Origin of the sequence: Arsukibacterium sp. MJ3 (assembly GCF_000987765.1) — a bacterium.
Classification (GTDB): domain Bacteria; phylum Pseudomonadota; class Gammaproteobacteria; order Enterobacterales; family Alteromonadaceae; genus Alishewanella.
The window spans coordinates 1-57,671 of record NZ_LAHP01000007.1; the positions used below are offsets into that span (position 1 = coordinate 1).

Here is a 57,671-nt window from a genome sequence, read left to right on the forward strand (position 1 = left end):
CTGCAACGACTTAATGTCAGCCAGCAAGATTGGCTAACACGCGCCACCCAATTCGAGACGCGCTACACCACTCTCTTTAGCCGACGCGCCCACCGCGACGCCGCCTGACCAACTCCCCCAAGCCCTGCTAATATAGTTACCGGCTATCCACCTGAAGTCCGGCAACCGTCATGTCTGAAATACCGTGAAAAATATATCAGGCGCAATTTATTACCTCTTTAACGCCCCTAGCCGCCATTATTTGCCGCATTAGCCCCTGCATAAACACATCAACATGTGTAATGGATAGCATTTCTGCTGTGCCTGTCCTATTTTCTCTATTTTCTTCTAAATTAGAGCAACAGGTCCATAATAAACGCAAAACTAACCCTTGGTACTTTATAATGCTGGGTAATGAGGCGACTAAAGCGGATAATCAGCGCGAAGCGATAGCCCTTTTTCGGCAGGCGTTGGCGTTAGATAGCAATATCCACGAAGCGTGGTTTGGGTTAGCGAAAAGCCATTTTGCTCTGAACAACAACATTAAAGCAGCGCAATACCTTGAACGCGCAAGGCGCACAGCATCGCTGTTGCCTGATAAAGAGCGCTACCAGCATAAGCTCTCGGCACTTAATCAACTCACCAGAGTGTGTCGGCACTGTTGAGCATTGCTATAGCATATTTCAGCACTTAAGTAACAATAGGGTGAATATCACCCCAATACTTTCTTTTATATAACACTAGGTTGCGTAAAGTATGGTTAGCCATTATCTATTTTGCAAAGCAGACTGCAATGCACCGACAAATATCTAAGCTGGGTGCCCTGATCCGGTTTTTCGTTTTACCGCAGTTTTCACATCTGTTTCACGGCACTGCTATTACGCTTCGATGGATAAACCATTGAAGAGGTGACACCATGCCGCGATCTGCTTTAAGTACCATTGCGCTGACTAATGTCAGCCACACATTCAACCACCATACGCATCAGGTACAGTTGTTCCAACAGCTGAGCCTGTGCATCGAGCAAGGGCAGTCTTATGCCATTACCGGCCCGTCGGGCTCGGGTAAATCCAGTTTGCTAATGCTAATGGCCGGCCTGGAGCAGCCAACCACCGGCCAGGTCGCTTACCTGCAGCACTGGCGCAGCGTGCCTTTGGCGCAACTACGCCAGGACATTGGTTTTGTGTTTCAGCAGTTTCATTTATTGCCGGAGCTGACAGCGCTGCACAATGTAGCCTTGCCACTTAAACTGCGCGGCGAGAAAAATGCTGAAGCCACGGCCAGCGCCTGGCTGGAAAAAGTCGGCCTGGGCCATAGGTTTCATCACAAACCGCAGCAACTGAGTGGCGGCGAGCAGCAACGGGCTGCCATCGCCAGAGCCTTAGTGTTTGAACCGAAGTTTATTTTTGCCGATGAACCCACCGGTAATCTGGATAGTAAAAGTGCCGCTGACGTTGCGGACATCCTGTTTGCCTGCTGTCAGCAAAACGGCGCCGCGTTAGTGATGGTTACTCATAACCCGCAACTGGCTGCACGGGCACAGCAGGTGTTTACCTTTAACAATGGTAACTTTGCACTGCTTGAAAAGGCGCAGATGGAGGTGCAAGGTGCTTCGTATTGATCCGCTACAAAATGGTCCAATTCGACATAGCTTGCAACTGGCCTGGTATTTTTATCAGCAGCACAAACACCATAGCAGCCAACGCGTGCTGCGCTGGGTACAGGGCATCTTGCTGGTATTTATTGTTACGCTAAGCCAGACCAGCGCCAGCATTCAGGCCTATCTTAGCAATAACTTGGCTAATCTGCTGGGGGCCGATTTGGTGCTCGCCCAACCACGCGCCCTTACTGCCAGCCAACACGCTGAACTAACCGCGATGGCAGAGCAAATTGTGCTAAGCCAAAGCTTAACCACTACCCTAACCCACAATAACCAGTGGCAGCGGGCGATACTTAAAGCCGTGGCAGAAGATTACCCGTTACAAGGTGAATTACGCAGCGCCGCATCAGCCGGCGGGCCTGACAGCGCAAGCAGCCAAGGCCCGGCAATCGGTGAAATTTGGCCCGACTCGCGCTTGCTGGCTAGCCTGGGGCTGCGCATTGGCGGGCAACTTAGTATTGGCGGCCACCGCCTTACCGTGTCGCGAGTCTTACTGCATGAGCCAGACCGGCTGATGGAAGGCCACAGCGTGGAGATGCGCGCCCTGTTGCATCGGCAGGACCTGCAGCGCTTCGCTGCACCCGACGATATTATTCAGCACCGTTATCTGGTTGCCGCTAATGCGCAGCAAATCGCCAACATTTTGCAGTGGCAAAAAACCCATTTACCAGCCGCGCAGCTGCACCATAAGCGCGGTGCTCACCCGTTGGCGTTGTTTTGGCAGCGCACGGAGAACTTTATTGGTTTAGCTTCCATCCTGCTATTTTTTATGGCTGCCATCGCTATGCAGCAGCTTAGCCGAGCGCAACTGCACCACCAACAATTTTTCAGCGCAGTGTGCTTAAGCCTGGGCGCGTCAAAACAGACTGCGCTGCAAATCTCGGTGCTGAAGTGGCTATTGGGCTTGCTGATGTTAATGCCGCAGGTGTTGGCGGTATCTGCGCTGTGTCACTTTGCAATGTTGAAATGGTTAACCAGCACTTTCATCTATCTGCAGTGGCAGCCAGACCTGGCGCTGGCGTTAAAAACTGTTCTCGCCACAGCAACGATTTTCTTCATCTTTAACTTACCGCTATGGCTGGGGCTGTGGCAATGCTCTGTTAGGCAGTTAATGTGTCCTCAGCCGCGCAACATCAGCAACGGTGTATTGCTGGGCTGCGCCTTGCTGGTGCTGGGGGGTGTGGCGGCACATTACTCGGATAATGGCCTGCTCACCGCCATGCTGCTCGGTTCCATGCTGGCAAGCATTGCGCTGCTGTTAGTGCTTAGTTATCTGGCGCTGACACTGGGCGAAAAGCTTAGCCAGCCGTTTTCTGGTTTGTTGCCGTTTGCCTTTTATATGATGAAGCAACGCCTGCTAAGCAAAACTACCCAGATTTTGGGCATAGGCTTAGCGGCCTTTTTATTGCTGTTTACTTTAATGCTGCTAAAAGATTTGGGCGACACGATGGCGGCTCATCAGCGAGAGCATGATGGCAACTTGTTGGTGACGCAGGCAAGCAACGCGCAAATGGCCGATATTCAGTTATGGGCAGCACAGCACGATATTGCCATTCGCCAGCATAAACCCTTTATGTACGTCCAATTTACTCACATCAACGGCGGCCTGCTGGCTGATGTAATGCAAAAACCCAGCGACAGTCTGGCAACGCTTATGCGCCCGGTGCGTTTACATTGGAGTGATGCCATACCCGGCAATAACCGGCTGGTTAGCGGTCAATGGTGGCAGAGTTCAACCGACAACTGGCAGCAGCTGTCGGTAGAGCAGGAAGTGATGACGGACCTTAGCCTGCAGTTGGGTGATAAGTTAGGCCTGGTGATTGCCGGGCAGTATATCGAGTTCAGCATTAGCGCCACGCACTCCTACCAGAGCGGCGCCGGCGCTATTACCTTCTGGCTGCAAATGCCGCCCGCCGCGCTTATGCATTTCAGCACACCACATTACAGTATGGCCAGCCTGGAGCTACAGCCACAGCAGTTTTCGTTAATGGGCCAGCTGTGGCAACAACACCCGTCGCTACGCATGGTATCGCTTCAGGAAATCACCCAACGCTTTGACAGCAGCCTGGCCATGGTAACGCAGGTGATCAGTGGCTTCTCGGGGTTAATTATGCTGCTTTCCGGCGTAGTTATTGTGTCTTCAGTGCATGCCGTTGAAGCCAAAGAGCAGAAAAAGAACAGCATTATTCTCAGTTTTGGCCTGGCAAAACGCACCTGTCTGCAACTAAATAGCATCGAGTGGCTGGTAACCGGTGCTATTGCCGCCGCTGGCGCCATTGTGGCCACCTGGCTGGCCGGCTGGCTGATTTATCAGTCGCAGTTCTCCCTAAACTACCAGCCCGACATTGGCTGGTTACTGGGCACTCTGGCCGTCATTGTAGCGCTGGTCACGGCGCTGGGTATGGTGCTGAGTAAAAAGAGTTTGTCCGGCTCTGTGCGCCAACTGATGGCGGAGTAAAGCCAGTGCTCAAAAAACACAGCAGCCATTTTTCACATGTTTTTTCACATTCGTTTCACACGGGCTTTGCCATGCTGGCAGCGCAACCCCATTGTTAAGGAATATTGAAATGAAACAACTGACCCTGTATATCCTGCTTGTTCTTACCCTGCTTAGCACGCTAACTAATCGCGCAGCCTTTGCTGTCGCGTCCGACAGCAAGCGTATTGTTATGGTGCTAAGTGGTTATGGCCAGCCAGAGCAACAAGCGCCGGGCTATGAGTTTGATGAATTTGCCAAGGCCTATTTGGTATTTCAGGCGCATGGTATTGCGGTGGATATTGCCAGCCCGCAAGGCGGCAACGTAGAAGCCGATAAATACGATCCGGCCAAACCTTATAATCAACAAGTGCTAAACGACGCGGCGATTATGGCGAAGTTAAACAATACCCTTAGCACAGCGCAGCTAAGGGCAGCTGACTATAGCGGCATTTTTATAGTTGGCGGTAAAGGTGCCATGTTCGACTTACCCAAAGATCCTGCTCTGCAGCAACTGATCGCCGGTATTTATCAGCAGCAAGGTTCAGTAGCTGCGGTATGCCATGGCCCTGCGGCACTGATCAACGTCAAATTAGCCGACGGCAGCTATCTGCTGGCGAATAAAGCGGTGAATGGCTTTACCAACGAAGAAGAGCGCTTGTTTGGTAAAAAATGGTTAGCACAGTTTGACTTTATGCTGCAGGACAAACTGATCGAACGCGGCGGCCGTTTTGAACACAGCCCGATGATGCTAAGCCATGTGGCGGTGGATAACCGGCTGATCACCGGACAAAACCCGGCCTCGACGGTGGCAACAGCCAGGGCGTTGCTGCAATCGCTGGACATTACCCTGCAACCGATGATGCCACACAAAGATGATGCCACCCTGGCGCTGGTGGCAGAGCTGTTGAAGGGCAACATTACTGCAGAGCTGGTGTTAGCTGCTAATGCCGCGCAGTATCAGCTTGAATTGCTGGGCATGTACGGGTATTACTATCTCAATAGCGCCGGTACTGCACAGGCACAACAGCATGCGCTAACGCTGATGCAAGCAGGCCAACGCGCCATAAACAACCCGTCGCTGGATATGGCTATTGCGCAAGCCCAGCTTAAACTGGGCGACAAGGCCGCAGCCCGGGCAACCCTGCAGCAAATTTTGGCCGCTAAGCCCGATTTCGCCGCAGCAACAGCATTACTAGCTGATTTGTAGCCTTAAACTGTATTGGAATGGATTGAGTGATGAACGAGCCCACCGCCCTGCAGGTACTGCTGATTGAAGATGAGCTGAACATTGCCAAAAACATAGCCGGCTATATGGAGCAAAAAGGTCATATCTTTGATTTTGCCAGCAATGGCAAACAAGGGCTGGCATTGGCGCTACAACAGCATTACGACCTGATCATTTTGGATTTGAATCTGCCGGGCATGGACGGCCTGCAAGTTTGCCGGCAAATCCGGCAACAGGCAGAGCGGCACATTCCGCTGTTAATGCTGACCGCCCGCGACAGCATCGATGATAAGCTGTCTGGCTTTCATGTTGGCACCGACGATTACCTGACAAAACCGTTTTCGTTACAGGAGCTGGAAGTACGCTGCCTGGCGTTGTCGCGCCGCCATCTGTTGCAGCGCCAACACACTATAACGTTGGGGCCGCTGCTGCTGGATAAAAAGCGCCGACTCGCCACACGCGATGGCCAGCCGCTGGCGCTAAGCACCATGGGCTATAAAATTCTGCTGCTGTTAGCTGAGGCCTACCCGCAAGTGGTCAGCCGCAGTGAACTGAGCCGGCAGCTGTGGCACGATGAACCAACAGAGTCTGACGCGCTGCGCTCGCATATTTATCAGTTACGCACGGTGCTGGATAAGCCTTTTGCTTATCCGCTGCTAAAAACCGTATTTGGCGTCGGTTTTACGCTGGAGATCGAAGCACAATGAGCGCCAAAACCCCGAGCAACACCGCGAAATTTCACAGTTTAAGCCGGCGTATCGTATTGCAGTTCTGTGTTTTCACTCTGGTGATTTCTGCGGTGTACGGCCTTATTTCTTTTACCCTGATGTACACGCTGGAAGACAGCTTTATTGAACAGCAGATGCAGCAGGAAGCAGACTACCTCAGCGCGCAGCAGCAGGCCAGCGGTCAGTGGCCACAGCCAATGCGCAGTAATATGCAACTGCACTTTAGCCGCAACACCTTACCAGATGAGATACGCCACAAAGCGTTAGCAGAGCCACGGCGCAAGGAGTTTTTTGGGGAGCAAGGCCGGCATTATCACATATATACGATTGCGACACAGCCAGAGGTGTTACTGCTGGCCGAGGTTAGCCAACAGTTACTGGTGCGGCCTATTCGTGGCGGTGTGCTGCAATTTTTGCTTATCAGCGCGCTGCTCGTCAGCAGCATTGCTTGCCTTATCGCCTGGTTTGTCAGCCGCAGAACCACCCGGCCGCTAAAACAACTGGCGGCACTGGTCGATAGTGCCCTGCCACAGCAGCTGCCGCAAGAGTTTGCCAGCCAGTTTCCCCACAACGAAGTGGGCATTCTAGCCCGCACTCTGGAGCAGAGCCTAGGCGGTATTGCCCGCGCACTGCAACGCGAAAAAAGCTTTACCGCTGATGTCAGCCACGAGCTGCGTACCCCGCTGGCAGTCATTAAAAACACGGTGGAGCTATGGCAAAGCCAACAAACTGGCAGCCAACAGACTGCTCACCCACAGACAGAACCTGGCTGCGATCAGCTGCTAATGGCGCAAATATATGATGCTGCTGAGCAAATGGAAAAAACCGTGCAAACCCTGCTTATTCTGGCCAGAGAGGAGCATGCCACCGATAAACACAGCAGCACTAACCTGATGCCGCTGGTGGAGCGGGCCATTTTAGATAACAGCCTACTACTGCAAGGTAAGCCAGTTACGGTGCAGCTGTGTGACAGTTGCCGGGTTACTATCAGCGCCAATGCCAACATGCTAAAAGTGCTGCTGGATAACTTGCTGAGTAACGCCTTTAAATACACCGAGTCAGGCGAGGTAAGTATTGCCTTTAGCGATAACAGTCTGCTGATCCGCGACACCGGCCCTGGCATAGCAGCCGATATTTACCCCCATATCACCGACTCTGGTGTAAAAGGAGCGCACAGTACCGGCTTAGGTTTTGGCTTAGCCATTGTAAAACGGCTTTGTGAACATCAGGGTTGGCAGATGACCGTCACCAACGGCCACGGCACCACAATCAGTATCTGCTTAAGTGACTGAGCCTGTTATAGTCCAAGGCCATATTTGATTTTGAAAGAACAGTTTAGTTATCACCCACCGCCACTCAAGCACCCTGCGGCTTGTTAAAGCAGCTTTTACGCATTAAACTGACCAGCATTAAGACCATTTAAAGGACCTGTTAAATGACCTCACGAATTTTAGCCGATGTCGCAGCAAGCATTACCGAGTTTAAAGCTAACCCAATGAAGGTAGCAAATAGCGGATACGGTGCCCCTGTTGCTGTGCTTAACCGCAACGAACCGGCGTTTTACTGCGTACCCGCCGAAGCTTATGAAATGATGATGGATAAATTGGAAGACTTAGAATTGCTGGCTATCGCTAAACATCGTATGGGCGAAGAGAGTATTCCGGTTAGTATCGATGCTCTATAAGCTCGGATTTAAAAAGAGTGCGTTGAAAGAATGGCAAAAGCTGGCTGTGCCATTGCAGCAGCAATTTAAAAAGAAACTGGTGCAACGTCTCGAAAACCCACATGTACCATCGGCAAAACTGTCTAGTGCAGAAAACTTATACAAAATTAAACTACGACAATCTGGCTATCGCTTGGTCTACCTGGTTGAAGACGATATTATCGTGGTTACCGTATTAGCTGTAGGTAAACGCGAGCGCAATGAAGTGTATACCAAGGCGTTACAACGATTACTGCCGTAACCCTTACTGCTCTTCTCATCAAGCCGGCTGCCGATCTGACTAGCCACTACTGCGTGCTCTTACTCGCCAATATCTTCAAACCACAGCTGCGGTTTTGCGGCAATAAAGTTCTGCATTAGGGTTTTACATTCGGCATTGTACTGGTTTTTCAAGGTTACCCCACGGCTCTGCAGATAGGCTTCTGGCCCCTGAAAAGTATGGTTTTCGCCAATAACTACCTTAGGAATGCCATATAGCAACACTGTGCCACTGCACATATCGCAGGGTGATAAGGTGGAATATAAGGTAGCGCGTTGATAATCCGCTGCCGTTAAGCGGCCGGCATTCTCCAAGCAGTCCATTTCTGCATGTAAGACACAACTGCCCTTTTGCACCCGTTGATTATGCCCGGCGCCAACAATTTTGCCATCGATAACCAGCACCGAGCCAATAGGAATACCGCCCTCAGCTAAGCTTTTTCTGGCCTGAGCGATAGCCGCCTGCATATAGATATCCGTCATATTTGAACCTCTGGTAACCATAATCATAATCATGGCCTAAAGGATACTGAACTCACTTTGCGGCCACTTTTTAGCTTAACATTAACAATTCATGCTACCAGCGCAAGCAATTTAGTATTAGCAGTATATTAGCTCTGCTGTTAACTGATTAACGCTTCCAGTTGGCTTTTGGTCAATGAACCACTTTTCCTGCTCACTTCGCTACCATTTTTAAAGACGATATCGGTCGGTAAACCTCTTACTGCGTAAAGCTTACTGAGCGTTGAGTTCAACGATACATCAACTTTAACCACCGTTACTTTACCGGCATATTACTTTTGTAGTCCAAGCAGAAATGAACGTTTGCGCTCAGCGAAAAGCAGACTTTCTGCCTGTTTAAAAGAAATGCTTATTAGATAGGTTTATAAACATCCGATCTATGCCCGACTTTTATAACGTGCACGACTACCTTGCTATCTTTGATTTCATAGATAATTCTGTATAGTCCTTGCCTTATACGGTAGAGATCTTGACCACTTAGCTTGATAGCGCCTTCTGTTCTTGGATTTTCAGCAAGCGAATCAATTTTGGATAATATTTTTTTTATATCGACTTTTGGCAGTGCACTTAAATCTTTGGCTACAGATTTCTTAAACGTTATTTTATATTTTTCCATCAGCTTGCAAACTGTTTAGTAATTCTTCATAAGATATTTCTGGTTCGTTGGCTCTTTGTCTTACCGCAGCAAGATCTTCTTGATCCTCACGCATAAGCAATCTTACCGCTTCATCGATAAGTTCGGATACAGAAGTATCTGACGAAGCCGCTCTAAGCTTTAACGCTTGATGAATAGATGGTTCAAAGTAAACGGTTGATCGTTTGGATAAAGTGCTCATAAATCACCTCAAATAGAATGACACTACAACACTATAGCATCATAACGTTTTAGTGGCGAGTGCTAGCACTGTCTCTTCAATCCAGCAGCCGCAAATGTGCATAAAGGGCCGCGCACCATTACCCCTCCTGGATGAGCCTACAGCAATAATCCTGTCACCAGGCAGCCAACAGCAGTAATCGAAAAGTTACCATTTATAAAATCCTTTACCACGTAGTTATTAACATCAAGTATGATTAGCTGTTGAACCCTTGGCAATGCGACAGCATTCAGCTTTCGATTAACCGCCACCCGTTTGCGGTGCTTTAATTTTCAAAGCCAGTTAGTTTCTATGTCATATGAGAACGTATAATTAATTTATTTTAACTGCTGTTTTAGTAAGTCGACCACCGGCTGAAATTCTGCTTTGTTTTTATCGTTTAAAGCAATAAGGGCTTGATGTGCCCGCAGGATCATCCCGCCTGTTTCTTGCTCATTGTATAGCGCTGCGTCAATAGTAGTCATATCAAAAGTGTGATGGGTAGGCTGCTGAATAATAGTAAATGCCTGGTCCAGACATAAGCCAAACAGCAGCTCATTAATGTCGGGGTCGGTGGAAAAAAGCGTCGGTTTTGGCAGCTGTTGTTGCTGACAATAGCGCGCCAGACTGGCCAGCAAGCCAACATGCGTGCTGTCGATAAAACTGGCTTCGTTTAAATCGATCGCGACACGGGCGCAAACAACATTTTCTCTAAAAAGCCGCTCAATTACATCATCCAACGCGGTAGCATTGGTATAACGCAACTCGCCACATAACTTGAAATAACAACCGTGTTCAACACAGGCAAACAGAATTTGTGGCTCCATCGGTGGTACTCCGATTCTCGGCTAACACGAAGCGACTCAGCTTGGTTTTTGGCTTGGTGTTTGGCTTCGTGTTACTTTTAGTATCGTTAAGTCGTCTGGTAAGGGCTGTTCAACATCGATGGCCAGACGCTGTAATAATTCCGGTAATTCAGTATTAACAACATCCTGTTGCTGTAAAAATTGCAACTTCAGCTTGGTTGTAGCCTGTGGCAATAAATCTAATAAGCCGTCAGAGCATAATAATAAGCTACTCCCGGCAGCAAGGCTAAGCGTTTGATTATGATAACGGGCAAAGTCAAACATGCCTACCGGCGTGCTTTTCAATTGGAGGTAGCGGCTGGTTGCCCGCTGTTGTAATGGCTTTTTTTGCAATAGCGGCCAGGGAAACGCACCCGCATTAGCGTAGGTTAGCTGATGCGTGCGGGTATCTAAAACCGCATAAAAAAGCGCAATGTATTTTTTAATATTTTCCCGCAGTAACTCGCTGTTTAGTGCATGTAACAGTGCGGCAGGATCGAGCAAAGTAGCGTCACTGCGTTGCTGATAACGTTCAACATAAGTACTGATAAAGCGTTTCAGGTAAACGGTAACAAAAGCAGAAGCCACCCCATGGCCAGAGACATCGGCGATATAAAACACCACCTGATGCTCATCAGCATTAAAATAATCGACAAAATCGCCACTCAAATAATCGGATGGGTATAACACATGGCTAAAATGATAGTCACCGCAGCTAAACCGGGCTGGTGGTAACAGGTTAAACTGCAGCTGCTTACCCGCCCGCTCACCGGCTTGCAGTTCAGCTAATGTCTGCTGCAACTGTTGATTACTGGCAGCCAGTTGTGAGGTTCGTGCTTGCACCTTTGCTTCAAGCGTTGCATTTAATTGCGCCAATTGTTGAATAGCAGTAAAAGCCCGCAGTGCAGAAAGTACCGTTGTAGTAAGACGCTGCACGGTAAGTTCAGTTTTTGAGCGATAGTCATTGATATCATAATCTTGCACTACCTGCTGCTCGGGCGCCTGTCCCGGCTGGCCGGTGCGTAACACTATGCGTACCAGATGATTTTGCAACGTGTCGCGGATATAGCGAACTAACGTTAGGCCCGCATCATCGGTTTCCATCACCACATCTAACAAAATTAAGGCGATATCGTTATGCGCAGCCAAAATGGGTTTAGCTGCAGCAGCACTATACGCATGAATAAATTTAAGCTTGTGGTTTTTAAAACAAAAGTCGCGTAATGCCAGCAGTGTTACCTGATGTATTTCCGGATCATCGTCAACAATAAGCACTGTCCAATACTGATACTCAGCCATTGGTGCGCCATTGTCTTCTGCAAACATCATCAGCTCATGATGGGAAGCCGACGCTTCCCGAGCTTTAGTGTTGTCCTTGGGAGCAACATTGTGTGCCATCCAGCGATTCCTCACATTAATGAATGTGCTTACTGACGGTAGCATAGTTAAGCAGGAGCGAAAACACCCAACTCTCAGATACTGGTAACACAATTTTCTCCTAGTAAAAATTACCGGCTAGTTAGCTAAAGTATGCAATTAATACGCTAATAAGCAACCACTAATAGTCGGCAACTCCATGAGCAATAACAGGTCTTTAATAAAACGCTGGAAGAGCTTAAAGCAGCGCTGAAAGAAAATCAGCCGCCGCAATTCGAAACCGCTTTACGTCAGTCGTTAACGACTATGCAGGAATGCCATGATGAAATGCGGGCACTGAAAAAAGCAACCAGTCATTAAATAATGGCGGGGTAAGCTAATAAAAAAACGGCCTTTTTGGCCGTTTTTTTACGGCAGCCATTTATTGCAGGCTAAGTGCATAGAATAAGCGCATTGAACCGGCCGGTTACTGACCCCAGGCGTTACTGAATATTATGCTGCTGTAGCCAAAGCTCCAGTAAGGTTACCTGCCATAGTTTAGACCCAAATTTACCGGTGTAGTGCTCTGGCGCGGCTAGCATGGCATCAATGTACTTTAAGTTGAACAGTTTACGCTGGCGGGCTACCGGCTGACTGAATGCCTCTTTAGCCATCTCAAGATACTCTCCCTGCATTTGTCGTAGAGCCGGCACCGGAAAATAGCCTTTGGGCCGGTCAATCACTGCCGCTGGAATAATCTCCCGGGCGACTTGCTTTAACAAGTACTTTCCGCCGTCCCGCAGTTTTAACTGGTGTGGCATCTGAAAAGCCAGTTCAACCAGTTCGTGATCAAGAAAAGGTACCCGCGCTTCTAACCCGAACGCCATGGTCATGTTGTCAACCCGCTTAACCGGATCGTCCACCAGCATCACCGCGGTATCAAGGTGCAGAGCTTTATCTACCGGCAACTGCGAGCTACACGAGGCAAAATAGTGCTGCACCAATTTTAGTGACTCATTGCTAACGCAATACTCTGGTGCCAGCACCTGAGCCAGCCCTGCCTCATCCCAGGAAAAATAAGATTTGGCGTAGCATTCTGCCGCTTCATCATTACTGGTATCAGTCATGGGTGGATACCAGTGATACCCGGCAAATACTTCATCAGCACCTTGGCCGCTTTGTACCACTTTCACATGCTCACTGACGGCTTTGGACAGCAAATAAAAACCAATGACATCGTGGCTGACCATCGGCTCTGACATAGCCTCAATACAAGGACGTAAATGGGTTAACAGCGTCTCGTGTTGGGCAAATATTTTATTGTGCTCGGTATCATAATGGCTGGCGATAATGTCAGAGTATTTAAATTCATTGCCTTCTTCGTCTGCCACATTGTCAAAACCAATGGAAAAAGTATGTAAGTGCTTTACACCAAGCTCACTTAACATGCCCACCAATAATGAAGAATCTACGCCTCCGGATAACAATACCCCTACTGGCACATCAGCTTCCAATCGCCGTTTCGTACTGGTAAATAACGCTGTTTTTAACGCCTGCTGCCAATCCTGCTCACTACGGCTATTTTCATCGTCAACCACGGTGTTCAGTTGCCAGTAACGGCCTTGTTCAACCTCGCCCTGCGCACTGACGCGCAGCCAATGCCCGGGAAGAAGCTTTTTCACACCACTAAACAGCGTATCTGAGCCGACAATAGCCCTGAAAGACATATATTGATGTACCCCAAGCGGGCTGAGTTCACTGGGCACTTCAGCGCATTTTAATAAAGAAGGTAACGTTGAAGAGAACCAGAAACCCTGTTGGTTGTGATAATAATACAAGGGTTTAATACCCAGCCGATCCCTGGCAAAAAATGTGCTGTTAGAGTCTCGATGCCAGATGGCAAACGAAAACATACCATTGAAACGGTTCATACATTGCTCTTGCCACTGGGCGTAGGCTTTTAAAATAACTTCGGTGTCACTGGTTGAAAAAAACTGATGCCCGAGCTGCTCCAGCTCCCGGCGCAGCGCTTTGTAATTGTAAATACAACCGTTAAAAACAATGGTTAAACCAAGCTTGGCATCATGCATGGGCTGCGCACCAGCTGATGTCAAATCAATAACTTTAAGTCGCTGATGACCAAAACAAATATTACCCTGAGCTGCCACACCCCAACCGTCTGGGCCACGTGGCGCCAAGTTATTTAACATTGCATCTACATGATAAGTTGATGCATTCCCTTGAAAACTAATTTCTCCTGCTATTCCGCACATATTTACCCTCATACTAATTTTCTGACAGTCGCAGAGGTTACCAAGCCTGTAACTGGCTAAAATTAAACGTTCTAACTCCAGAATTTTGGTTATCTCAATGTATGCAAAAGTTAGTTTAGCTGTAAATCTCAATATTTGGTGGCGCAACTGTATTTATTTGCTGTGCTACACTTTAACTTTTACATAACAAATATAGGGATTTATCAAGATGCATATCTGTATTTTATCCACGGATCAGGAAAAAGATGATCATAGCTTACTAGAGGCAGCAAAGGCTAAAGGCCATCATGTGGAGCTGTGTAATATCAGAGATATCAGTATGGTACTGAACAATGACGAGTCAGTTATCTATTGTCGCGAACAGAATATAACCAAAACCTTTGATGCAATAGTGCCGCGGTTAAATGTCAGCTTTACAGATTACGGCACCAATGTATTGCAGCAATTTATTTGCAGCCAAACTTATGTCAGCGAGTCACCTTCAGCACTGCGTCTGGGACGCGACAAGTTAAAAAGCCTGCAGTACTTGCTGGCCAGAGGTTTACCCTTTCCGGCTACCGCCATTGCTTATTCGCCACAGGGTTTCCGGCAACTGGCAACAACCATTGGCACACCAATGATTGTTAAACTGATTGAAAGCACCGAGGGCAACGGTATTTTTTTGGCTCACAACTTAAAAGAAATGGACAATTTAGTGAACACACTTGGCCAACTGGGTGCCTCTTATGTTATTCAATCTTTCGTGGAAGAAGCCGCAGGCACAGATGTCAGAGCCTTTGTGATTGGTGGTAAAGTGGTAGCGGCCATGTGTCGGCGCTCTAAGGATGGTGATTTCAGATCCAACGTTGCACTGGGCGCTCACTCGGAAGCCTATGAGTTAACGGCCGAAGAGGAAGAAATAGTATTGTCGGCTACGGCTGCTATTGGTATTAATATTGCCGGAGTCGACTTTGTTCACTCTGACAAAGGTCCACTGTTGCTGGAAATTAATATCTCCCCCGATTTTACTGGCGAGCAGGGCATTGAATGTATTACCGGGGTAAATATAGCCGATGCTATTATCGACCATGTCGTGGCACAAGTGGGCAACTTTTATGAGCATCGCTATACTAGTGCAAAAGTACTTGAATCACCGAGGGAGATTTTATGTGCCGATGGATAGCCTACACCGGCAGACCTATTTATCTGGACTCGCTAGTAACCAAACCTGATCATTCATTGGTGGTGCAAAGCCAGCATAGCCAGATGAATTATACAACTAGTGGTGAGCTACTGAGTATTAACGGTGACGGCTTTGGTATTGGCTGGTACGATAAACGTGAAACACCGGGCCTGTTTAAAGATGATTTACCAGCTTGGCACAATACCAATCTTGACAGCCTCTGTCACCAAGTAAAGTCTCACATGTTTTTGGCACATATCAGAGCTACAACAACCGGCGATATTCAACGTTCAAATTGCCACCCGTTTCGTTATAAAAATTGGTTATTTCAGCATAATGGCCATATCACCAATTTCAGCAAACTACGCCGCCAACTGCAATTAAAAATAGCACCCGAGCTTTTTCCGCTATTACAAGGTACCACAGACAGCGAAACTTTTTTTTTCATGGCAATTACCTATGGCCTGCTGGACAACCCAAAATCAGCAATGCAAAAAATGGTTAGAGAAGTACTACAAATATTAAGCAGCGAAGACCAAAACAGTGTGCTTAACTTGTCGTGCGCCATTGCCGATGGTGAAAAATTATATACTTTACGCTATTCCTACAACGAAGCGCCGATGACCCAATTTGTTTCAAACGATAGCAATTGTCTACAAGAGTTTTCCGTCGATAAACCGCGGATCCCTGCGGGTAGCACCATAATCGTATCTGAGCCGTTGGACAATATCAGCGACAAATGGACTAAAATTCCAAATAATTCGTTTACTACTGTTTATCTTAATCAAGTGACTACAGAACGGTTTCTTGACGACTAACCTGTCCCCTCTGTTGTTACACCAGCGGTGCGGTTTGCTCGCCGTCTTTCTCTGCCGGTGGTAGCATATCTTCCCGCTGGATCCCCAGCGTTTGTGCAATGGCACTGGCAACATAAACCGACAGCCGCCTGATTGTTTACAATGAATGTAATAGTGAAGAAGGTACTGGCGGCGCCCGCGGCTGAAGCACACGTAAACACACTGTGGCAAACTTGCCAGCAATACTAGTTAGTTTTTCTGGGGCAATATGGCGGCAATTATTGTTGTTATCGGTAATTAAAACGGCTGGCGGTGGGTCGTCATTGTCATTGGCAGTTACTAAGGTGTAGTGATGCAGCGCCGGGGTTAGCGCTTGCAGTTGCGAGTCGCCCAGTGGTGCAATACGGCTGTCTTGCACTGCCAATGCTTGCAGCGAGCACAATAAGCTAAAATACACCAGTATGGCGAAACGACTTAGCCAACGCATAACACCTCATGATAACAGTATGCACACTGCTTATCTCAGGTACATATTGTTATGATGAGGCTTGTACCGGTGCAGCAAAAGCCATAGCAATACAAATATTTAGTGGTATTACACCTCTTTACCGGATTTTGAAAATATCAGCTGGCAAAGGCCCCTTATTTTTTAGGCTTAGGTGGATTAACCAACGATAACTGATACACATCATGCCGCCGATCTTTCATAGTGTGCACACTTCCATGTGTGTGCAGCTCTTTTAGTAAATCGAGATTAACATCAACAATCAGCAACATTTCAGAATTTGGCGTGGCTTCGGCTTTGATGCCGGTAGTTGGAAAGGAAAAATCGGATGGGGTAAACAAGGCCGACTGCGCATACTGAATATCCATATTATTTACCCGGGCCAGGTTACCCACTGCGCCGGCAATGGCCACATAACATTCATTTTCAATAGCCCTGGCCATGGCGCAGTGCCGTACCCGGGTATAGCCGTTCTGGGTGTCTGTTAAAAAAGGCACAAACAAGATGTTCATACCCTGATCAGATAATAAGCGGGCGTATTCCGGAAATTCGACATCGTAACAAATCATAATGCCAATTTTGCCGCAGTCAGTATCAAATACCTCTACCTTACTACCGCCAGTCATGGCCCAATTACGTTTCTCCGATGGGGTAACATGTACTTTGTCATATTGCTCCCAGCTACCATCACGCCGACATAAAAAGCCACTGTTGTATAACTTACCATTTATCAGATACGGCATACTGCCGGTGATAATATTGATGTTATAAGCAATAGCAAAATCGACAAATTTATCCCGAATAGTTTCAGTGTATTTTGCCAGTTCCCGAATGCTTTGCGTCACACTTAAATGGTTATAATGTGCCATTAGTGGCGCGGCAAACAGCTCTGGAAATAAAATAAAGTCGCTTTTATAGTCTGATACCGCATCAACAAAAAACTCCATTTGCTCAAACAGTTTGTCAATGTTTTCCATGCTGCGCATCTGCCATTGCACCAAGCCTAATCGCACTTCTGCTTTTGGGGCATTAATCAGCTTTACCGACTTAGTGTAATAAATGTTCAGCCACTCTAGCAAAGTAGCATATTCCAACGATTCAACATCGCCCGGAATATACCCTTTTAACAATTTTCGAACGTGAAAACCATTGGCCAGCTGAAAGCTCAGTACCGGATCGTATAGCTCTTTACGTTTAACTTTTTCAATATATTGCTTGGCACTTAAGGTGTCGGCATGTTGCTCATAATTTGGCATTCTGCCGCCGGCCATAATAGCCCGTAAATTTAAGTTTTCACATAATTCTTTACGCACATCATATAAGCGACGGGCCAAACGTAAGCCACGGTAATCCGGATGAATAAACACTTCAATGCCATATAACACATCGCCGTTCGGGTCATGATTATCAAAAGAACAACCCGAGATTATTTGCTCATAGGTGTGGTCATCACTAAATTTGCTGTAATCAATAATTAACGAAAAGGCACAGCCAACTACTTTACCATCGACACAAACACATATCTGGCCATCGGGAAACTTGGTCAGTAAGGTATCAACCACATCTGCCGTCCAAGTTAGAAGCGGGCCAGTTTGATAAACCTGTTCGGACGCCTCGCGCAGCTCTGCCATATCCTGATTGGTAAGATGGCGAATTTCGACATGATTGGCTTCCATAACATCTCCTAAATACTTACTGTTTATAACGGCTAATTACCGCGGAATTTTTACCGTAAAACAGCTGCCGGCGCCCGGCGTACTGCTCACTTCAATGACACCATGGTGTTTCTCGACAATGCTGCGGGATAGCGACAACCCAAGGCCCGTGCCCTCGCCTTTAGGTTTAGAGGTATAAAACGGTTCAAAAATACGGGCTAGCTCGGCATCGTCCATTCCTTTACCATTGTCAGACACTTCAAACCACACCCAGGAATTATCAAAACCAGTGGTTATCCGGATAATACCATCCTGCTCTATTGCCTGCGCTGCATTTACCAACAAATTCAATAATACCTGATTCAGCTGCGATGGAATACACCGTAGTTTTGGCAGCTCGGTAAAGTCTTTAATAACTTCTGCTTTATACTTAAGCTCATTACCAACCAGATTAAGGGTAGACAATATCCCCAGCTGCAAGTCCGCTTCAACAAATTCAGCTTCGTCAATATGCGAAAAATCTTTTAAATCGCGGATAATTTCCACAACTCGGCTGAGCCCCTGCTCTGATTCCTTTACTAGCTTCGGTAAATCGGCACAAACATAGTCAAAATCAAACTGGGCCCACAAAGCGCTGCGAGACACTTCGTTAACTTGTTGACTCAGTAGTTTTACCAAATTAATTAAACTATTGGAGTACTCGGCCAGCACTGTCATATTAGAAGCAACATAGCCAATAGGATTATTAATTTCGTGCGCCACACCAGCCGCCAACTGACCCAGCGAAGCCAGCTTTTCAGACTGTAACAACCGCTCTTTCATCACCGCAAGTTCAGCGTACAACTGCGCCAGTTGCTCTGGGCTTACCGTTTCAGGCTGCTTCATTGCTGCCCTAGTTTGCTTGTCAGTTGTTTCTGGTACTCACTAAACGCCATCTTAATTTCCTGACGTAATTCATTGTCTTGCCATGGTTTAGTCATAAATTTATAAATAGCCCCTTTGTTAATAGCGTCCGTAACCGAGCGTAAATCAGTGTAACCCGATAACACAATACGGATAGTATCAGGATACATATCTTTAACCTGACTTAGAAACTCAGTGCCACTCATGCCCGGCATCCGTTGATCTGAAACAATGACCTGCACTTGATTTATCGCCAGAATTTCAAATGCTTGCATGGCACTGGTACAGCTTAAGATCTGATAGCCTTCACGCCGCATTACCCGCACTAATGCACTTAAAATATTCTCTTCATCATCCACCAACAGCAAGGTTTTACCACCCTTCACTAACTCTGGTCGAATCACACGATTCTGCTGATAATTGGTTAAGTAAAGCTCCAACCTGTCTGCTGGCATCGGCTTACCAAAATAATAGCCTTGGTATTCATCACATAAGCTTTTTCTCAGTAAAGCAGCCTGCGCTTCGTTCTCTACCCCTTCAGCAATAACTTTAATATCCAAATGGTGCGCCAATCCAATAATAGCTTTACTGATTGCAGCATCCCGTTTATCTGAAACAATATCCTGAATAAAAGAACGATCTATTTTCAACTTATCTATTGGCAAGCGTTTTAAATAGCTCAGACTGGAGTAGCCTGTACCAAAATCATCTATTGAAATTTTTACACCATGTTGTCGTAACTGTTGCAGTTTTAAAATCACTTGCTCGGTATTTTCAAACAATAACGATTCGGTGAGTTCAATTTCAAACCAGCGTGGGTCTAAGCCATTTTGCGCTATCGTCTGTTGTAAGTTCTCAACAAAATCAGCACGACCAAACTGAATAGACGACACATTTACTGCCATTACCACACAGCTAATACCGCGCTCTATTAGTGATTTATTGTATTGACTGGCAGTATTAATTACCCAGTTACCTAAGGGTATTATCTCACCGGAATTCTCGGCTAGTGGAATAAACTCATCCGGGCTGATAAAGCCCAGCTCCGGGTGTGGCCAGCGCAGCAGTGCTTCCAGCCCGACCACATCACCACTTAACGCATCGATTTGCGGCTGGTAATACAACTCAAATTCTTCGTTAACAATGGCTTTTTTCAATTGTGCCCGTAAATTTAGTTTTTTGCCTGATGCAATATCAAGTTCGCTGCTATACCACTGAAAATTATTGCGACCCAATTGTTTAGCCCGATACATCGCCAAATCGGCCTGTTGTACTAAGTGCATCGGCTCAGTTAATTGTTCATCCGATACGCTAATACCAATACTGGCCGAAATATGCAACGTCTCACTGTTAATCTGCAACGGGCTGGCAACAACCTGTAAGATCCGCTCTGCCACTACCACAATTTCAGCCTTATCATTAAGATCTGTTAGCAACAACGCAAACTCATCGCCGCCAATTCTAGCCAGCGTATCGCCCGGCCTGATACAAGATATTATTCGCAGCCCGGTTTGTTTCAATACTTCATCACCGGTTAAATGGCCAAGGCTGTCATTAATTATTTTAAAACTATCTAGATTGATAAATAATATTGCTACTTTTTGTTGGCGGCGCAATCCGGTCAACCAGCTTTGGCTAAGCCTGTCTTCAAGTAACGCCCTGTTAGGCAAACTGGTTAATATGTCATGCGAAGCGTGGTAAGCCAGTTCTTGTTCATAACGTTTTTGCGCGGTAATGTCAGTTTGCACGCCAATGTAGTGGGTAATAGCGCCACTGTCGTTCGGTACCGGGGCTAAAAAAAGCTGATTCCAGAACAAGCTGTTATCTTTACGATAGTTTTTAATGATCACATTGCATTCTTGCTTAGTGGCTATCGCGCGCCGAATTTGGTTTATCGCCAGAACATCAGGTTCTGCGCCTTGCAGTATACGGCAGTTTTGACCAATCATTTCTTCTGCACTATAACCAGTTAATCGCTCAAACGCTGAATTGATATAGCTTACCGGCTGGTCAGGTTTGGTCAGATCAGAAATTACCACACCATTGGAGGTTGCATCAACGGCCCGTTTAAACAGCTGTAATTGCTGCTCAGCTTTTAATCGCTGAGTAATGTCTTTAGATATACCGATGACCCCGGTCACCTTGTCATCTTCTCTGGTGGTAACTATCGAAATGTATAACTCCAGCTGCTTTCCCGTTCTGGAAACAATGGACGCTTCAAATCGTTCAGGATTACCAGCCAGTACACTGGCAAAATGCTGATGCACCCTGGCCAGATGTTCAGGCAAAATAACCTGCTCATAATGCATGGTTTTAATTTTAGCTAAGCTGTGCTCTAGGAGTTGGCATCCCGCTTGGTTCATGTCAATGAAGTAACCTTTTGGGTTAATAACATAAACCGGTTCCGGATTAAAATGAAATAATGAGCGGTAGCGCTGTTCACTTTGCTGCAGCTGATGTTTGTGCCTGGCCCGTTCTATCGCTACTGCGGCAAAACGGCTACAGGTAATCATCAATTCTAACTCATCTTTGGTAGCGTTGCGGCTTTGGGTGCAATACAACGCAAAGGTACCCAGCACATTATCCTGCAAAGACACCATTGGCATCGACCAGCACGCTAGTAATTCATTCGCCACTAGCACAGGTGCAGCCGCCCGCCATTTTTCGTCGTTCGCAATAGACGCCACTAACACCAGACTTTTATGATAAGCGGCAGTACCACAACAACCTTGATTATCAGCAACCGTAAAACGGTGTAGTGCGGTTTTACACGCCGGGCTAAGTGAAGGCGCCGCAGCAAGTTCAAGCTGTTGGCTATTTTCTAACATTACAGCAGCGCGAACTGTACTATTTTGCCGCTCGGCCATTTGGCAAATGCTATTAAATATCACCGTTAATGGCTGCTCAGTAGACATCATTCTCAGCACTGTTTGCTGATCATTCTGGTATTGTTCAGCTTTAATATTGTCAGTAGCATTTCTGGCGGTTGCGTACAGTAAACCGAGGCTGGCAACATAATTGGCCTCCCACGTTAAATACACTTCACTGCCATCTTTACGTAAATAACGGTTTCTAAAACCAGAGATTAACTTGCTTGTCTCAAGTATTTTTTGATAGACATTATCTGTAATAATTTTATCGTCCGGATGAACAAAATCAATAAATGCCCGGCCTAACAATTCATCCTCCCGGTATCCAAGGATGTGCTGACACGACGCACTTATCTGAACCAAGTTGCCTTGACGGCTAATAACGCAAATCATATCTGCAGAATTGGTCATGATCTGTTGATGTTGCCGCTCTAACCGCTGTAGTTCAGCGATGTTCTGTCGCAACGTATTGTTGCTGACTAACAGCCGGGCACGATGACGTTGGCTTTGCTGATAGAGCTTTTGACTTAACATCACCAGCACGGTGGCTAACCAGCCAGCCAGCAGCATAACCTCGGCGGAAAGCAAAGAACTTGTCGCATCTGTTTTTAAATTAGTAAAAACCTGCAACTGCCAGCGCTGTCCAGGCACAACATCAATGTCAAACGAGTCAATATACGTGGTGTGCGGTATTGCTGTCTTAGAATCGTACAACCTGCTCTGCGATTGCCGCGTCAACAGTTGGATAAAGTAGCCCTTGGGCACTATGCCATGCAAAACATGATTTAACGCTTTGGAAAAGTCGACACTAGCCACCAATTGCTTCACGCCTGCTTGATTAACAGATGGCAGCGTAACCATTAAAAAGGCATGATCGATTGCACTGTCGTAGTAAATGCTAATTTCCTGCGCGTTTTGCCAGGCAGGCAGTTGTTGAAATAGCAGGTTTTGTTGCTGTAAATACTGATTAAACCATGGCAACTCATGCTGTTGCTGCGCTTTTGCATACAACAATTGCCCAGCAGCGCCCTGCACCGCTAAATAATCAATGTAAGGAAAATCACGTAAATAACTCTGAAACTCAACCTCAACATAAGACAGCGCCAGCGTAGTATCAGCCACATTAAGACGTTCAGCCAGGCGATTTAATAATCCACGCTGCTGTGCCACCAACTCATCAACATTATGTTGCAGCCGGTCGGCCAGGTCATTGGTTGTTTGCCTGACCTCAGTTTGCAATTGATAAGCAAAATTAAACCATAACGAGGTGGCTGCAAAGGTAATAAAGCCAACTAGAAGCCAGTTGCTGCCACGAGAATAGTCGCTGTAGGCTCGCCGTTTAACATAGGGCGCAGCCCAACTTGCCACGGCTAATATGATGAGTAGCAACGCCGAATATGCTGCTGCGGCAGTGTTAAAGTTAAACGCACCTAAACCTAAGTTGAGTTCGACAACAAGACGAGTGCGGGCCAGCAGTATAAATAAACAGAATGCTATCGCTACAAGATGACACAACAGCCTTAGCTTAAAAAGCCCAGACCAGGTTTTGTAATACCAATCAACAAACCAAGGTAAACACAACAACAATAACACGATACTTTGCCATAATGGCAGCCTGCTTTGGCTGCTTAACCAGCTTGGGGTTGCGGTATTCAAAACCGGCTGATACCAAAGCAGCCCCGCTATGGCAATAGTGGTAATGATCAGCAGCCCGGCAAAACAGAGATAGCGTTTATTACTAACTGCAGCAAACAGAAATAGCACTGTCGCCAATAACGCCAACGCAGTATCGGGTAACTGCATCAACCAATGATCAGTGTTATCTTTAAACAGTAAGGTTTTTAGCAACACCAGTGAAACCGCAAATAACACAATCATCAAGCTGCTGAAGAACACACTACTCCAGATTAAACTGCTGAGCCGAAGCCGATTATTTATCATGTTTTTATTGGCTGTCTCCATTAAGCTCCTTGATACAGTTCATTAAAATAAGTTTGCTACAGGGCTTGGTCAAAATAGCATCTAACAGCAATTCCGGATGTTTTTGACGTAGCGCTAAATTTACATTAGCGCTTATTAACACCCGCTTAATTAGCGGGTAGCGTTGTTGTAATTGCCATAACAGATCAGTGCCATTTATTCCTGGCATTTGCTGATCTACAAATATCATATGCATGTTTGCCAATTCAGGCTCTGACCAAACCTGTTCTGGCCATTGCAAAAAATGACAGTGGTGAGCTTCGCGGTGCAACATACGCTGGTAAGCGCTCAGCACAAAAGCATCATCGTCAATAAATAACAGGTTAAGCATGGCCCAGTTGCCGTAGGTTACTCTTAAGCTCAGCCAGTAACACCCGCCAGGCAGGTTCGAACGTTGGTAAGTAATCTGTTAAGCGTTGCTGATTCCACTGTCTGGCAGCGTCTTCAATTTTCTGACACAACAACATAAACTGACAGGCACCAACTAAACCGCACATTCCTTTTAAGCTATGGCTTAGCCTAGCGATTTCTGCGACATCTTGTTGTTGTGCTGCCTGTTGCAATTGCTCAGTATAGTCAGTTGCTTCGTCCCGAAAGCCAACCAACGCCGGAATAATAGTGTCGGCATGGCTATCACCATACATCTCGATAAGTATTGATATGTCTAATATTGGCGGGTCGGCTGAATTAATCATAACCGGTATCTTGCTTATTTTCATTAAGCTCGATTATTGGCCGGCTGCAGCTTTGTGTCCACCAGTATGCTAGCCGTTTAAGTAACAGCAGTACCTGACTATGATGCTTAATGTTGACATTGCTTAGTTCCAGCGCTAAAGGTTTTAACTTTTCCAGTCGCTGCTGGTATAACAGCCAAAAATCTAGGCGTTGATCTTTATTTTTAATATTTTTTGCAATATGAAACAAATAATCTGATGCTTCGCAGGCTCTTTTTCGCTCACTTTCAATGGCGATTGGTTTGCAGTTACCCACAAACACATTGTGAAAACAGCTAAGAAGAAAAGCAAAATTACGCATGCGTCGGTCAAGCTGAAAATAGCCGGTAGTAGCATTTTCCGGCCATATTAAAAAATCTTTTTGAGCGCTTTTAGTGTCCTCAACCTCGATCTGCTCAGCACTCTTGGCTTTGGTTTCTGGCAACTCACGCACAATGGCAACCCGCAGTCTGCGATCGGGCTCTGGTTCGGTGTCGGGAGCAATAGCCAAATTGGCCATAAGGTCCATATAATGCGCAGCCGGCGCGATCACTTTGTCATGCTGCAAATGGTATTGAATTTTTTTGGTTAACTGTGCTGACGTAATCGGCTTGACTAAAAAATCATTTACATCAAAAGCAATACTTTGTTCAATAAACTCGCGGTAGGCATTGCCTGAAAAGATAATGATCGGGATATCGTGCGAGGTACTGCCAAACATGCCGGCACGCAATCGCTGCACCAACTCTAAGCCAGAAGGTGCTTTCATTTCAATATCAGTAATTAATAAATCAATTGCTTCATTTTGCAAAAAATCTGACGCTGTTTTGCCATCAGGTGCTTTTAACGCCTGGCAACCGATAATCTTATTGGTAACACCATACAAAAAATCGCACATCAGGTTGACGTCATCAACTACCAAAACTTTAATATTTCGAATTAACATAGTAATTTACGTTACCTCAATCCTTACCAAAATACAGCTATTCTTTATAGCATTACATTCGTTTTAGTATAGATCCGCTGATAATGTTGTCATTAGCAAATTGCAAAACTTATCCAGAAAACCACACCGTTATCGAAAAAGCGTTAAATAAGCGATTAAAATGCTGCAGTGGTGTTGAGACTAATCACCTCACCGGTAAACGGATGACTAAAGCGAATAGAGCACGCGTGCAATAACAACCGCTCTGCGCTTTGGCTGGTATCAATGTTGCCATATAACGTATCGCCCAAAATAGCATGGCCAATGGCCTGTAAGTGCAACCGCAACTGATGCGAGCGGCCCGTAATGGGCGTTAGCAATAATCGGCTTTGCAAGGCGCGACTATCGCGGCTAAGAACCTGAAACTGGGTTAATGACGGCTTACCGGTCATTGCACAAATTTTATATAATGGCCGGTTAGCCTCATCGGCTACAATGGCTAAGTTTATTTCGCCTTTTGCCGGCCCGACCAAGCCCGTTACCACCGCCTGATACTGCTTAATAATAGTACGCGCCTGAAATTGCTTACTAAGCTCTGATAAGGCGCGTTTAGTCAGCGGCAGCAACACAATGCCCGAGGTGTCGTAATCCAGCCGGTGCACTACCGAGGCACTTGGCCACTCGCATTGTACTCTATTGATTAAACAATCTTGATTAGCCGGATGGCGGCCGGGCACCGTCAGTAGTTTGGCGGGTTTATTCACCACCACTAGCTGCTCATCCTGATACAACACAGTAAACGGCTCGTTGGTAGCCCTAAGCACAGCCAGTTCAGATAAATCAGTCATTATTAGGTCACACTCATTAATTTAATCCGTTATACCACGACAGGACAGCTGGTCATTATGCCTGATAAGCAGTTTTTCTGCAGCGCAAAATCGGCTATGCTGCACGGCGAACTTATACCAGATAACAGGTTATGGCTGAACCCTTTTACTACCACCCCCCTACTACTCCCTGGCTTGATATTTTATATCAGGACAAAGACCTTATTGTACTGAACAAACCCAGCGGCCTGCTCACTAACCCGGGACGCGGTCCGGCATTAGCCGACAGTTTGTTCAGCCGGGTAAAGGCAAGTTTTGACTTGGCGCAGCTGGTTCACCGGCTTGATTTAAGTACCTCTGGGGTAGTCGTAATTGCGCTTCGGCGTAAAGCAGAACGTGAGCTAAAACGCCAGTTCGCTGAGCGACTGGTTAAAAAACGCTATTTGGCGGTGGTCGCCGGGGCATTGGAATTACCCAGCGGTAGCATTGATTTTCCGCTGGCGGTCGATGCTGAACATGCACCACGCCAAAAAGTCTGTTACCAAACAGGCAAAGCGGCATTAACGCATTATCGGGTAATACAGCAATTTTCTGACTCAGCGCTGGTCGAGTTAAAGCCCGTAACCGGTCGCTCTCATCAGCTACGGGTGCATATGCTGGCACTGGGCCACCCTATTCTGGGCGATGCGTTTTACGCGCCGCCAGAAATATTAGCGGCCGCACCACGCTTACTATTGCATGCCGCCAGTTTAATATTGCAACACCCTTACTCTGGCAAAGAGCTTGAATTTACTGCAGATACTGACTTTGTTAATGCCAAGGGCCAGCTACACTGGCCTGGCAGTTAAGGCACAACGTCTCCTGTAAAGGAGACGTTGTTAACATCAGTTATTGTGGTTTAAAGATGCTGTTCAAACAGCTTGTAAATGCGCCGATATTCATCTAACCAACTGCTTGGCTGGCGAAAACCATGCGGTTCAACCGGGTAAATAGCCGTTTCAAAATCCTGTTTTTCCTGCTCAATCAAGCGCTGAACCAGCCGCACCACATCCTGAAAAAACACATTGTCATCTACCATTGGTGCATTAATTAGCAGCGGTTTATTCAAGCCCTGGCTAAAATAAATCGGCGAGCTACGCTCATAAGCAATAGGATCAATATCAGGCGTGTTTAAAATATTAGACGTATAAGGATGGTTATAATACGCCCAGTCACTAACAGGCCTTAATGCCGCACCGGCCTGAAATAACTCCGGCTGTTTAAACAGCGCCATAAACGTCATAAAGCCACCATATGAACCGCCATAAGTACCTATGCGCTTACGGTCAACATTAGCATTGGTGACCAGCCAATTTACACCATCAGCCAAGTCTTCAATTTCCGGGGTACCCATCTGGCGATAAATCGCGGTGCGCCAATCACGGCCATAACCTTTTGATGCCCGGTAATCCATATCCATTACGACATAACCTTGCTGTGCCAACAGGTTATGAAATAAAAACTCGCGAAAATAACCAGACCAGCCCAGATCACTGTTTTGCAAATAACCCGCACCATGGTTAAAAATAACCGCCCGGCGTGGCTCACCCTGCTGATAATCTTTTGGGTAATACACTTTACTGAATATCGGCTGCTTGCTATGACTAGATGGCACAGCAACAACTTTTGGTGCAAACAGCGGCAACTGTTTAAATTCAGCAGAAACGGTATCGGTTAGTTTAACCACTTCGGCTTGGCTCTGCGCCGCCATGACATATAACTCTTCTGGCATAACATTAGTGGAGTGGCGCAACAATAATTGCTGTTCATTCGGGGCCAGTTCAAAATCTGTCATACCGCCTAACCGGGTCAGTTGTTCGGTTTGGCTGTTGCCAACGCTAAACCGGTGTACATCATAGACTCCCGGATGAGAGACATTAGCTTTAAAATATAAATAACCATCATCAGCCGTTAATACCGGGTTGCTTACCTCAAACGTGCCATTAGTAACTTTAGTGGCTTTACGACGGGTTAATGCCTTAGTGTATAAATGCGAATAACCACTTTCTTCAGACAAAAAATAGAGCGTCTCGCTGTTATTAAACCAACCAAAGTCATTAAAGGCATAGTTTATCCAAGCTTTATCGTGCAAGCGATGCTGTGGTACCAAGGTTTTTTTATCAACATTAATGGTGGCTATCCAACGGTCTTTGTTGTCAAAAGCTTTTAGCATTATCGCCACCTGCTGACCGTTATTGTGCCAGCGCATGGCGCTTTGGCTCCAATACCAATCGGTCATCAGGCCAATATCCCGGATCACCTTTGCAGTTTGATACTTTTCACCTTTCGCTTTGGCATTTTCTGCCTTTACATCGGCCAGTACGTCTTCATTGTAACCAGGCAGACTGGTGTAACTTAACGGATACTGCGTACCATCGGTTAATGACACCAGAATTAAGCGCTGTGGCTCGGGTTTAAAGTCATTAACCCGCCGTCTAACTGGCTCGGCGGCAATATCACCACTGGCGGTAATATAGTTAGGCATTATATCTTTTTCATTGCGAGGCTGGTTCTTACGAATAGCCACCAGCAGGTAATCTGCTTTAGGCGATAAACTTGCGTCAACAATTTGCTGATCTTTGCCAAAATACGCTGCTACTGGCGCCAAAGAAGGATTGGCAGCAAGCATGGCTTCGTTAGCTTCATGTTGCTCGGTTTTATCACGTTGCGTTTTCGCTACATAACCAATTAGTTTTAGCTGCTCCTGCGCCAGGTAACCGCTGGGTGCTGCCGGCGCTTTCGGTTTGTCGGCTGTTTTAAGGCTAATTAGCTCACTGCTTAACCCAGTGGTTAAATCAACACTGTAATAAGTCCACTCCTGGCGATACACCAAACGGTTATCCAGTAAAAACTGCGGGGCACTGTGAATGGCATTACTGCGGGTAATTTGCTGCACTTGTTGCTGGCCTTGGCTATCAAGCCGGCGTAAAAATATATTACCTTCAAACACATAGGCTTGCATTTTTCGGTCAGCACTATATTGCATATTGCTACTGCCCATTTGATGCAACTGCGACAAGGGTACGGTGGTGCCATTGTCAGTAGCATGTAGTGGCAGATGAAACCAGTCTCGCAGCTCACTGCCCGCTCGCTTTTGCTGATAATAAACCTGTTTGCTGTCCGCCCCCCAAAAAGCGTTTTCTGGTGCACGCCCCAACCAATCAGGGTCGGCCATTATTTGCTCAAGGCTAAACGTAATAGTGGCATCAGCCTGATAAGGCGAACTGACACTTAACGGGGCAGTGCTAAAGGTTTGTGCTTCTGTTTTGCTATAGCCTAGGTGACTGGTCAGCAAAAACCCGGCGCAAACAGCGCCAAATACTATGTAATTGCGTGTTTTCATTGTTTACGTCTTGTGCTTAGTTAATATCGTCTCTGTTATACAAAGCCTTGCCTATTAACGCAACAGGATACGGTTGAATAGCCGGGATTTACGGCAGAATTTACTTTTCCCGGCTGAGAACACTTAAAAAAGTCAGCAATTTTGTTGCTCGATTTATGATCATAATCGCTTTATTAACGTGTCAGCAGTCGGTGTACGATCCAGATTTTATTAAATAATAGAATGAAAACTGAAAAATAATACCAGTCCTTTCTATTTTATGATTTATATAGCAGTAAACCAGGCCTTGGTTAGTTGCGTAATAGATAGTCAAGATATAGTTAACTATTTAAGCCGGGATTAAACAAATATGTTGGAAACTACCGCGCTAACAGGGCATCATGATGCTTCAAACAGACAGAAGCGAATAACGCAACGGATGACCATAACTACTGACAACGAAATACGAACTGGCCAATGGGAAGACGCTCTTACGCTGGTGGCATTAAATGAAGATAAATTGGCTTATGCTGAATTATTTAAATATTTTGCACCTCGGCTTAAAGCCTTCGGTATGAAAATGTTCGGCAATGAACAACAAGCGATGGAAATGGTGCAAGACGCCATGCTTAACGTTTGGCGTAAAGCTCGCTTATTTGACGCTAGCCGTGGTTGTGCATCAACCTGGATTTTCACTATAGCCAGAAACGTTCGTTTTGACATGCTACGCAAGAAACAAAGCCGTAAAGACGACATCAGCGCAGACGACTTATGGTTTGACGGTGATTATCCGGAACAAGAAAGCAATAGTAGTGAACATTGGGATACTATCCTGATGAGTGAAAAATTAGCGCCGCACTTTGATGCATTACCACCAGCACAACGTATGGTAATGCAGAAAGTGTATTTGGAAGAAAAATCACATCAGGAAGTTTCTGATGAATTGGCTATACCACTGGGTACGGTAAAATCACGTATTAGATTGGCACTGGACAGATTGAGAGAGGCATTTGATGACACACGCAGTTAAATTTCATCCCGGCTTAATGTTGCTGGAACAATATGTTGAAGGTTCGTTGTCTGCCGATGTCGCCCTTGCGGTGTCAGCACACATCGACTTATGCCCACATTGCCAGCAATTAAGCCATGACATTACCATTGACCAAGCAGCCTCTTTAGGCGAGCAGAATGTTAGCGCACATGACGAGCAGCAAGATTGGCAACAAATGGTCGATTTTATTACCAGCCAACCTGGTCTTTCAGCCGCTAGCGTGCAGCGCAGCAATGCCTTGCCACAGGTTGCCAGTGTCACCGTTAATGGCAGAACATTTGAAATACCACGCGCCTTATCCCGCTTGGCAGAGAAACATAATAAGTGGTTACAACTCGGTGGTATTGCTACTGCTAAGTTGCCCACTGGTGAAAAACAACATGTTTCATTGCTATATATTGATAAAGGGACTGAGGTACCAAACCACACTCACCTGGGTTTGGAAATGACATTAGTACTGGCTGGTAAAATAGTTGATGAAAATGGCGAATACGGTGTTGGCGATTTATTGATTAACTCGCCAGATGACACCCACACTCCGAGGACGCTGGCTGACGAAGACTGTTTATGTTTATCCGTTTTAAGTGCGCCGCTGAAGTTTAATAAAGGCTTAACCCGTTTATTAAACCCGCTGCAGCAGTTCTTTTATTAACGTGCTGTAGTTTGCAAAGAATAGCTTGGTGGAGCAAGCTTTAGCGCCGTTTTACGGCGCTTTTTTTAGCTGCTATTTTGCACGCTAAGCTAGCATAGCCATACCACCGCTTAAATTGTAAACGCTATTAAAACCAAAGCGGCGCAGTACTTTACAGGCCAATAAGCTGCGGTTGCCACTGCGACATACCAGCATTAAAGGCCGCGTCGGATCTAACTGCTGGTTTATTAGCGCATCACAGAATTTAGATAACGGTAACTCCAGTACTTTTATTGTTGCAGGTAAATAACCGGCAAGCGGCCCCGCGGTTTGCTCGTGAGGCTCACGCACATCAACCACTTGCAGCGCTGGTTGCTGCACTAATAACGCCGTTATTTCCGCTTTATCAATCAACCGACTGGCATCCGTCGGCGCAACCTCTACCAAACCACAATAGTAATGACTGGCTTGCTGTAATGCTGCAGTTTGCGCATTCAATTCCCGCTGCCATTGTGCTACCGGTTCAGCGGCTAGCAGCTTAGCAAATAATTGGCTTTCCTGTTGCGCCAACCCGAGGGTAGTGGCAAAACGCTGGCCATAATCGTGGCTTGATAATAACAAGGTATCGGCAGTGATCTGCTGTGCCAGCTGCAATATACTTTGCTGTAATTGGCTGGCAGAGCCATCGGCTAAATCTGTACGGCCGATACCACCTGGCAAAATAAGATCACCTACAAATACCGCCAAAACCTGCTGCTGACGCTGCAGCAGAATACTTATAGCGTTGCTGCAATGGCCTGGGGTGCTTAGCCGGGTAAGCTGATAGCGGCCTAATGTTAGCTGCTCAGTCGCTAGCGGCCAACCAAAGCTGTCACAATTGACTGGCTCAAAATGTAGTGCCTGGCGTAGTAATTTACTGGCACTGTGCTCAGTTATATGTTGATGAGTATCTATTAGCGCCAGCAAGGTTAACTGCCGGCCCTGAATAATATTAACAATGCGGTTTAATAAAGCCGGTACCGGATCAATAACAATAGCTTTAGCACTATCTGCATCAATTAATAAATAACTGCAACTGTCTTCATGCTTTAGCTGCAATAAGCCACTGGCATGAATTTCCAACGTTGGGGTGGCATCAGTTACCACTAAACAATGCCTATTCACCACGGCTTTTAAGGTGCTGATAGCGTTGCAAGCCAAGCTGCACTCAGCGGGCGTCATTGCCGGGCCAAAAGATAAGCGAATAGCGCCCTGAGAGCGCCACGGCGCTAAACCCATCGCATCTAACACAAAACTGCTCGGCACTTTTGAGCTGCAGGCAGAACCTGAACTTATCCGAATACCGGCAGCATCAAATAAATCCATAATGTCTTTACTGTAAAAACCAGGTACGGAAAAGTTAAGCGTCGTTGCTACAATAAACGGCTTATCGCTATTGAGTACTAACTCAGGAAAGACATATCGCAGTGCCGCCAATAATTCAGCCCGATACTGCCATAACATTGCCTCAGCTTGAAACACGTCGCCATCAGTGCGCTGTAATTCAGTTAATACCGCACCTAAAGCAGCAATTCCGGGCAAGTTTTCAGTACCAGAGCGTAACCCACCTTCCTGGCCCCCGCCGGTAATAAACGGCTGATAAGGTGCTGTTGGTCGCACATACAAGAAACCAATGCCCTTTGGCGCATAGAGTTTATGGCCACTAAAGGGGGCGTAATCAATTGTGGTCTCCGCTAAACTTAGCGCCATTTTGCCCAGCGCCTGCACACAATCTACCAACCAGTAAACCGTTGGATTAGCCTGCCGAATACAGCTTTCAAGTTCTGCCAGCGGCTGAGTAATACCGGTTTCATTATTGGCAATCATGGTACAAATAAGCCCTGCGGCCGGGGCATGCTGGTGAATAAAAGCTAAATTAAGCTGGCCATTTTCATCAACCGGTATAGCCACTACGGTGGCATTTAACTGCAGAACACTATTCCAGTGTTTAAGGCTTTCCGGCACCGCTTTATGCTCAGTAGCACCATACAATAATAAGGTTGCCGGCCCGCCACGATGTTGTTCCCGTAGTGCCAGCATTGCTGACACCACTGAGCTTTGAATGCCCTCAGTGGCACCAGAGGTAAACAAAATACGGCCTTTCCCGGCACCGATAAGCTGACGGGCCAGGCTACGGGCTTGCTCCAGCGTGGCTTTGGCTTTTATACCGGTAGCGTGGCTGCTACTGGGGTTACCGAATTGTTGTTGCATACACTGCATTGCTGCAGCCGCCGCAACCGGTAATACCGGGGTAGTGGCATTATTGTCTAAGTAAACTTCAGCAGTTCGGGTTCGGGGTATGGAATGTGTCGCTGTCATCCTCAGGGCCTTTTATGCAGCGCAAAACTGCTTATAGCGAAAAGAAATATCTTATAACAACACATCATAAAGGGCGCCTACCCAAACAACAAGCACCGCTGACTGAAACTGCAATCAATCGTTATAAAAAAGGCTGCATTGTGCAGCCCCAGGGGTTATTCAATCAGATCTTTTGGAATGTCGGGCCGCAGCTCTGCCCAAATCATGCCACTTTCTTTACCGTACTTTCGCACCGCCATTACCACTTCATCGTGTTTACCGGCCTGGGCATAATTTTTTAACTGCTGATAGTACTGCCGGGCAAGCTCACGGGCAGCCGGATGCGAAAAATAAAAACGGGCAATTTTGTTATACAAACCACGGAAGCCATTTAAAATTAATACATAAATTCGATTTGACGAATGCAAGGCCAGCTCATGGTTTAAATTATAATCAAACTCAGCAAACGCTTCGGCAGTATCAGCAAGACTTTCGGCCCCGGTGAAAATATCCACTACCTGCTGCTGATGGGTTTTTATGGCACCGCGAATATAAATGGCACTAATATTCGTTCTGGCTGACAACAGTTCGTCAACCAAGTCTGGCATATGCTCTTCATCAAGCCGTGCCAGCGTTTCTAATATATTTAAACCCGACGTTTCCCAAAAATTATTCACTTTGGTTGGTTTACCGTGCTGAATGGTTAACCAGCCATCCCGGGCTAAACGCTGCAGTACTTCGCGCAAGGTGGTTCGGGTTACACCAATCAGTTCAGACAGCTCACGCTCTGCCGGTAAAATAGATCCGGGGGCGAACTTACCGTTCCAGATCGAATCAACAATATATTCTTCAGCAAAACCGGCAGGGCTTTGCGCTTTTATCAGATTGGTCATACCAAAGAGTCCATCAGGGTCATTATATAAGTGGACTGATTGTACCAGAGCACTGACAGTTAACAAGCCAGCGACTAAAAATAGCCAAAGGGTCAGCACACAGCAATTGTGTAATAGGTGCAAATCACTTAAATTAGCCCATTGGTTGATAGTAAGAACAATAGGAAAAATGAATGCTGGCTACAATAAAAAAAATATCGCGCCATCGCCTGTCCTGGTTACTGTTACTGCTCAGTGCCCTCGCCATTGAGGCCGGTGCGTTATATTTTCAATATGGATTAAACCTGCAACCTTGTATTAAATGTATCTATATTAGGGTAGCTTTTGCCGGCATTATTGTTGCTGCATTACTTGGCTTACTGGCACCTAAACTTGGGGTGCTGCGGCTATTGGCTATTATATTTTGGCTTAGCAGTGCGGCGTTTGGTATTTATCAGGCAAATGAACTGGTGAATATTGAACAAATTCTGGCAGCGGGTGGCTTTAGCAGCTGTGCACTATTTGCTGAGTTTCCTGCCTGGTTAGCCCTGGATAAATGGTGGCCAAGCGTGTTTGAAGTAACGGGCAGTTGTGGCGCGGTCGATTGGCAGTTTTTAGGCTTAAGCATGGCGTACTGGACCTGGCTAATTTTATGGGCATATGCCATTTCGGCGGCAGTCGTATTACTGGGGCAATTAGGCCGAATTTCAAATAATCCCTACCGCTAAACGCCACTTGCCGCTTTGAACATGCCCGTTAGCAAACCAGCCCGCATTTAGCGTGCTGGCTTGCTGCAAGGTAACGCTATACCTTGTAACTGCTCACTAACTCACTCAACTCTACTGCCAAATTATTAAGCCGTTTTGACGTTTCACTTGCAGTAAGGGTGCCGGCAGCCGTTTCTTCGGTAACCACTACTATTTGGTGAATATTTTCATTGATGGCGCCCGAAACATGGGTTTGCTGTTCAGCGGCGGTAGCAATTTGTGCATTCATATTATTAATCGTTATTACCGCATTGCTAATGCTATTTAAGGCCAACTCTACCTGATGAATTTCAGCAACACTGCTGGTACTGCTTTGTTTTAGGTTTTCAATCAGGTTAATTGCCGCACTAATGCCTGCCTGCAAGCGCTGAATCATCTGTTGAATTTCCTGAGTACTTTTTTGAGTCCGACTTGCCAATGTCCGAACTTCATCAGCAACTACTGCAAAACCCCGACCCGCCTCACCTGCTCTGGCGGCCTCAATTGCCGCATTTAATGCCAATAAATTAGTTTGATCGGCGATACTACGGATTACATCCAGCACACCACCAATATTATCAGACTCATGACTAAGCTCACCGATCACTTCTACCCCATGGCTAACTTGCTTTGCCAAACCATCAATAACAATAACCGTTTTGTTTAACGTATCTTTGGAGTTGGTAACTAACTCCTCAGCACCCGCTGCTGCCGTAGAAGCCTTCATGGCGCTGTCTGCGACTTCTTGTGCTGAAGCCGCCATTTCATTCATAGCAGTTGCGACTTGATCGCTTTCAGATTGTTGCCGGGTAACACCCTGTGCAGACTTCGCCAATATGGCGTTTAATTCACCCGCGCTCATATTAAGCGTAGTACTGGAACTAGCCACTCGTGCTACTAAATCTCGCACCTGTTGCGCAAATTGATTAAATGCCTGAGCAAGCTTCGATAACTCATCATTACCGTACACCTCCAGACGATGGGTTAAATCACCGCCCCCCTTAGCAATATTGGTCATGGCCGTTACGGCGTTATTTAATGGTGTAATAATGCTATTGACCACCAACATCGCTAACAACGTAATAGCAACCAGCGCAATTAAAGCGGTAATAACCGATCGAATCAAACTGGCACTAAGTGAGTTATCAACCCGTTGTTGCATTATGCCCACCTGAGTATCTAAGCTGTCAATCCAAAAGCCGGTCCCTAACATTAATCCCCATGTCGTCAACTCTTCAGCATAGCCCAGTTTAGGGGCAGTTTCACCAGTTTCAGGATTATTCCAGTGGTAATATAAATAGCCACTGCCATCGCGCGCAGCCTGCCATAAGCCGCGAATAACTTCGACCCCATTGGGATCTGTCAAGCCCATTAAGTTGCGCCCCTCCAGCGAGGCATTAGCCGCGTGCATAATATTGATACCTTGCTTATCATAAACAAAGAAATAGCCCATGCTGCCGCTATCATCAAACCGGAGTTGGCGTAAAATCGCTATCGCTTGTTGACGAATGGCCGGATCACTTGCTGCTGCCGGATCTTGATACAAATGCGCAATAGCTGTGCGGCCAAGCTGTAAATAATTTTTGATTACCTGCTGCTGATTTTCTTTAAAAATTTCTTCAAAATGACGCACCCCTTGCTGGCCCAGATCTCGGGCCTGATAAAGACTAAACGTAACCAGCAAGATAGCTAACAAGGTGCTTGGTAACAGCGCCAGTAATAAAATTCGGCGGCGAATGGTTAGGTTTTGCATCAGGCACTCTCTTTTAATTTAGCGGCAAGGAGTAAAGTATAAATAATATTGGCAAACGGCTGAAAAACCGTGAATTTTTGAAATACTTTGTTTAACCAGAGTAAAGTATCAATATAAAATAGAGTAAAAAGCCCTGCAATTGCAAGGCTTAATAGGGTTAAACTAACGTTTGGCGATTAAACGATAGCCAATAACTCAACATCAAATACCAAAGTACTAAAAGGCGCAATCGCGTTGCCTGCACCGCGCTCGCCGTAGGCCAGGTTCTGCGGTACAAATAAGCGCAGCTTTGCACCAACAGCCATTATCTGTAATGCTTCAGTCCAGCCAGCAATTACACCTGATACCGGAAATTCAGCTGGCTCGCCGCGCTGATAAGAGCTGTCAAATACCGTACCGTCAATTAACGTACCATGGTAATGCGTACGAACAGTTGAAGCAGACGTTGGCTTCTCGCCTTCAGCAGCTACCAGTACTTCATATTGCAAACCAGAAGCGGTAACCGTAACTTCAGCGCGCTTGGCATTTTCAGTTAAAAACATTTCGCCAGCTTCAGCCAGTGCTGTGGCTTTTTCTTGCTCAGCTCCCTGCATCCGCTCGCTAATTACCCCAAAAGCCGCCCGAATTTGTTCTTCACTGACGTCGTGCTCAAGCTCATTGTAGGCAGCCGCTAAACCGGCAGCTACTGCAGTAATATCTAAACCATCAAACGGGTTATCGGCTAATTGCTGGCCCATCTGTAAACCAATACCATAGCTGGCGTGTTGTTCAAGCGTTGTATATTTATCAGACATAAATTCCACTTTTTGCTGGGCTGCCGACAAAATAAGTTTGTTAGGCAGCAATTAAATTCGGCCAACATACTAACCCATTACCGGCTAAATGTCTCGCCACTCAAGCAGCGATTGCCTGCACTTGCTGCCACAATTGCTTTACATGCAACTGATCATGGCTATCTAATTCACCGGCGGTAATAGCATGCTGCAAACTTTTTTCAACCCAATTACACAGTTGGGTTTTATCAAAAGGCTCCGCTATTACCTCCAGGTTGCCAACGGCTAAATCAAAGTGACCGCGTAAATAACCAGCAGCAAATAATTGATCATCTGACGCCTCAGGGATCAAGCCATCAAAGTAATCCGCAACAGCATCAATATAATGTTCAGGAGCAGCAGTTGTTATCATTTTATTCCTCGTCTTCGTACCCTAAGCGGTAAATAACATAGTCGTTGTAACCGGTTAACACGTTAAGTAAGCCATGTAAGGCCTTATCCAATGCCGCATCGCCGGTATCCGCCAGCAAGGGCCGGCCGTTAAGTTGTTGTAATTTTGTTTTGGTTGCCAGCAGCATAATATTATGACAGCCAATCGCGGTAATTACCGCTGGCGATAACTGCTGATTGCCGCGACCAAACACATGGCCCTGGCCGCCGATTAAGGTTATAACCAGCTTACTGGGGTAACCGCTAACCAGTTCAAGTAACTGTGCGGCGGTAACATCACTGGCGAGCAGCTGGCCGTTCTCTACCACATCGACACCCAGTAGGGTATTAGTTAGGCCTAATTCGGCCATCACAGCGGCCACGGTGCTACCAGAGCCCATAACATAGCGCACGTTATCTTCCAGCTGACTAACCACATAAGCCGCTAAATCATCCAGTACCAGCTCTTCCGATTCTTTACCCGCGGCTTTAACACTTTGCACGTACCTCAGTTCGGCCGGGATACGCATCTCGCCATAACGTTTAGCTTTTACTACGCCTTCCCGAAAGGCAATTTCGTCAATATCCATTACAGCAGCGTCTTGAAGCGTCACCAGCTCGCCGTTAATTAAACGCTGCACCAGTTTTCCGGCAGCCTGCGGTGAAATAGCATAAACACCAGAGTGAATTTTACAACCGGCGGGAATACCCAGCACTGTAGTGCGCTCGCCAAGCGCCGCACAAAGATTACGCGCCGTACCATCACCACCAGCAAACAACAGTATATCTACCCCCTGTCCGGCTATTGCCTGTGCCGCTTGCTCAGTATCGTTTGCGGTGGTTGGGAACGTAGCCGGGGTATAACAAACCTGATAATTAAGCCCTAACGTTTCACATACATCAGCACCCATTTCGCCGGCAACCGTAAGCACGTTAAACTGATTTTTTTGAGCCAATAACTCAGCTAGTGCGGCGGCTGCGCGCGGCTGTGCCATTGGCACAGCACCTAATGCCAGGGCTTGCGCTGTCATGCCATCACTGCCTTTTAACGCCACACTTCCGCCCAGCCCGGCTACCGGGTTAATAATAAGCCCTACCCGAAATTGATTAATCATAAGACCCTGTACCATAAAACCTATGCTGTCCGTTAACACCATAACCAATGGCGCATATTGTAACGATTAACCCGGCTGTTGCCCAGTATACTGGCCGTTACAAAAGGCCAATACCCCATTTTAATCAGCCAGTCAGCCTGGCAGCTGAGTAAACTTGCGACACTGGTCTGACTGGTTTAGAGTAAGTATCATTGTCCGGTTGTTAACAACGTTGTTGGCTAACGCCAATGAAAATAAGGTAAATACATGTCTCTCGTTAAGCAGCAGTTTCAGCAACTACAACAGGCTTATGCTAGCTGCCCCTACCCCAGCTATCAGCAACGCCAGCAGCAACTTAGCGCATTGCGCCAGGCAGTAACCGCCCATAGCAGCGCATTGTGCCAGGCGGTTAGCCGCGATTTTGGCTATCGCAGTATCGATGAAACCCGTTTGCTGGAAATTATGCCATCACTTAGCGGTATTGATTACCAGCTAAAACAATTAAAAGGCTGGCTAAAACCGGAAAAACGGCATGTGCACTATAGTTTTATGCCCGCCAGCAACCGGGTTATCATGCAGCCGCTGGGGGTAGTGGGCATTATTGTGCCATGGAATTACCCGATTTTTTTGGCGCTCGGACCATTAATGGCCGCAATTGCAGCAGGCAATAAAGCCATGCTGAAATTATCAGAATTTACGCCTGCCACTAATGAAGTATTGGTTAGCCTGTGCCAGCAAGCGTTGGCAACAGAGGTTGTCATTATACAGGGTGATGCTGATATTGCCGCCGAATTTGCCAGCTTGCCCTTTAACCATTTACTGTTTACCGGCTCTACTGCAGTGGGCCGTAAAGTTATGCAGGCGGCGGCAGACAATTTAACTCCGGTAACGCTGGAACTAGGCGGTAAAAGCCCGGTGTTAATTGCGCCTGATGCCAACATTAGTGATATGGCGAAAAGAATTTTATTTGGCAAAACCGCCAATGCCGGTCAAACCTGTGTTGCTCCTGATTATGTATTGGTGCCGGCGGCGCAACTGGAGCCACTTATTAATGCGCTATGTCAGGGTTTTCAGCAGTTTTATCCTGATTTTGCCAGCAACCCCGATTACAGCGCCATTATTAACCCGGCACAATATCAGCGAATAATGACCATGCTACAGCACGCTAGTAGTAACGGTGCCAGGGTAATTAGTTGTGATGGCAAAGCCGCCACGGCGAATAGCGAGCGACGGTTGGCGCTGCAGCTAATTGTCGGCGCCAGCGAAAATAGCCAACTGCTACAACAGGAAATATTTGGCCCGCTATTACCCTTAATTCCTTATGATAATCTTAATGATGCTTTACACTATATTCAGCAGCGACCGCGACCGTTAGCGCTATATTTAATGAGTGATGACAACGCTACCCAGCAGCACGTGCTACAACAAAGCCATGCCGGCGGAGTGTGTATTAACGATACGCTGGTACACGTGGCACAACATGACTTACCTTTTGGCGGTATTGGCCCATCCGGGCTTGGCAATTACCATGGTAAAGAAGGTTTTTTGCGTTTCTCTCATCAAAAAGCGGTGCATCAGAAGGGCCGTTTTAACAGCGGCCAGTTTATTTACCCGCCGTTTAAACGCACATTATTTAAAGCCTTGCTTAAGTGGTTAACACGTTAAATAAAGCACGTTTCTTGTTAGCATCGGCGTAGAATCGGTCTGCCTACGCCAACACGCCGTGAATACATCCCTGTAGGCTCGTTTCCGCCCGTCCAGGGCTTCAACGGTCGGCTTAGGGCATACCGATCCTCGCTGTAATAGCACTCAGTTAGCCATATTCGCTATTTTTTTCGGTAAGGTTAATATTAACAAGCATGCTAACAGCGCAAAACCGGCAGCAAATAAAAAAGTGTTAACTGCCCCGCTGCCATTTTGCCAGCTTAAACCGGCTAAGTACGCGCCAATGGCACCACCGCCACCAAAAATAAGCCCGGCATAAATTGCCTGGCCCCGGCCACGTTGGGCCCTGGGGAAAACCTGCTGAATAAATTGCATGGCACAGCTATGGGCAATAGCAAAACTGCCAGCATGAAACAGCATACTAAACGCCAACCACCAAGGCGAATGTGCCAATAATGCCACCATGACCCAGCGCACGACGGTAAGGCCATAACAAATACCCAGTAATAGCCGATAACTACGGTTACGCATTAAGCGCCCGGCATAATAAAATGCCACAATTTCAGCCGCTACCGCCAGGCTTATTAGCAGCCCGGTCTCGCTGCCAGAGTAACCTAAATCACGGCTATACAAGGTGAAAAACACATAAAAAGGCGCAAAGCTAATTTGCATTAGCAAAGCCGCCCCCATAAAAATCCAGAGTATTTTATGCTGAAATAGCTGCGTGTAAGACAAGGTTTTACTGCTGCTATCCATGGACGATGTAATAGGCGGCAGGTTAAACAAACAAAAAACCAGTAACAACAAAAAGGCTAACGCGGTAACAGGCATAAATTCACTACCATACTGCTGATAGGCCCAGCCACCCGACATAACCAACACAATGTAACCGACACTGCCCGCAGAACGAATACGGCTGTATTGATCAGTATCATTATTTAAAAATAAAAAAGTTGACACTTCCAACTGCGGTAAAATAGCGGTCCAGAAAAAGCTAAATAATGACAACGTCGCTAATAACCACCAAAAACCGTAGTCAAAAAAACTGCCCAGCCAGCCGACACAGGCTAACATTGCACCTAGTTGCATTACTCGCAGCGGTTTGCTGCTGCGTTCAGCAAAGCCAGTCCAGATAGCAGGACCGACAATACGGGTGGCAGTAACAATAGCCAACAGCACCCCAATTTGCTGCGAATTAAAACCGCGACCATCCAGAAATAGCGCCAAATAGGGCACAAAAATGCCCAGCACCCCAAAATAAGTAAAATACGCCAGCGCTAACGCTGGCTTGGCGGTAAGTAGTGCCATAACATCCTGACAAGCTGTTACTGATTAGCGTAAATTAATTACCCGGCTCGCGGCTTGCTCTGGCAATATCAGGCGTAATTACTGTAACCCCATTATTTTGAGCACGGTGTCGCAGCACATGATCCATTAATACAATCGCTAACATTGCCTCGGCAATGGGCACCGCCCGAATACCTACGCAGGGGTCGTGGCGGCCCTTAGTGACAATATCTACCACTTCACCCTCAACATTAATACTTTTGCCGGCAATGCTGATACTTGAAGTAGGTTTTAAGGCAATACTCACCTGAATATCCTGGCCAGATGAAATACCACCCAGCGTGCCACCGGCATGATTTGAGCTAAAACCGGTTGGTGTTAACGCGTCGCGTCCCGTCGAGCCACGTTGCTCTACTACGGCAAAACCATCACCGATTTCAACTGCTTTTACCGCATTAATGCTCATCATGGCGTGCGCAATATCGGCATCCAAACGGTCAAACACCGGCTCACCTAGGCCAACCGGTACCTGGCTTGCCACCACATTAATCCGTGCACCCACAGAGTCACCGTCTTTTTTTAGTTGGCGCATGTACTGATCCAACTCGGAAATTTTATCCGGATCAGGGCAAAAAAACGGATTATTAGCCACTTCATCCCACTGCAATTGTTCGGCTTTTATTGGCCCAAGCTGGGCCAGATAGGCCCTAATTTCAATACCAAAGTGCTGTTTTAAATACTTTTTAGCAATTGCGCCGGCGGCCACTCTTACTGCCGTTTCGCGGGCCGATGAGCGGCCACCGCCGCGATAATCCCGAATGCCAAACTTATGCCAGTAGGTGTAGTCAGCATGGCCTGGCCGAAAAATGTCTTTTATTTCAGAGTAATCTTTAGAGCGTTGATCAGTATTTTCAATTAATAAACCAATGCTGGCGCCAGTGGTAATGTCTTCAAACACGCCTGATAAAATTTTAACCTGGTCCTCTTCCCGCCGGGCCGTGGTGTAGCGAGAAGTACCCGGTTTACGGCGATCTAAATCCAGTTGCAAATCGTCAGCGGTTAAGCTCATGCCTGGTGGACAGCCGTCGATAATACCGCCAATAGCCGGGCCATGGCTTTCACCAAAAGTGGTCACTTTAAATAATTGACCAATGCTGTTACCGGCCATTTAGCTCTCCTCAAACAAATGTTGGTAGGCAATAAGCTGTGTTTTACTTAAAGCAAACACGCCATGGCCACCTGCCGTAAAGGTTAACCAGTTAAATTGGACGTCTGGATATCTATTCTGCAATTCAACCATACTATTACCAACTTCACAAACTAAAATACCATGCTCTGTAAGATGTGCAGCCGCACTTGCCAGAATACGCCTGGTTAGTTGTAAACCATCTGCACCCGAGGCCAGGCCTAACTCTGGTTCGTGCCGGTACTCTTCTGGTAAGTCGGCCATATCATCGGCGTCAACATAAGGCGGGTTAGTCACAATAAGATCGTACTGCAGGCCAGTCAGAGCATCATATCCGTCAGACATAATCGGGGTTACTCGGTCTAGCAAGCCATGCTCGTTAATATTAATATCAGTCACCGCCAGCGCATCCAGGCTAATATCTACCGCATCAATTTGCGCCTCAGGAAAAGCATAAGCGCAGGCAATAGCAATACAACCCGAACCGGTACATAAATCTAAAATTCGCGAAGGTGCTGCGGGCAGCTTAAAACGGCTGAACTTTTCGTTAATTAACTCAGCAATCGGTGAACGTGGCACTAATACCCGCTGATCAACATAAAAAGGTAATTGGCAAAAATAGGCTTGATGGGTCAGGTATGCGGCGGGCATACGCAACTCAATGCGTTGCACTAATAAATCGATATAAGCCCGACGCTCTGATCTGGTTAGCCTGACATTCAGCAGTTTGTCATCAGTCAGCGGCGGTAGAAACAGAGTATGACATAACAATACCGCCGCTTCGTCCCAAGGATTATCAGTACCATGGCCAAGATAAATATTGGCGTCATTAAAGCGGCTTACCGCAAAACGCAGCCAATCATGCACGCTTACCAAATCGTTCAGCGCTTCATCAATAGTAGATTCATTAAACATGGGGTTTAAATTAGCCATAACAGTATTCGCTCTTTGTAAAAAATGGGCAGATTGTATAGACTTGCGCGATGCAACGAAAGACGTTTTCTAGCCAACCCAACGTAACGACCGACGATAGCGAGCTTTTTCGCCAGTCGGTTGCCGGCGCACGCCCGCTATTGCAAGACAAGATAACGCCTGTTAGTAAACGCAGCAAGAAAAAAGCCCCGCCGGCACTTAATCTGCCAAAAAATGACCAGGACTTATTCTATTTTTCAGATGGCTATGAAGGTTTTATCAGCGACACCGTGTCTCTGTCATATGTGCAACCGGGTGACGATCCGCGCCTGGCAAGCCGTTTAAAACGGGCAGAATTTCAACCACAGGTGGTGCTAGACTTACATGGTTTAACCCAATTACAGGCAAAAGCAGAATTAGCAGGCTTGCTGGCTTACTGTCAGCAACAACAAGTTAATTGTGCCTGCGTGGTGCATGGCAAAGGATTAGGAATTTTGGCGCGAAAAGTACCGAATTGGTTAATCCAGCATCCGAATGTTCGGGCTTTTCACACGGCGCCCAAAAGTTGGGGCAAACATGGCGCCTTATTGCTACTGCTAAAGGTAAACCATCTTGAAGAGGAAATGCGACGTTAGCCACAGTGCGGTATTACTGTGGCAACTTACTCTGGCAAGCACGTTAATGCGACAACAGCGCTAATTCGTGTGGCGACACCTTTTCTAGCAAGCGCCCGCCGTGGGCAGGCCTATAGTCTATGCAACACACGCCGGCCGTATTAAAAACCGGCGCCAAGCCAGGCTGAGTAAACGTTTCAACCAAAAAACTTACCAGGGGCATATGAGACACCAGTAAAATCTTAGCCGCGGGCTGTTCATTAAGCTTTATATCAACAACATCCCGGATATGGCTGGCATTGCCCTCCGGCACCAGATAGCTTAGGGTTTCCAGCTGACACAACGGGCCTTGTTTGCTATACATTAGCTCGGCAGTTTGTAACGTGCGCTGGTAAGGACTGGTCAATACCCAGCTGAAGCGGCTGCTAATGCGTTGCAACCAATTAGCCATCAGCAATGTGTCTTGCTTGCCTCTGGCCGTAAGTTGACGCTGACTATCCGGATTTTTCATGGGCTCTGCTTCACCATGACGCATAATGACAATGTTAACCATTTATAGTGATACCGTACTACTGAGTCAGTGTGTTTATGTTTGCTATTATTAAAAAGCATACGCTGAGCAAAAATTGTGCGCTATGATAAATAAAGTCTAACGCTAACGTAACTGCTATTAACGCATAACGCATAGCATCTTTATTACTAATTGCTATGAAAGAACGGCTATCTTGCAGTACTACATTGCCTAAATAGGATGATTCTTGGAAAAAGTTCATATAAAGCAAAGTCCAAATGATAACAGAGCCTATCAGCATCTGACACTCGTCAATGGTCTTAAAGTGTTGCTGGTACAAGATAGCCATGCCGAAAAAAGTGCAGCGGCGTTAACGGTTAATGTTGGTCACTTTGACGATCCGGCTGATTATCAGGGCATGGCGCACTTTTTAGAGCATATGTTATTCCTTGGCTCGGCGGGTTTTCCAAAAGCGGGTGAATATCAGCAATTTATGAGTCAGTACGGCGGCAGTCATAATGCCTGGACCGGCACCGAGCATAGCCACTTTTATTTCGATATCGACACACCAAAATTGCAACACGCGCTTGCACGCTTTGCCGATATGTTCAGTCAGCCATTATTTGACGCAGCCTATGTTGAAAAAGAACGCCACGCTATTGAGGCAGAATACTCACTAAAATTAAAAGATGACAGCAGACGCATTTATCAGGTGCATAAAGAAACCATTAACCCGGCACACCCTTTCGCGAAGTTTTCTGTTGGCAACCTGAATACCCTGAATGACAAACCAGGCCAAACGTTGCGCGATGGCTTACTGCAATTTTTTCACGCGCAGTATAGCGCCAGCAGAATGACCCTGTGCCTAGTCTCTGCTGATACCTTGCCTGACATGAGGCAGTGGGTACAACAGTACTTTGCTAATTTACCGGCTAAGCTGCTGCCTAAACCGCCGTTAGCCGTGCCACTGTATTTGCCGGAACATCAGGCGATAACACTTAACATTAAACCGCATAAAGACTCAGATAAACTGGTTGTCAGTTTTGCCCTGCCAGATATTCAGCCGTGGTATCCATATAAAATAGTCAGCTTTCTAGCCTCGTTACTGGGTGATGAGAGCAGTGGCTCTTTACTCGATTACCTGAAAAATGCCGGTTTAATTAATCAAATAAGCGCCGGTGGCGGTATTGATGGTAGTAATTACAAAGACTTCACCATTTCTTTTGAATTAACCCACGCTGGCAAAACCCAAACCGCAATTATTTTAAGTGCGTTGTATAGTGCCCTGGCCAGATTAAAACAACAGCCACTACCAAAAAATTTATTTATTGAACGCCAAAAATTACTGCATTGGTCATTTATTTATCAGGAACCTGCTGACGCATTACAAACAGCCAGTCAGTTGTCCGTTAATTTGCAACATTACCCGGTACACGACATTATTTTTGGTGATTACCGGATGGAACTGCCAAACGAAGCGCTTTATCAGCAATTACTCAGCTGGTTTCGCCCCGACAATATGCGACTGATACTAATATCGCCCGATGTACCCGTTAGCCACGAGGCAAAGTGGTACGGCACCCCTTACTCTGTCAGCCAGATCAGCCAAGAACAACAACAGCAATTACGCAATACCGGCCCCATTGCCGACATTATTTTAGCCACCACTAACCCCTATTTAACTGAACAACTTGAATTGCTGGACAAAACAGCGCATATGGCCAAACCAGAGCAGTGTTTTAACAGCAACAGCTTAAGTATTTGGTACAAAGCAGATACTGAGTTTGGTACACCAAAAGGCCATGTGTTTTTACAACTTAGCTTGCCACAATCTATCGCTAACGATTGTCAGTTAGCGGCAAGTCGTCTCTGGCTTGAGCTGTTTCAGGATAAGATTAACCAGCAATTTTATGCCGCGACCAACGCTGGCCTTAGTTATAATTTGCATGTACAAAAACAAGGTATCAGTATTCATACCTCTGGGCTGGCGGCTAACCAAATTCAGCTGCTGCAAGATATTTTGCAGCAAGTTAGCCAGGTTAACTTTAGTGAGCGGCGTTTTAACGAAATTAAACAGCAACTTTGCCGGCACTGGGGCAACAGCAATAAAAGTAAACCGGTTGCCCGGTTATTCAGTCAATTGTCTGCTCTATTGCAACCACTTAATCCAGAGATTGAAGTGTTAATTGCACAGCTGGAGCAATTAAGTTTTCAGCAATTTTGTGACTTTTCCAGTAGCTTACTAGATAAGGTTTATACCGAAGCGCTAATGATTGGCAACTGGCCGGCAACCCGGGTTGATGAGCTGCGAATAATGTTAGAGAACTGGCAAGGCCAACTTGCCAGCACTGGCAATAAAATTAAGCCTAAAACCAACAATATTAACGGTATTGGGCCAGTATGGCTGCAAACCAACACCGACAGTAGTGATCACGCGCTGGTTATTTATTTAGCCGCAAAGCAGGCTTCAGCCGAGCAAATGGCCTTGTTTATGCTGGCCAATCATCTGATGTCACCGCACTATTTTCATCAATTACGAACTGAACAACAAATGGGTTATTTAGTCGGCACGGGGTATGTACCCATTAATACCTTACCCGGTATTGCCTTTTATATTCAATCGCCTAATTATGATTGCCCGGCGCTATATCAGGCCACGGTAACTTTTTTCCAGGCATTTTTAGCGCAAATTGAGCAAATGGAACCACTCGAGTTTAGCGAGCTGAAACAAAGCTTAACGTCACAACTGACCGAGCGCGATAGCAGCCTGGGAGCACGGGCGAAACGTCTTTGGTTAGCCCTGGGCCAGGATGATACCCAGTTTGATTTAACCCAGCGTATTGTCGAGGCGCTACTTGGCTTAGATAAACAGCATTTTACCGGGTTGCTTAAAAAATTGCTGGCTAATGATTACGACACGTTGCTGCTGGCATCTGGCCCTAACACTGAGAATAATCATATTAAATCGCTAAGCAACCAACAGTTAAAGCAAATAATAGCAGTAACTTAAATTGATTTTGACACTCCCCCTAAACTTAGTTAACGTAGCCAGAATAATAATAAATATGTTGTAATTTGTGCCAAAACGACACCGCTATTACTTTACGTTGGCCTGTTTACTGTTAACTACGCCACCTTTTGCGCTTGCTGCCGTTAGTTGGGAAACTAATTGGGACAGTGTGCACCCTTATCTATTTTCAGTTGTGCTACTGTTCGCTTGTGCTGCTTTATTATTGTCGTATGCCAGTATTTTAAAAATGCGTCGCTACCATCAGCGCCTGGCAAAAAGCGAGGAGCGGCTGCGCTTATCGTTATGGGGCAGCGGTGACGAATTATGGGATTGGCGGATCGAAACGGGCGAATTGTACCGCTCAAGCTCTTGGTTAACACCGGTTGAACTTAAACCTGAAACACATGACTTCCCCCCCAATAAACAACAAATTCATCCGCAGGATTTAGGCAGGGTAGTCACCTTACTAAACGAACATTTAAACGGTAACAACGCTTTTTTTGAAGCAACGTACCGGCTGCAAACTGCCAAAGGCATGTATATTTGGGTGCTGGATCGGGGGAAAATAGTCGCCTACACCACTGATGGCAGCCCCAGCCGGATGACCGGCACCCTGAAAAACATACATCAATTTAAAGAAGCTGAGGGCAGAATGCTGTTATTTGCCCGCTGTCTTGAGAATATCTCTGATGGCGTGCTGGTATGCGATACCCAATTTACTATTATTGAAGTGAACCCGGCGTTTAGCGGCATTACCGGTAAAACACGGGCCAATGTCATTAACAGCCGGTTTGAACTGTCAATGTATCCCAGCCGCTATATGCAGGACATTCAGCTGCAACTAGCCAAACACGGCCGCTGGAGTGGTGAAATCCAAGAGCAAATGGATAATGGTACCCTTTATCAGGCTGAACTGGCGTTTGATGTTATTAACGATGACGAAGGCAATCCGCAACAGTACGTCGGTGTGTTATCTGATATTACTGAGCGCAAAATCAGAGAAGCAGAGCTAAAGCGACTGGCCAATAATGATACGTTAACCGGCTTACCTAACCGGGCCGTCTTTATGACCAAACTGGCACAACTGGTAAAACCCCAGACAAAACACGCCTTACTGGTATTCGATTTAGATAACTTTAAAAAAATTAATGACTCACTAGGTCATGAGCTCGGCGATACGCTACTGTGCAAATTGGCGCAGCGGCTGCATACCGATGCTCGCTATCAACAAAAGCTGTATCGGCTAGGCGGTGATGAATTTGCCGTATTATTAAACGATACCAACGATATTCATACTATTAGCTTAATGGCCAAAGGGCTGTTAGAGCAAATTAACCAACCCTTTATTATCAATCAGCATGAATTAGCGATTACCAGCAGTATCGGTATTGTTTTATATCCCGATGATGGCAGCGACCCTCAAGCTTTGCTTCGAAATGCTGATACGGCCATGTATCATGCCAAAAATAACGGTGCCAACCGGTATTTGTTTTTTAATGACAGCATGAATAAACAAGCGGTAAAGCGCTTACAAATAGAAAACTTAATTCGCTATGGTTTAAAAGAAGATTACTTTACTGTTTTCTATCAGCCTAAAATGGATATCCTGACCGGCAACGTGGTGGGTATGGAAGCACTGGTGCGCTTCATTACCCCTAAGGGCGGTTTAGTCAGCCCGGCGAGCTTTATTCCGGTTGCTGAAGAAACCGGACAAATTGTCGATATTGGCGCGGTAGTACTGCGTAAAGCCTGTGCCGATGTAAAAAAATGGCTGGCATTGGGGTTATTTCAGGGCCGCGTAGCGGTAAACCTTTCTGCTAAGCAATTTATGTTACCTAATTTATGTCAGCAAATTGACGATATACTCGAGCAATGTGAACTGCCTTCTTACCATCTGGAGCTTGAGATCACTGAAGGCACGGTAATGCAATCACCGACGTTGGCCATTGATACCATGAAAAAGCTGCGCGCACGTGGTATCCATTTGGCCATGGACGACTTTGGAACAGGTTACTCATCTTTAGCTTACTTAAAGCAATTTCCACTTAATACCCTGAAAATTGATAAAGCATTTATTGATGATATGGATAATGCTCGCGGCCGCAATATGGTTGATACCATTGTGACCATAGCGCATAACTTAAGTTTAAATGTGGTAGCAGAAGGGGTTGAAACCAAGGATCAGCTGGATATGCTAAGAAAATTACGCTGTGAAACCATTCAGGGGTATTATTACAGCAAGCCGTTATCTGCCAAAGATTTTGCCGCTTTTTTATTCGCTCAAAAACAACCGCCACGGTTAAGTGTTATTCCGGGTTAACACTTAGCAAAAAAGCCCCGCAGGGCTTTTAGTCAGAATCGGTTTCGACGTAAGAAAAATCGTCGGCACCATCGGCAATACGCTTTTTACCAAACACGGTATGAAACTTCCGTTTTTCGCTTAAGCGTTGTTTGTATTTAAACCAGACTTTTTCAAAGCTGGTATTCGCTTCTGCTTCACCACGGCAAACCAGAATAAAGCGTTGCTCTTCTTCGTTTACCGGCTCGCATGCACCTTGCTCTAACTGCTGCATTGCAAAACCATGTTTTTCCAGCAGAGAGCCCTCTGCCAGCGTGAAGCGCCCAGACCGAGTAAAACCCCGAGGGAAATTACGGTCATCGAAAAAGCGACGAGTAGCGACAAAACTTTGCTGCATCACTTTTTTCCTCTAATGTCGTTGAATATAAAGCCAGCGTGTTTAAACTGTGCGGAGTATGGTTAACAAAATTACTATCGTAAAACAAATATTTCTTATTGACACGATAAATTATTTTAAGGGTTTACTTTGGATACTGAACTGCTGAAAACCTTTCTGGAAGTACAGCGCACTCGTCATTTTGGAAAAGCGGCCGAAAACTTGTACTTAACGCAATCTGCGGTGAGTTTTCGGATCAGGCAGCTTGAACAGCAGCTTGGGGTCAATTTATTTAGTCGTTATCGTAATAACATTCAGCTTACCGCAGCGGGTGACCGCTTACTGCCGCATGCGCAATCAATACTAACCGCATTACAACGGGCAAAGCAAGAGGTCGCGTTAAGCAGTAAACAAGCACAGCAAGTCTCTATTGCTGCTACAGCCAATGTTTGGGATAGTTTTTTATTGCCTGGGTTTATTCAGGTGCAACAATGTTATCCCGCCCTGGCCTGGCGCGCTGAATCATTAGGGCGAGAGCAAATTAGCCGGTTGTTGCTGGAGCGGAATCTGGATTTAGCCGTGGTGTTTGACCCACCTAAAGTAGAAGAAATTCAGGTAGAGAAGCTCGATGACATCAAGTTAATCGCCGTAACCAGCAGTGAGCATACTGAAGCCACTGCGGCTATGGCGCAGCACTACATTCTGGTTGACTGGGGCACCTCGTTTGATATTCAGCACGCTAAGCATTTTGCCGACATACCACCGCCACAGCTACGAACCGGCAGCGCCAAAATTGCCCTGGAAATGCTACTACAAGGGCCGGCAACCGCTTATTTACCACAAATAATGGTGCAGCCACTATTACAATCAAACCGGCTGAGAAAGGTGAATAACGCGCCGCAAATGAGCAGAGAGCTGTTTGCGGCAACGTTACATCAGGCTACCAACGAGCAGCTGCTGCAGGCCATTACTAGCCAGCTGCGCCAGCATATTAAAAACCTGGCAGCATAACTGCAGCGGCTTATGCTATTACCCGCCGCAGTCAGTAAAAGCATGGCTATAGTAAACTTTCTGGCAAACGCTAATTATAAAAACGGCTATTTTGCTCGGCCATGGTCAGTAACCGTTGGCAAGGTGCAAAGCGCTCGCCATGCGCAGCCTGTAATTGGCGTAACGTAGCCACCAGGTTAGTCACCCCCAACGTATCAATGTAGCGGAAAGGCCCGCCCAGAAACGGTGGGAAGCCAATACCGAAAATAGCGCCAATATCGCCGTCACGCGCCGAAGCAATAACGCCTTCATCCAAACAACGCACAGCTTCATTTAACATTTGCACGGTACAGCGGCTGGCAATAGCCTGGCTGCTTAGCGCAGCAGCAGGGCTTACCCCTAAAATGTTATACACACTGCTGTCGACCGTCTTCACGCCCTTTTTAGCTGCTGCACCGTACAGATAAAAACCCTTTTCGGTTTTTTTACCTTTACGGCCATCAGCCAATAGCTTGCTAAAGGCATCAGGTGCTGTAAATCGCTCGCCCAACTGCGCGGTTAAAATGGGTGAAATTTTTGCGCCAACATCAATACCGACTTCATCGAGTAAAGTAATGGGCCCTACCGGAAAACCAAACTTCACCAAGGCCTTGTCAATTTTCTCAACCGGCTCACCTTGCAGTAATATCGCGGCAGCTTCATTCATATACAAGGCCAGAATACGATTAACATAAAAACCGGCACCGTCTTTTACCACTATAGGCGTTTTACCTTGTTTGCGGGCAAAAGCCACCGTAGTCGCAATAGTCTGTGCCGAGGTTTTTTCATGCGCAATCACTTCGACCAAGGGCATTTTATCAACCGGCGAAAAATAATGTAAACCAATAACATTCTCTGGCCGGCTGGCTTTAGCAGCAATCTGGCCAATGGGTAACGAGCTGGTATTACTGGCAAAAATAGTGTGCTCAGCACAGTGCTGCTCTATATCTGCCACCATTTTCTGCTTTAACGTTAAGTCTTCAAATACTGCTTCAATTACCAAATCGACATCATGAAAACCACTGTAGTCAGTGCTGCCTGTTAATAGCAGTAATTGCTTTTGCATGTCAGCTTTACTAATAAACCGGCGCTTGAATTTTTTCGCCAGTAACGTGTAGCTATATTTCAGTGCGTTACTAATACCCTGCTCGTTAATGTCTTTGATCCGTACCGGCACACCAGCCTTAGTACTACTGACATTGGCTATACCACCACCCATAAGCCCACCACCAAGAACCGCAACTTTCTTAACCTTTTGCGGTTGAGTATCACCAGCACCCGTTTCTTTTTTCATTTGGGTGGTGGCAAAAAACAAACTGCGCAGTGCAGCCGACTCATTAGTCATACATAACTGACCAAACGCCTTAGCTTCTGCGGCTAAGCCCGCGGCATAACCACTATCCTGGCCTTTACGCACCACCTCAATAATGCGTACCGGGGCCGGATAATTGCCCTGCGTTTTCTTTAACGTTTGCTTAAGTGCTTGCGAAAACAATATATTACGGCCAGGGCCCGTATTTTCGAGCAGCTTAGCTAAAAACCCCTTGTCTTTCGTTTTAATGCTTATTTTCGTTTTTAAGGCGCGCTCAACAGCCGCCTGCAGTAAAATGCTTTGCGGCACCACTTCATCAACCAGGCCCGCTTTTTTCGCTTCTACTGCCCGTAATTGTTTGCCTGTTAGCATCATATCCAGGGCTTTTTGAATGCCCACTAATCTTGGCAGACGCTGAGTACCGCCACTGCCAGGCAACAAGCCTAATTGAACTTCAGGTAACCCCAGCACTGTTTTTACCGAATCAGTGGCTACCCTGGCATGACAGGCCATAGCCAGTTCTAGGCCACCGCCTAAACAAGGGCCATGAATTGCCGCCACCAGCGGTATCTTAAGTTGCTCCAGCGTATCAAACATTTGCTGGCCCATCCGGGCAATGTCTTCTGCCTGCTCAGCACTTTGACAACTGTCTAGCATGGCAATGTCGGCACCGGCAATAAAAGAGTCTTTTTTGCCACTAATAATCACCACGCCTTTAATGGTGCTGTCGCCTTTAATGCTCGCGAGGATGCTGTTAATTTCAGCAGCAAAAGAAGCCTTTAACACATTCATGCTTTCACCAGGAATATCCATGGTGATCACGGCAACCTTATCGTCACGCACGGTCAGGGTAAAACTATTTGGTTGTTGCTTGCTCATTATTCGGTCTCCACGATCATCGCTGCACCCAAGCCACCTGCGGCACACGCCGTGGTTAAACCCGTTCCACCACCCCGACGCTGTAATTCATTTAACGTCTGCACAATTAAACGGGTGCCGGTAGCGGCAAAAGGATGGCCATATGCTAATGAGCCACCATTTACATTAAATTTCGCCATATCAATCTCACCAATGGCGTCGCTGCGGCCTAGTTTTTCTTCGGCAAATTTACGACTGCTAAACATTTTTACATTCGCCAGCGCCTGTGACGCAAAGGCTTCATGCATTTCAATTAACGTTAAATCGTTTAGGGTCATGCCAGCACGGTCCAGTGCGATAGGCGTAGCGTAAGATGGCCCCATCAGCATGTCTTCACGCACGCCAATGGCCGCAAAGGCATAGCTTCGAATATACCCCAGCGGCTTATAGCCCAGCGCTTTGGCTCGGCTTTCGGTCATCATTAATACTGCCGACGCGCCATCGGTTAACGGCGTACTATTAGCCGCGGTTACTGTGCCATGATTACGGTCAAACACGGGCCGTAATTTGGCATACGACTCGAGTTTTGAATCCATTCGAATATTGTTGTCTATGGCCAAAAATTTATTATAAGGCTCAACATGGGCGGTCATCACTTCGTTGCTCATTACACCACTTTGCCAGGCTTTAGCCGCCAGACTGTGCGAGCGGTGAGCCAGTTCGTCCTGCGCTTCGCGGCTAATGCCGTAGGTTTTAGCCATTTGCTCTGCTGTATCGCCCATTGACAAACCGGTACTGTATTCAGCAATAGCCGGCGGCACCGGCAGTAAATCTTTTAAACCTAGGCGGCGTAATATGGATAATTTCTGGCCAAGCGTTTTGGCTTTATTCATATCAACCAGCGCCCGCGCTAAATTTTTACTAACGCCAATTGGTAATACGGAACTGGAATCGGCACCACCGGCAATAGCAATTTCAGTAATTCCTGCCATCATTGATTCAGCAACACTCACTACCGACTGAAAACTGGTAGCACAGGCCCGGGTCACGCTATAGGCATCGGTATGTACATTCATACCGGTCCCCAATACAATTTCCCGGGCAATATTCGGGGCTTCAGGCATTTGCACAACCTTGCCATAAACCACTTGTTGCACCAAACTGGCATCAAGTTCACTGCGGATCAGTAGTTCATTCACTACCAGCTTTGCTAAATCCAGTGCTGACACGCCATGCAACTCAGTAGCTTGTTTGGCGAAAGGCGTTCGTAAACCGGTAACAATGGCAATCCGATCACCGCTGCGGGTATGAAGTTTAATGGGCGCTGTCATAGCTTTCCTCTTAACTTTTTAGAAGTAGTCGAACTATTCGATGGTAAAACAGGTCAGACCTGTGATAGTGCTTTGATTGTAACGACAGTCGCTGAAAATTAAAACACTTGTTTTAATGCAAACTGAACCTTATTTAGGTTATAACGTCATATCCTAGCTGGTTTTACAGCTAACTGTGTAGAAAATAACCAAAACTTACTAACCAAAAGACTTAAATCATTATGGTAAACACGTTTTCTGCCTTAAAGGCTTATCTCGACAGTCAGGTATTAGGCCAACCTGAACTTACTGAAGGTATTTTACTGGCTTTATTGGCTAATGGCCATTTACTGGTTGAAGGGCCACCGGGTTTGGCAAAAACCCGGGCAGTTAATGCCCTCGCCCACGGCGTAGAAGCAGAGTTTCATCGGGTACAATTTACCCCCGATTTACTGCCTGCCGATCTCACCGGTACCGACATATACCGGCCTGAAACTGGCCAGTTCGAGTTTCAATCCGGACCATTGTTTCATAACATTATTTTAGCCGATGAAATTAACCGGGCGCCGGCCAAAGTGCAATCGGCCTTATTAGAAGCTATGGCAGAAAAGCAGATAACCGTTGGCCGTACTACCTATAAACTACCTGAATTATTTCTGGTGATGGCCACCCAAAACCCGTTAGAGCAAGAAGGCACCTACCCACTGCCTGAAGCGCAGCTAGACCGTTTTTTACTGCATCTTAAAGTTGATTACCCCGATGCGGCTACTGAACGCGACATTTTACGTTTAACCCGTAATGAAGCGATGCATAAAACGCAAAGCCAGCCGGTGGCCATTAGTCAGGCCGATATCTTCAGTGCCCGCCAGGCCATATTAACCTTACATCTGGCTGACAGTTTGGAAGACTATATTGTGCAACTTATTATGGCTACCCGAAATGGCGGTGCCTATAGCAGCAAACTGACCAACTGGATTGGTTACGGTGCCAGCCCCAGAGCCACTATAGCGCTAGAGCGCTGCGCCCGGGCAAAAGCCTGGTTAGCCGATCGTGACTTCGTTACCCCAGACGATATTCAGGCGGTATTTCATAATGTGTTGCGCCATCGGCTTATACTAACCTACACCGCTGAAGCAGAAGGCATCACCACCGATGACGTGCTAACTGAAATTATTAACTGTGTACCGGTTCCCTGATTGGCTATGAGCAGTCATTTTTCCGCCAGCAGCTGGCTACAACAATTATCGGCAGACGGTACCACGGTAAATTTGCCTGAATTACTGTGGTATCAGCGCCATACCAGTGTCTTGGCGCTGAAACCCACTATTAGCATTCAAAGCAAACTTGCCGGCACTTACCTGGCCCGCAGCAAAGGCCGGGGCATGGAGTTTGACGAAGTGCGCCACTATCAGCCGGGTGATGATGTGCGCACCATCGACTGGCGGGTTACGGCTCGCAGTGGCAAAGTACACACCAAGCTCTTTCGCGAAGAAAAAGAACGGCCAGTATTTATTGTTACCGATTTAACCGACAGTATGCGCTTTGGCAGCAGCTTGTTATTTAAATCAGTGCAAGCCGCGCATTTGGCCGCAGTAATTGCCTGGCATGTCAAGCAACATGGCGACAAGTTGGGCGGCATCGTGTTTAGTAATCAGCAACACCGTGAGTTAAAACCGCAAGGTCGCAGCCATGGTGTGCTGCGTTATTTGCAAGCACTGCAACAATGTCATCAGCCGGCAAGCAACCAACATGGTTTAAGTTTATCGCAAGCATTAGGCCAGCAGCGCCGCCTTTGCCGGCCAGGCAGCATGGTGTATATTTTGTCAGATTTTAATCTGCTTGATCAGCAAGCACTGCGTCATATTCGTGCTATCAGCCAACATAATGAAGTTACCTGCTGCCACATTGCTGATCCGCTGGAACTCACGCTACCAGCCACGGCTACTGGCCTAGCAGCCATTCAACATCAGCAGCAAATCATCACGGCAGAACTAGGTGATACCACCTTGCGCCGGC

49 protein-coding genes and 1 pseudogene (1 of these 50 running past the window's edge) are annotated in these 57,671 nt (G+C 46.6%); 21 read left to right on the plus strand and 29 right to left on the minus strand.

Annotation, left to right across the window (positions count from 1 at the left end):
* The first annotated feature begins 383 nt into the window (after positions 1-383).
* The 8 genes from VT06_RS06835 to VT06_RS06870 all read left to right on the plus strand — a co-directional run bounded on the left by VT06_RS06835 (position 384) and on the right by VT06_RS06870 (position 8,035).
* Positions 384-644, plus strand: a complete 261-nt coding sequence (locus tag VT06_RS06835) for a tetratricopeptide repeat protein (RefSeq protein ID WP_046553552.1) — start codon at positions 384-386, stop codon at positions 642-644.
* 251 nt (positions 645-895) lie between these two features.
* Complete coding sequence (locus tag VT06_RS06840) at positions 896-1,600, plus strand: ABC transporter ATP-binding protein (RefSeq protein ID WP_046553553.1); 705 nt, start codon at positions 896-898, stop codon at positions 1,598-1,600.
* Positions 1,587-4,097 carry an ABC transporter permease gene (locus tag VT06_RS06845; protein ID WP_235357378.1) on the plus strand — a complete coding sequence of 837 codons (2,511 nt, stop codon included), beginning with the start codon at positions 1,587-1,589 and terminating at the stop codon, positions 4,095-4,097. Before VT06_RS06840 ends, VT06_RS06845 begins: the two co-directional genes overlap by 14 nt.
* A gap of 109 nt (positions 4,098-4,206) precedes the next feature.
* Complete coding sequence (locus VT06_RS06850) at positions 4,207-5,325, plus strand: type 1 glutamine amidotransferase domain-containing protein (RefSeq protein ID WP_046553554.1); 1,119 nt, start codon at positions 4,207-4,209, stop codon at positions 5,323-5,325.
* 29 nt (positions 5,326-5,354) lie between these two features.
* Complete coding sequence (locus VT06_RS06855; protein WP_046553555.1) at positions 5,355-6,050, plus strand: response regulator transcription factor; 696 nt, start codon at positions 5,355-5,357, stop codon at positions 6,048-6,050.
* The gene (locus VT06_RS06860) at positions 6,047-7,363 is read left to right on the plus strand and encodes a HAMP domain-containing sensor histidine kinase (protein WP_046553556.1); all 1,317 of its coding nucleotides are present in this window, start codon (positions 6,047-6,049) and stop codon (positions 7,361-7,363) included. The genes VT06_RS06855 and VT06_RS06860 overlap by 4 nt, the downstream gene beginning before the upstream one ends.
* A 143-nt stretch (positions 7,364-7,506) precedes the next feature.
* A complete protein-coding gene (locus VT06_RS06865) occupies positions 7,507-7,755 on the plus strand; it encodes a type II toxin-antitoxin system Phd/YefM family antitoxin (protein ID WP_046553557.1) in 249 nt (82 codons plus the stop codon).
* On the plus strand, positions 7,745-8,035 hold the full coding sequence (locus VT06_RS06870) for a type II toxin-antitoxin system RelE/ParE family toxin (protein WP_046553558.1): 291 nt from the start codon (positions 7,745-7,747) through the stop codon (positions 8,033-8,035). Before VT06_RS06865 ends, VT06_RS06870 begins: the two co-directional genes overlap by 11 nt.
* A 59-nt stretch (positions 8,036-8,094) precedes the next feature.
* Here VT06_RS06870 and VT06_RS06875 read toward each other — a convergent pair whose 3' ends face one another.
* The 7 genes and pseudogenes from VT06_RS06875 to VT06_RS06900 all read right to left on the minus strand — a co-directional run bounded on the left by VT06_RS06875 (position 8,095) and on the right by VT06_RS06900 (position 13,914).
* Positions 8,095-8,535: a nucleoside deaminase gene (locus VT06_RS06875; RefSeq protein WP_046553678.1), complete on the minus strand. Its 441-nt coding sequence runs from the start codon at positions 8,533-8,535 to the stop codon at positions 8,095-8,097.
* 140 nt (positions 8,536-8,675) lie between these two features.
* Positions 8,676-8,834 (minus strand): annotated as a pseudogene (locus VT06_RS18830) (thioredoxin family protein); the annotation flags it as partial.
* Positions 8,835-8,926: 92 nt separating this feature from the next.
* The gene (locus VT06_RS06880) at positions 8,927-9,190 is read right to left on the minus strand and encodes a type II toxin-antitoxin system RelE/ParE family toxin (RefSeq protein ID WP_046553559.1); all 264 of its coding nucleotides are present in this window, start codon (positions 9,188-9,190) and stop codon (positions 8,927-8,929) included.
* Positions 9,177-9,410, minus strand: a complete 234-nt coding sequence (locus VT06_RS06885) for a ribbon-helix-helix domain-containing protein (RefSeq protein ID WP_046553560.1) — start codon at positions 9,408-9,410, stop codon at positions 9,177-9,179. The genes VT06_RS06880 and VT06_RS06885 overlap by 14 nt, the downstream gene beginning before the upstream one ends.
* A 356-nt stretch (positions 9,411-9,766) precedes the next feature.
* Entirely contained in the window at positions 9,767-10,255 is a 489-nt protein-coding gene (locus VT06_RS06890) for an STAS domain-containing protein (RefSeq protein WP_046553561.1), read from the minus strand.
* Between the two features lie 36 nt (positions 10,256-10,291).
* The gene (locus VT06_RS06895; protein WP_052750186.1) at positions 10,292-11,671 is read right to left on the minus strand and encodes a PP2C family protein-serine/threonine phosphatase; all 1,380 of its coding nucleotides are present in this window, start codon (positions 11,669-11,671) and stop codon (positions 10,292-10,294) included.
* A 461-nt stretch (positions 11,672-12,132) separates the two neighbouring features.
* Complete coding sequence (locus tag VT06_RS06900) at positions 12,133-13,914, minus strand: N-acetylglutaminylglutamine amidotransferase (RefSeq protein WP_369796893.1); 1,782 nt, start codon at positions 13,912-13,914, stop codon at positions 12,133-12,135.
* 196 nt (positions 13,915-14,110) lie between these two features.
* Between VT06_RS06900 and VT06_RS06905 the strand changes: the two genes are divergently transcribed.
* Together VT06_RS06905 and VT06_RS06910 are read left to right on the plus strand one after the other, a co-directional pair.
* Entirely contained in the window at positions 14,111-15,064 is a 954-nt protein-coding gene (locus VT06_RS06905) for a RimK family alpha-L-glutamate ligase (protein ID WP_046553562.1), read from the plus strand.
* Positions 15,049-15,882: a class II glutamine amidotransferase gene (locus tag VT06_RS06910; protein WP_046553563.1), complete on the plus strand. Its 834-nt coding sequence runs from the start codon at positions 15,049-15,051 to the stop codon at positions 15,880-15,882. Before VT06_RS06905 ends, VT06_RS06910 begins: the two co-directional genes overlap by 16 nt.
* A 136-nt stretch (positions 15,883-16,018) precedes the next feature.
* Here the strand turns inward: VT06_RS06910 and VT06_RS06915 are convergent, their stop codons facing one another.
* The 8 genes from VT06_RS06915 to VT06_RS06950 all read right to left on the minus strand — a co-directional run bounded on the left by VT06_RS06915 (position 16,019) and on the right by VT06_RS06950 (position 26,260).
* Positions 16,019-16,348, minus strand: coding sequence for a hypothetical protein (locus tag VT06_RS06915; protein ID WP_052750187.1), 330 nt, complete (start codon positions 16,346-16,348; stop codon positions 16,019-16,021).
* A gap of 155 nt (positions 16,349-16,503) precedes the next feature.
* Positions 16,504-18,042 carry a bifunctional GNAT family N-acetyltransferase/carbon-nitrogen hydrolase family protein gene (locus VT06_RS06920; RefSeq protein ID WP_046553564.1) on the minus strand — a complete coding sequence of 513 codons (1,539 nt, stop codon included), beginning with the start codon at positions 18,040-18,042 and terminating at the stop codon, positions 16,504-16,506.
* Between the two features lie 36 nt (positions 18,043-18,078).
* On the minus strand, positions 18,079-18,906 hold the full coding sequence (locus tag VT06_RS06925) for a sensor histidine kinase (RefSeq protein ID WP_046553565.1): 828 nt from the start codon (positions 18,904-18,906) through the stop codon (positions 18,079-18,081).
* Positions 18,903-23,756, minus strand: a complete 4,854-nt coding sequence (locus VT06_RS06930) for an EAL domain-containing protein (RefSeq protein WP_200897928.1) — start codon at positions 23,754-23,756, stop codon at positions 18,903-18,905. Before VT06_RS06930 ends, VT06_RS06925 begins: the two co-directional genes overlap by 4 nt.
* Positions 23,740-24,105: a response regulator gene (locus tag VT06_RS06935; protein WP_046553566.1), complete on the minus strand. Its 366-nt coding sequence runs from the start codon at positions 24,103-24,105 to the stop codon at positions 23,740-23,742. The genes VT06_RS06930 and VT06_RS06935 overlap by 17 nt, the downstream gene beginning before the upstream one ends.
* The gene (locus VT06_RS06940; RefSeq protein ID WP_046553567.1) at positions 24,098-24,469 is read right to left on the minus strand and encodes an Hpt domain-containing protein; all 372 of its coding nucleotides are present in this window, start codon (positions 24,467-24,469) and stop codon (positions 24,098-24,100) included. Before VT06_RS06940 ends, VT06_RS06935 begins: the two co-directional genes overlap by 8 nt.
* Positions 24,462-25,433 (minus strand): response regulator, encoded by a 972-nt coding sequence (locus tag VT06_RS06945; protein ID WP_046553568.1) that lies wholly within the window; start codon positions 25,431-25,433, stop codon positions 24,462-24,464. Before VT06_RS06945 ends, VT06_RS06940 begins: the two co-directional genes overlap by 8 nt.
* A 155-nt stretch (positions 25,434-25,588) precedes the next feature.
* Positions 25,589-26,260, minus strand: a complete 672-nt coding sequence (locus VT06_RS06950) for an RluA family pseudouridine synthase (protein WP_046553569.1) — start codon at positions 26,258-26,260, stop codon at positions 25,589-25,591.
* Positions 26,261-26,391: 131 nt separating this feature from the next.
* On the opposite strand from VT06_RS06950, the gene VT06_RS06955 reads away from it, so the two are divergent.
* The gene (locus VT06_RS06955) at positions 26,392-27,087 is read left to right on the plus strand and encodes an RluA family pseudouridine synthase (protein ID WP_046553570.1); all 696 of its coding nucleotides are present in this window, start codon (positions 26,392-26,394) and stop codon (positions 27,085-27,087) included.
* Positions 27,088-27,137: 50 nt separating this feature from the next.
* Here VT06_RS06955 and VT06_RS06960 read toward each other — a convergent pair whose 3' ends face one another.
* Positions 27,138-29,621, minus strand: coding sequence for a prolyl oligopeptidase family serine peptidase (locus VT06_RS06960; protein ID WP_082122466.1), 2,484 nt, complete (start codon positions 29,619-29,621; stop codon positions 27,138-27,140).
* Between the two features lie 349 nt (positions 29,622-29,970).
* On the opposite strand from VT06_RS06960, the gene VT06_RS06965 reads away from it, so the two are divergent.
* Together VT06_RS06965 and VT06_RS06970 are read left to right on the plus strand one after the other, a co-directional pair.
* Entirely contained in the window at positions 29,971-30,630 is a 660-nt protein-coding gene (locus tag VT06_RS06965; protein WP_200897929.1) for a sigma-70 family RNA polymerase sigma factor, read from the plus strand.
* Complete coding sequence (locus VT06_RS06970; RefSeq protein ID WP_046553572.1) at positions 30,614-31,303, plus strand: ChrR family anti-sigma-E factor; 690 nt, start codon at positions 30,614-30,616, stop codon at positions 31,301-31,303. Before VT06_RS06965 ends, VT06_RS06970 begins: the two co-directional genes overlap by 17 nt.
* 84 nt (positions 31,304-31,387) lie before the next feature.
* Here the strand turns inward: VT06_RS06970 and VT06_RS06975 are convergent, their stop codons facing one another.
* Both VT06_RS06975 and fadR read right to left on the minus strand, forming a co-directional pair.
* The gene (locus VT06_RS06975) at positions 31,388-33,640 is read right to left on the minus strand and encodes an aminotransferase class V-fold PLP-dependent enzyme (protein ID WP_046553573.1); all 2,253 of its coding nucleotides are present in this window, start codon (positions 33,638-33,640) and stop codon (positions 31,388-31,390) included.
* A 155-nt stretch (positions 33,641-33,795) separates the two neighbouring features.
* Complete coding sequence (fadR, locus tag VT06_RS06980) at positions 33,796-34,512, minus strand: fatty acid metabolism transcriptional regulator FadR (RefSeq protein WP_046553574.1); 717 nt, start codon at positions 34,510-34,512, stop codon at positions 33,796-33,798.
* A gap of 173 nt (positions 34,513-34,685) precedes the next feature.
* On the opposite strand from fadR, the gene dsbB reads away from it, so the two are divergent.
* The gene (gene dsbB, locus VT06_RS06985) at positions 34,686-35,219 is read left to right on the plus strand and encodes a disulfide bond formation protein DsbB (RefSeq protein WP_046553575.1); all 534 of its coding nucleotides are present in this window, start codon (positions 34,686-34,688) and stop codon (positions 35,217-35,219) included.
* Between the two features lie 76 nt (positions 35,220-35,295).
* Here the strand turns inward: dsbB and VT06_RS06990 are convergent, their stop codons facing one another.
* From VT06_RS06990 to VT06_RS07005, 4 genes are all read right to left on the minus strand, one after another.
* The gene (locus VT06_RS06990; protein ID WP_046553576.1) at positions 35,296-36,990 is read right to left on the minus strand and encodes a methyl-accepting chemotaxis protein; all 1,695 of its coding nucleotides are present in this window, start codon (positions 36,988-36,990) and stop codon (positions 35,296-35,298) included.
* Between the two features lie 176 nt (positions 36,991-37,166).
* Entirely contained in the window at positions 37,167-37,784 is a 618-nt protein-coding gene (locus VT06_RS06995; protein ID WP_046553684.1) for an FKBP-type peptidyl-prolyl cis-trans isomerase, read from the minus strand.
* A gap of 100 nt (positions 37,785-37,884) precedes the next feature.
* Positions 37,885-38,175, minus strand: coding sequence for a YfcL family protein (locus VT06_RS07000; protein ID WP_046553577.1), 291 nt, complete (start codon positions 38,173-38,175; stop codon positions 37,885-37,887).
* A gap of 1 nt (position 38,176) precedes the next feature.
* On the minus strand, positions 38,177-39,307 hold the full coding sequence (locus tag VT06_RS07005; protein WP_046553685.1) for an ATP-NAD kinase family protein: 1,131 nt from the start codon (positions 39,305-39,307) through the stop codon (positions 38,177-38,179).
* A 246-nt stretch (positions 39,308-39,553) separates the two neighbouring features.
* Here VT06_RS07005 and VT06_RS07010 point away from each other — a divergent pair, with 246 nt between their 5' ends.
* Entirely contained in the window at positions 39,554-40,951 is a 1,398-nt protein-coding gene (locus tag VT06_RS07010) for a coniferyl aldehyde dehydrogenase (RefSeq protein WP_046553578.1), read from the plus strand.
* A 144-nt stretch (positions 40,952-41,095) separates the two neighbouring features.
* Here VT06_RS07010 and VT06_RS07015 read toward each other — a convergent pair whose 3' ends face one another.
* The 3 genes from VT06_RS07015 to prmB are packed head-to-tail and all read right to left on the minus strand — an operon-like array spanning position 41,096 to position 44,357.
* Positions 41,096-42,259 (minus strand): MFS transporter, encoded by a 1,164-nt coding sequence (locus VT06_RS07015; protein ID WP_046553579.1) that lies wholly within the window; start codon positions 42,257-42,259, stop codon positions 41,096-41,098.
* A 34-nt stretch (positions 42,260-42,293) separates the two neighbouring features.
* On the minus strand, positions 42,294-43,406 hold the full coding sequence (gene aroC / locus VT06_RS18430) for a chorismate synthase (RefSeq protein ID WP_046553580.1): 1,113 nt from the start codon (positions 43,404-43,406) through the stop codon (positions 42,294-42,296).
* Positions 43,407-44,357: a 50S ribosomal protein L3 N(5)-glutamine methyltransferase gene (gene prmB, locus VT06_RS18435; RefSeq protein ID WP_046553581.1), complete on the minus strand. Its 951-nt coding sequence runs from the start codon at positions 44,355-44,357 to the stop codon at positions 43,407-43,409.
* Positions 44,358-44,407: 50 nt separating this feature from the next.
* Here prmB and smrB point away from each other — a divergent pair, with 50 nt between their 5' ends.
* Positions 44,408-44,971, plus strand: a complete 564-nt coding sequence (gene smrB / locus VT06_RS07030) for an endonuclease SmrB (protein ID WP_046553582.1) — start codon at positions 44,408-44,410, stop codon at positions 44,969-44,971.
* 43 nt (positions 44,972-45,014) lie between these two features.
* Here smrB and sixA read toward each other — a convergent pair whose 3' ends face one another.
* A complete protein-coding gene (gene sixA / locus VT06_RS07035) occupies positions 45,015-45,503 on the minus strand; it encodes a phosphohistidine phosphatase SixA (protein WP_046553583.1) in 489 nt (162 codons plus the stop codon).
* A 205-nt stretch (positions 45,504-45,708) separates the two neighbouring features.
* Between sixA and VT06_RS07045 the strand changes: the two genes are divergently transcribed.
* Positions 45,709-48,471: an insulinase family protein gene (locus VT06_RS07045; protein WP_046553585.1), complete on the plus strand. Its 2,763-nt coding sequence runs from the start codon at positions 45,709-45,711 to the stop codon at positions 48,469-48,471.
* Positions 48,472-48,538: 67 nt separating this feature from the next.
* Positions 48,539-50,791, plus strand: a complete 2,253-nt coding sequence (locus VT06_RS07050; RefSeq protein WP_200897931.1) for an EAL domain-containing protein — start codon at positions 48,539-48,541, stop codon at positions 50,789-50,791.
* A 28-nt stretch (positions 50,792-50,819) separates the two neighbouring features.
* Here VT06_RS07050 and maoP read toward each other — a convergent pair whose 3' ends face one another.
* On the minus strand, positions 50,820-51,167 hold the full coding sequence (gene maoP / locus VT06_RS07055) for a DUF413 domain-containing protein (protein WP_046553586.1): 348 nt from the start codon (positions 51,165-51,167) through the stop codon (positions 50,820-50,822).
* A gap of 129 nt (positions 51,168-51,296) precedes the next feature.
* Here maoP and hdfR point away from each other — a divergent pair, with 129 nt between their 5' ends.
* Positions 51,297-52,157, plus strand: a complete 861-nt coding sequence (gene hdfR, locus VT06_RS07060; protein WP_046553587.1) for an HTH-type transcriptional regulator HdfR — start codon at positions 51,297-51,299, stop codon at positions 52,155-52,157.
* A gap of 70 nt (positions 52,158-52,227) precedes the next feature.
* Here the strand turns inward: hdfR and fadJ are convergent, their stop codons facing one another.
* Both fadJ and fadI read right to left on the minus strand, forming a co-directional pair.
* Positions 52,228-54,366, minus strand: a complete 2,139-nt coding sequence (gene fadJ, locus VT06_RS07065; protein ID WP_046553588.1) for a fatty acid oxidation complex subunit alpha FadJ — start codon at positions 54,364-54,366, stop codon at positions 52,228-52,230.
* Positions 54,366-55,676: an acetyl-CoA C-acyltransferase FadI gene (fadI, locus tag VT06_RS07070; RefSeq protein WP_046553589.1), complete on the minus strand. Its 1,311-nt coding sequence runs from the start codon at positions 55,674-55,676 to the stop codon at positions 54,366-54,368. The genes fadJ and fadI overlap by 1 nt, the downstream gene beginning before the upstream one ends.
* Positions 55,677-55,897: 221 nt before the next feature.
* On the opposite strand from fadI, the gene VT06_RS07075 reads away from it, so the two are divergent.
* Positions 55,898-56,851 (plus strand): MoxR family ATPase, encoded by a 954-nt coding sequence (locus VT06_RS07075; protein WP_046553590.1) that lies wholly within the window; start codon positions 55,898-55,900, stop codon positions 56,849-56,851.
* Positions 56,852-56,857: 6 nt separating this feature from the next.
* Positions 56,858-57,671, plus strand: partial view of a DUF58 domain-containing protein gene (locus VT06_RS07080; RefSeq protein ID WP_046553687.1) — the 5' portion only. It continues 134 nt past the right edge of the window; 814 of the gene's 948 nt are visible here — the first part of the coding sequence; its start codon is at positions 56,858-56,860; the stop codon falls past the right edge of the window.

Bases quoted from the DNA above. Each gene is read 5' to 3' on its own strand.
- VT06_RS07015 (WP_046553579.1), bottom strand. From the start codon at position 42,259: ATGGCACTACTTACCGCCAAGCCAGCGTTAGCGCTGGCGTATTTTACT.
- VT06_RS06955 (WP_046553570.1), top strand. From the start codon at position 26,392: ATGGCTGAACCCTTTTACTACCACCCCCCTACTACTCCCTGGCTTGAT.
- VT06_RS06920 (WP_046553564.1), bottom strand. From the start codon at position 18,042: ATGGAAGCCAATCATGTCGAAATTCGCCATCTTACCAATCAGGATATG.
- VT06_RS06990 (WP_046553576.1), bottom strand. From the start codon at position 36,990: ATGCAAAACCTAACCATTCGCCGCCGAATTTTATTACTGGCGCTGTTA.
- VT06_RS06860 (WP_046553556.1), top strand. From the start codon at position 6,047: ATGAGCGCCAAAACCCCGAGCAACACCGCGAAATTTCACAGTTTAAGC.
- VT06_RS06865 (WP_046553557.1), top strand. From the start codon at position 7,507: ATGACCTCACGAATTTTAGCCGATGTCGCAGCAAGCATTACCGAGTTT.
- VT06_RS06930 (WP_200897928.1), bottom strand. From the start codon at position 23,756: ATGGAGACAGCCAATAAAAACATGATAAATAATCGGCTTCGGCTCAGC.
- VT06_RS06855 (WP_046553555.1), top strand. From the start codon at position 5,355: ATGAACGAGCCCACCGCCCTGCAGGTACTGCTGATTGAAGATGAGCTG.
- aroC (WP_046553580.1), bottom strand. From the start codon at position 43,406: ATGGCCGGTAACAGCATTGGTCAATTATTTAAAGTGACCACTTTTGGT.
- prmB (WP_046553581.1), bottom strand. From the start codon at position 44,357: ATGGCTAATTTAAACCCCATGTTTAATGAATCTACTATTGATGAAGCG.
- VT06_RS06895 (WP_052750186.1), bottom strand. From the start codon at position 11,671: ATGGCACACAATGTTGCTCCCAAGGACAACACTAAAGCTCGGGAAGCG.
- VT06_RS07075 (WP_046553590.1), top strand. From the start codon at position 55,898: ATGGTAAACACGTTTTCTGCCTTAAAGGCTTATCTCGACAGTCAGGTA.
- VT06_RS06965 (WP_200897929.1), top strand. From the start codon at position 29,971: ATGTTGGAAACTACCGCGCTAACAGGGCATCATGATGCTTCAAACAGA.
- VT06_RS06870 (WP_046553558.1), top strand. From the start codon at position 7,745: ATGCTCTATAAGCTCGGATTTAAAAAGAGTGCGTTGAAAGAATGGCAA.
- VT06_RS06970 (WP_046553572.1), top strand. From the start codon at position 30,614: ATGACACACGCAGTTAAATTTCATCCCGGCTTAATGTTGCTGGAACAA.
- VT06_RS06900 (WP_369796893.1), bottom strand. From the start codon at position 13,914: ATGAGGGTAAATATGTGCGGAATAGCAGGAGAAATTAGTTTTCAAGGG.
- VT06_RS06935 (WP_046553566.1), bottom strand. From the start codon at position 24,105: ATGCTTAACCTGTTATTTATTGACGATGATGCTTTTGTGCTGAGCGCT.
- VT06_RS07000 (WP_046553577.1), bottom strand. From the start codon at position 38,175: ATGATAACAACTGCTGCTCCTGAACATTATATTGATGCTGTTGCGGAT.
- VT06_RS06850 (WP_046553554.1), top strand. From the start codon at position 4,207: ATGAAACAACTGACCCTGTATATCCTGCTTGTTCTTACCCTGCTTAGC.
- VT06_RS06950 (WP_046553569.1), bottom strand. From the start codon at position 26,260: ATGACTGATTTATCTGAACTGGCTGTGCTTAGGGCTACCAACGAGCCG.
- dsbB (WP_046553575.1), top strand. From the start codon at position 34,686: ATGCTGGCTACAATAAAAAAAATATCGCGCCATCGCCTGTCCTGGTTA.
- VT06_RS07005 (WP_046553685.1), bottom strand. From the start codon at position 39,307: ATGATTAATCAATTTCGGGTAGGGCTTATTATTAACCCGGTAGCCGGG.
- VT06_RS06835 (WP_046553552.1), top strand. From the start codon at position 384: ATGCTGGGTAATGAGGCGACTAAAGCGGATAATCAGCGCGAAGCGATA.
- fadI (WP_046553589.1), bottom strand. From the start codon at position 55,676: ATGACAGCGCCCATTAAACTTCATACCCGCAGCGGTGATCGGATTGCC.
- VT06_RS06940 (WP_046553567.1), bottom strand. From the start codon at position 24,469: ATGATTAATTCAGCCGACCCGCCAATATTAGACATATCAATACTTATC.
- fadR (WP_046553574.1), bottom strand. From the start codon at position 34,512: ATGACCAATCTGATAAAAGCGCAAAGCCCTGCCGGTTTTGCTGAAGAA.
- VT06_RS06875 (WP_046553678.1), bottom strand. From the start codon at position 8,535: ATGACGGATATCTATATGCAGGCGGCTATCGCTCAGGCCAGAAAAAGC.
- VT06_RS06915 (WP_052750187.1), bottom strand. From the start codon at position 16,348: ATGCGTTGGCTAAGTCGTTTCGCCATACTGGTGTATTTTAGCTTATTG.
- fadJ (WP_046553588.1), bottom strand. From the start codon at position 54,366: ATGAGCAAGCAACAACCAAATAGTTTTACCCTGACCGTGCGTGACGAT.
- smrB (WP_046553582.1), top strand. From the start codon at position 44,408: ATGCAACGAAAGACGTTTTCTAGCCAACCCAACGTAACGACCGACGAT.
- VT06_RS06905 (WP_046553562.1), top strand. From the start codon at position 14,111: ATGCATATCTGTATTTTATCCACGGATCAGGAAAAAGATGATCATAGC.
- VT06_RS06960 (WP_082122466.1), bottom strand. From the start codon at position 29,621: ATGAAAACACGCAATTACATAGTATTTGGCGCTGTTTGCGCCGGGTTT.
- VT06_RS06945 (WP_046553568.1), bottom strand. From the start codon at position 25,433: ATGTTAATTCGAAATATTAAAGTTTTGGTAGTTGATGACGTCAACCTG.
- VT06_RS06885 (WP_046553560.1), bottom strand. From the start codon at position 9,410: ATGAGCACTTTATCCAAACGATCAACCGTTTACTTTGAACCATCTATT.
- VT06_RS07010 (WP_046553578.1), top strand. From the start codon at position 39,554: ATGTCTCTCGTTAAGCAGCAGTTTCAGCAACTACAACAGGCTTATGCT.
- maoP (WP_046553586.1), bottom strand. From the start codon at position 51,167: ATGCAGCAAAGTTTTGTCGCTACTCGTCGCTTTTTCGATGACCGTAAT.
- sixA (WP_046553583.1), bottom strand. From the start codon at position 45,503: ATGGTTAACATTGTCATTATGCGTCATGGTGAAGCAGAGCCCATGAAA.
- VT06_RS06910 (WP_046553563.1), top strand. From the start codon at position 15,049: ATGTGCCGATGGATAGCCTACACCGGCAGACCTATTTATCTGGACTCG.
- VT06_RS06925 (WP_046553565.1), bottom strand. From the start codon at position 18,906: ATGAAGCAGCCTGAAACGGTAAGCCCAGAGCAACTGGCGCAGTTGTAC.
- VT06_RS06840 (WP_046553553.1), top strand. From the start codon at position 896: ATGCCGCGATCTGCTTTAAGTACCATTGCGCTGACTAATGTCAGCCAC.
- VT06_RS06975 (WP_046553573.1), bottom strand. From the start codon at position 33,640: ATGACAGCGACACATTCCATACCCCGAACCCGAACTGCTGAAGTTTAC.
- VT06_RS06880 (WP_046553559.1), bottom strand. From the start codon at position 9,190: ATGGAAAAATATAAAATAACGTTTAAGAAATCTGTAGCCAAAGATTTA.
- VT06_RS06890 (WP_046553561.1), bottom strand. From the start codon at position 10,255: ATGGAGCCACAAATTCTGTTTGCCTGTGTTGAACACGGTTGTTATTTC.
- VT06_RS06995 (WP_046553684.1), bottom strand. From the start codon at position 37,784: ATGTCTGATAAATATACAACGCTTGAACAACACGCCAGCTATGGTATT.